Source organism: Roseovarius atlanticus, from assembly GCF_001441615.1.
Lineage (GTDB): Bacteria > Pseudomonadota > Alphaproteobacteria > Rhodobacterales > Rhodobacteraceae > Roseovarius > Roseovarius atlanticus.
This window is the reverse complement of record NZ_LAXJ01000008.1, coordinates 167,488-225,158: the sequence shown is the minus strand read 5'-3', so window position 1 is coordinate 225,158 and position 57,671 is coordinate 167,488. Positions and strand designations below refer to the sequence as shown.

Here is a 57,671-nt window from a genome sequence, read left to right as displayed (position 1 = left end):
CCGGCCCTGGCCACGTCTCTGCCACTGCTGAAAAAATGTCGGCCCCAAAGCCTGACGGGCCGCCGTGCGTGAAAAAGTCGTGCCCTGAGGCCGGTTGATCCGCCAAGCCGTTTGCACAAGCGTCACCCGCACCGCATACTCTGACCGTGGCGGCGCGTCGCCCCACTCCCGAAAACGTCGCAGGAGTCCCATGGAAGGGTTTTTCTTTCAGGCCACGGTTTTCCTCGCCGCCGCGGTGATCGCGGTCCCGCTGGCGGCCCGGCTGGGCCTCGGCTCTGTGCTGGGCTACCTTGCCGCCGGTATCGCCATCGGTCACATTCCCGGTCTGCTGGGCGGCCACGACACCGAGGAATTGCAGCATTTCGCCGAATTCGGCGTGGTCATGATGCTCTTCATCATCGGGCTCGAGCTGGAACCCAAGGCGCTTTGGGACATGCGGCACAAGCTCATTGGACTGGGCGGCTTGCAGATCACGCTCACCACGGCGGCCGTGATGGCCGGCTGCATGGCGCTCGGCGTGGTCTGGTCCGTGGCGCTGGCCATCGGCATGGTCTTCGCGCTGTCCTCCACCGCCATCGTGCTGCAAACACTGTCGGAAAAGGGCTTGATGCAGACCGGCGGCGGGCGCTCGACCTTTTCGGTGCTGCTGACACAGGACATCGCCGTCATCCCTATGCTGGCCTTGCTGCCGCTCCTGGCCCTGCCCAAGACCCCCGACATGATCCTTGGCGAGACCCTGCAACGCCTGGCCGACGAAGGCCACGCCGCCGAAGGCGACCATGGCGGCGCGCCCGCACAGGTGGCGCAATCCATGATCGACAGTCTGCCGGGCTGGGGCGTCACCCTGCTGACGTTGGGGGCCGTGGCCGGCATCATCATCTTCGGCGTCTATGCCACCCGCCCCGTCTTCCGCTTCATCCACCACGCCCGCCTGCGCGAGATGTACACCGCGCTCGCCTTGCTGATCGTCGTCGGCATCGCTTTCGTGATGAGCCTCGTGGGCCTGTCCCCCGCGCTCGGGGCCTTTCTCGCAGGCGTCGTCCTGGCGTCGTCGGAATTCCGCCACGAGCTGGAAAGCGATATCGAACCCTTCAAGGGCCTGCTTCTGGGCCTCTTCTTCATCACCGTGGGCGCGGGCATCAACTTTTCCATCCTCTTCGCCTCGTTCTTCACCATCATGGGGCTCGCGTTCGCCGTCATCCTGATCAAGGGCGGCATCCTTTACGGGCTGGGGCGCATCTTCGGGCTCAAGGGCCACAACCTGTGGCTCTTCACGCTGGGCCTCGCGCAGGCGGGTGAATTCGGCTTCGTGCTGATCAACTTTTCCGGTCAGAACAACGTGATCCCGCCCGAGCTGCGCGAAACGCTTCTGCTGGTCATCGCCATCTCCATGCTGATCACACCGCTTCTGTTCATCCTCTACGACTACCTGTCGACCCGCATGACCGACCCTTCAGATGCGCAAGAGGCCGACGAAATCGACGCCAAGGGCCCCGTGATCATCGCCGGAATCGGACGCTTCGGGCAGATCGTCAACCGCATGGTCCGCTCCTCGGGCTTCGAAACCGTCGTGCTCGACCATGACCTCGAGGCGATCCAGCGGATGCGGCGCTTTGGCATCAAGGGCTTTCTGGGCGATCCGGGCCGGCCCGACCTGCTTCATGCCGCTGGCCTTGCCGACGCCAAGGTGCTGGTGGCCGCGCTCGACGACGCCGACGCCACCACGCGCTTGGTGGCCTTTGCCCGGCGCGAACGGCCTGACCTGCACATCGTCGCCCGCGCCCGCGACCGCACCCACGTCTTCCGGCTCTACAAGGCCGGCGCCAACGACATCGTGCGCGAACTTTTCGACAGTTCCCTGCGCGCCGGGCGCTACGTGCTGGAAAACATGGGCCTGACCGAATTCGAGGCGGCAGAGCTGCAAAAGACCTTCTACCACCACGACCGCGACTCGGTGCGTGACCTTGCGGCGCTGTGGGACCCCAACATTCCCACCATCCAGAACGGCGCCTACATCAAGCGCGCCAAGGAGCTGGAGGCCGAATTGCAGACCATGCTGCTGTCGCAACTCGAGGAGAAAGCCGCCGAGGACATCTCCGACGACCGCAAGAAGGCTTGAATGCAGCCTGTTGCGCCGTGGCGGCTGCGCATGTCACCTGTGCCAATCCGGCGCGCAGATGCTATGACGGTATCAGGTATCCGAAAAAGAAGGCACCGCGCGCAGAATGCTCTGGCTTGAAGCACTCAGCTATGTCGTGACGATACTCGGCTTTCCCGCCGCGATCTTCGTGATTCTGCGCGAAGAACGCTTGCGCCGAAAGAACGAAATGAGCGAGCTTCACCGGCACCTGTCGGAAGAGTACGACAACTTTCTCAGGCTGGTGATGGACAATTCCGACCTCCTGCTGATGAGCCGCATGTCCCTGCCCGAGCCTGTCTCGGATGAACAGCGCGAACGCACCGAGATCATTTTCAGAATGCTGGTGTCCCTGTTCGAGAAGGCGTTCATCATCCTTTACACCGACGACTTGCAGGGCGATGCGAAACGTCAGTGGCTGTCATGGAAAGATGACATGATCGAATGGTGCCACCGCGAGGACTTCCGCGCCTCGCTGCCGGCCCTGCTCGAAGGCGAGGACGACGCGTTCCGCCAGTACCTGATGAGCCTGGCAGAGACGCAAGCGGCGCCCCACGCAACCTGACGGGCCGGCCCAAACGAAAAAGGCCGCGCCCTTCGGCACGGCCCTTCTTTTCAAATTCTGGTCTGGATCACGCCGCGCGCGACACCAGCACCTCGTCCACTTCCTTGGCAGCCTGCACCTCGTCACCGCCGCTGACAGCGGCCACTTCACGGGTCAGGCGTTCCAGCGCCGCCTCGTACAGCTGGCGCTCGGAATAGCTCTGTTCGCGCTGATCGTCGGTGCGGTGCAGGTCGCGCACCACTTCGGCAATCGCGATCAGGTCGCCCGAGTTGATCTTCTGTTCGTATTCCTGGGCCCGGCGCGACCACATGGCGCGCTTGACCTTCGCCTTGCCTTTCAGCGTGGTCATCGCCTTCGACACCACGTCGGGGCTGGACAGGCTGCGCATCCCGATTTCGGTCGCCTTGTGGGTCGGAACCCGCAACGTCATCTTGTCCTTCTCGAACGAGATGACGAACAGCTCCAGTTCGATCCCGGCAATATCCTGCTTCTCGATCGACATGATCTGGCCAACGCCGTGCGCAGGGTACACAACGTAATCGTCAGGGCGAAACTCGGACTTCTTCGATTTGCTCATTCAGGTTTTCCTCACAAGCTTCCCAGTTCAAACTTGGCGGAGCATCTCCCGGGGCAGCGGGCCAACAGGGTCTGACGTCAAGCACAAAGAAATCCACCTCCCATGCGTCAGCGCGGGCAGATGGATGTTATATGGGCGGTGTCTACATTTGTAACGGCAGTGTATCACAAAAAAGGTGCCGCTGGAAGCAGGCTCACAGCGCGACCCAGATTATAGTTGCGCAGGCATGCCCTTAAAGGACACTCTTAACGCAACACACGAACCCTTGGCCGTTTGATCAAACGAATCGGGTCATGCCTGCGGGCGCTGCCTCAGCCGCCTTCGCCCGGCGCCTCGGAAAAGTACTTCTCCAGCTTGCCCTCTTCCCCGTCGCGCTCGTCCGCGTCCGGCAGCGGATCCTTCTTGGTCACGATCACCGGCCACATCTCAGAGTACTTGCGGTTGAACTCCACCCATTTCTCCATGTCCGGCTCGGTGTCCGGGCGGATGGCATCGGCGGGGCATTCCGGCTCGCAGACGCCGCAATCGATGCACTCGTCGGGGTGGATCACCAGCATGTTCTCCCCCTCGTAGAAACAATCCACGGGGCACACCTCCACGCAGTCGGTGTATTTGCACGCGATGCAACTGTCATTGACGATATAGGTCATTTTTCGCCCCGGTCCTTGTCTCTTCGCGCTGACGTAATCCAGTCCGGCGCATCATTCAAGCGCCAGACGCCGATCTGCGCCGGACTATCGCGTTTCCTGGTCCAACTTGCGGCGATCCTTCTTGGTGGGCCGCCCCTTGCCTTCATAACGCGGGTTTTGCGGCTCCGCCTGCCAGTCACGCGGCTTCGGCGGATCCAGATCGTCGTACAGCGCCTGCGCTTCCGGTGCAGGCCCTCGCCTTTCGCCCACCGCGACGATGCGGATCACCCGGATATCTCGTTCCTTCGGAAACGTCAGCACGTCGCCCGGCTTCACCGACGACGAGGCTTTCGACACCCTTTGCGAATTGACCCGCACATGACCGCCGGTGACCAGTTTCGTGGCCAGGCTGCGGGTCTTGAAGAACCGCGCGTGCCACAGCCACTTGTCCAGCCGTATCTTCGGCTGGCCCGCGTCACTCATGTCACGACTTGTCCTTCAGCCCCATAAGGGCGGCGGCAAAGGGGTTGTCAGGGTCAATCTTGTCTTTCTTCGCAGGCTTCGAGGAAAAGCTTTTGGCGGTGTCCTCGCGACGCGGCTTGCCCTTGCCTTTGGGCTTGCCGCCCTTGGGCCTCGGCTTGCCACCCTGCGGCTTGCCACGCCCCTCGCCACGGGCTTTCGCCGCGCGCCCGGCCCAGGTGAAGGTATAGAAGACCTCCATCTCGGTCTCGTCCTTGGCCGCATCCGGCACGTCGCCCAGCGGCACCTCGGTCTCGGACATCTCGGGAATGTCCGGCGCGACCTCCGGTTCCTCGGGTGGCACCTCGGTGACGGGCGCAAGGCCGTCTTCCGCGATCTGTTCCACCGCGTCCTCGGCGGTCGCGCCCTCGTCAAGCGCGCCCGTTTCCGCCGGCTCCGGCGCATCGTCCAGCGCGGCATCCACCGGCTTGACCTTCTCGCGCTCGCCCTGCTCGGCCTTGTAGCCAAGGCCCTGCATCAGGTCGGCGAACTGCTCCAGTGTCATCCCGGTGATCGACAGCATGTCGGCATTGGCCTCGAAACCGCCACGGCTGTCCTCGGACCGCAGCATATCCGCCAGCCGTTCCAGCATGTCGATCCGGATCGCCCGCTCGCCGGCAGCGCGGTAGCCCGACATCGAGTGATACCCGGCCGGCGCACTGGTGCCGGCGGGCACCGTCACCAGACCCGGCGGCGGCGCCTCTGGGAACTCCTGCAGCCCCATCTTGAGCGACCACAGCACCAGCCGCAGCCGCGTCGGCGCGGGCTTCAGCAAAAGCGGCATGAATATCGTAAACTGGCCAAAGCGCACGCCATGCTTGCGCAACTGCCCACGCGCATCCTGGTCCAGCGCCTTGACCTCATCGGCCACCTCGCCGCGCGGGATGATCCCGAAATTCTCGACCAGCTGAAAGCCGAAGCCCCGCGCCAGCCCGCTCAATTCCTCGTCCCGCTGGATGTTCAAGAGCGGCTCGAACAGCGTCGCCACCTTGCGGTCGATAAAATGCTGCAGCCGGCGCTGCACCTTCTGCATCACCTCTGGCCCGGCCGTATCATCCACGAACGCCTCGACCTGCGGCTTCAGCGGATCGGCACCGGCCACAAGCTTGCCCACGGCGCTTTCGCCCCACATCAGGCCGCCCTGCTCGGTGAAATCGATCTCGGTGTCGGGCGCGTTATAGAACTTGTCCGCCCTCAGGTGAAAATGCGGCGCCAGGGCTTGCAAGCTCGCTTGCGCCAGCGCCTTGGCCTCCTGCCCGCCCGCCGTCTTGTCCTGGCGGAACCGGAACCCTTCCAACCGTCCGACGAATTCGCCTTCGACGGTCACTTCACCCTTGTCATTCACTTCGGCCACGATGGCGTCCTTCTGCTTGAGCCGGCGCATCAGCACGCTGGTGCGCCGGTCCACAAATCTTTGCGTCAGCGCGTCATGCAACGCGTCCGACAGGCGGTCTTCTACAGCGCGGGTCGTGCCGCGCCAATGGTTTTCGTCCCCGACCCAACCCTTTCGCTGGGCAACATAGGTCCATGTGCGGATATATGCCAAACGCTTGGAGAGCGTGTCGATATCCCCGTCCGTCCGGTCGATCCGCGCCACGTGCCCGGCCAGCCATTCCTCGCTGACGCGGCCATGTTCGTGCAGGTCACTGAATATACGCTCGAGCAGCCCCGCATGTTCCGCGTGGCTTATCCCGCGAAAGTCCGGCACCCGGCACACATCCCACAAAAGCCGCACCGACGCGCCATCACTGGCCCGCGCGGCAATCTCGGCATCTCCGGCGAGTGTGCGCAGCACGACAAGGTCATCCGCCTCACGGGCGCGGGCCAGCCAATCATCCTCGGGCTTTTGCTCCAGCGACGCGATCAGCGCGTCGACCGTCCCGAATTGCAGCGCCGCGTTGCGCCATTCCAGCTTGCGGATGGGGGTAAAGCGATGGTCCATGATCGCCTGCGCCATGTCGTCCGGCAGTTCCGGCGCCTCGCCCGTCACCCCGAACGTGCCGCTGGTCATGCCCCGCCCCGCGCGTCCCGCGATCTGGCCCAGCTCGTTCGGGGCAAGGTTGCGCATCCGCCGCCCGTCGAACTTCGTCAGCGAGGAAAACGCGACGTGGTTGATGTCCAGGTTCAGCCCCATCCCGATGGCGTCAGTGGCCACGAGGTAATCCACATCGCCATTCTGATAAAGATCCACCTGCGCGTTGCGTGTCCGGGGGCTCAGCGCGCCCATCACGACGGCTGCACCGCCCTTCTGACGGCGCAAGAGTTCGGCAAAGGCATACACATTCTCAACCGAAAAGCCCACTATGGCCGACCGAGCAGGCATTTTGCTTATCTTTTTCGAACCTGTGTAGGTCAATTGGCTCATCCGCTCGCGGCCGATGAATTCCACCCCCGGCACCAGCGCCGCAATCGCCCCGCGCATGGTGTGCGCGCCCAGAAACTGCGTTTCTTTCTGCCCGCGCATCCGCAGCAGGCGGTCGGTGAACACATGCCCCCGCTCGGGATCGGCGCACAGTTGGATTTCATCCACCGCCACGAAATCCGCGCCCATCCCCTCGGGCATCGCCTCGACCGTGCAGACCCAGTATTGCGTGCGTGGCGGCACGATCCGTTCCTCGCCCGTGACCAGCGCCACCACCGACGGGCCGCGCACCGCGACGATCTTGTCATAGACCTCTCGCGCCAGCAGGCGCAGCGGCAGGCCGATCACGCCGGTGCGATAGCCCAGCATCCGTTCGATCGCGAAATGGGTCTTCCCGGTATTCGTCGGGCCCAGGACCGCCAGGATCCTCGACTGCTCGCCCATGGGACTTGCCCCTTGTCGTTGCTGTGCTTACAGGTCCCGGCCGCCGATCTCGCGTTCGACCATCGGCAGCACCTGCGCCACGTCTTCATGATGCGGATGCAGCGCCAGCACAAGGTCGAATGCCTGCTTGGCCTTCTCGTAATTCTCGACGTGATACAGGATACCGCCCAGGCTCGCGATTGCGTTGTAATGCCTCGGGTTCAGCGCCAGCGCCCGCTCGATGTCCGCCAGCGCGGGGCCGAACAACTCGGCGTCGGCATAGGCCATCGCCCGCATGTGGAACCCTTCGGCGAAATCCGGCGCATGATCGGTCAGGGCGGTGAAATGCTCGATCGCGGCGTTCGTGTCGCCCGCCTCCAGCGCGTCGCGCCCACGCTTCAGCAACAGGTCCGCCGTGGCCGAGCCCGACCGCGTCCATGCCAACTCGATTTCCTTGGAGATCCGGTTCGCCTCGCGCGGTTCGGCCTCTTTCAACTGCTCGAAAAGCGGATCAAGCGCCGAATCCTGCGCCATGCCGGGTAAGGAAAACATGACTAACGGCAAAACTGCCGCGACGATATATTTGGAAAGTCGGTTCATAACGCCCATAACGTACCCAGTTTAGCGCGCATGACCGGGAATCAAAGCCCCCGGTCGATCAAATCTGGAGGAACTGACATGAGCGACGTAACGAAATCCGCGGTCGAGGCCCTGTCCGCCAAAATGAACGGCAGCTTCGACGGCAGTGCAAAGTTCGTGATCGAGAACGAAGGCTCCATCGTGATCGACGAATCCGGCGTGCGCGAAGGCAATGACGAAACCGACGTCACCATGACCGCCGACGCCGACACGTTCCAGTCCATCCTCGAAGGCGATCTCGACCCCACAGCCGCCTTCATGTCCGGCAAGCTGTCGGTCGACGGCGACATGGGCACCGCGATGAAACTCGGCTCGGTGCTGTCGTAACACCCATGCTGACGGACGCGCCCTTCTTTTCCGATATTGCCGACGGCCCCGACGGTGGCCGCGCCTTCTGGTGCGACACCGCCGACGGGGTGCGCATCCGCCTGGGGCTCTGGCGCCCGCAGGAGGACGCGGGTGAAAGCGCAGGCACGCTCCTTCTCTTTCCCGGTCGTACCGAATACATCGAGAAATACGGCCGCACTGTCCGGCACTTCGCCGCCGCCGGCCTGACCACGCTGGTCGTCGACTGGCGCGGCCAGGGCCTTGCCGACCGGCTGATCGAAGACAAGATGTCGGGCCACGTCCTGCATTTCGACGACTACCAGCACGACGTCACAGCCATGGTCGACGCCGCGCGGGAACTGGACCTGCCCAAACCGTGGTTCGTCCTGGGCCACTCCATGGGCGGCGGCATCGCGCTCAAGTCGGTGATGGACGGCCTGCCGGTGGCGGGCGCGTCCTTTTCCGCGCCGATGTGGGGCATTCGCATCTCGGCTGCGCTGCGCCCGGTTGCATGGTCACTGGGATGGAGCAGCCGCAGCGTGGGTTTCGACCACGTCTACGCCCCCGGGACCTCGCCCCAAAGCTACGTGCTCGTCGAACCGTTCGAGAAGAACCGCCTGACCACCGACGTCGAGAGCTATCAGCACATGATCGCCCAGGTCACCGCGCACCCGGAGCTGACCATCGGCGGTCCGTCCCTGCGCTGGCTCTACGAATCGCTTCTTGGCACGCGCCAGATGTGGCGCCGCCCGTCGCCCGACCTGCCCTGCCTGTGCCTGCTGGGGTCCGAGGAGGACATCGTCGATGTCTCCCGCGTGCATGACCGGATGTCACGCTGGCCCGGCGGCGAGCTGGAAATCGCCGAAGGCGCCAGGCACGAGGTGCTCCAGGAAGCGCCCCGGATCCGCGACGCCCTGATCGGCAAGCTGGTCGACTTTTACGCCAGCGTCAGGGATCGGCACGCACCGTCTGGCGCTGACGCCCAAGCCCCTGGATCTGCAACTCCATCACGTCGCCAGGCCTGAGATAGCGCTTGGGGTCCCGCCCCATGCCCACACCCGGCGGGGTGCCGGTGGCAATCACGTCCCCGGGCTCCAGCCGCATGACCTCGCTCAGATGCGCGATGATCTGCGCCACCGTGAAAATCATCGTCGACGTATTCCCGGTCTGCATCCGCTCCCCGCTCACATCCGCCGACATACCCAGGCTTTGCACATTGCCCACCGCGTCCGGCGTCACCAGCCACGGCCCGATCGGCCCGAACGTGTCGCAGCTCTTGCCCTTGGTCCATTGCCCGCTGCGCTCGATCTGGAAATGCCGCTCCGAGACATCGTTCACGATGGTATAGCCCGCCACGTAGTCCAGCGCCTCGGCCTCGCTGACATATTTCGCCTCGCGCCCGATCACCACGCCCAGCTCGACCTCCCAGTCGCCGTGGGTCGATCCGCGCGGCAGAACCACGTCGTCGTCCGGTCCCACAATGCTCGACGTCGCCTTCATGAATACCACCGGCTCCGCAGGCGGCTCGATCCCGATCTCCGCGGCATGGTCGCTGTAATTCAGCCCGATCCCGATCAGCTTGCCAATCCCGGCAACCGGAGGCCCCAGCCGCGGCGTGCCCTCCACCAGCGGCAGCTTTTCCGGGTCCAGCTTCGGCAACGCCCCCAGCACGGCCCCGGAAATATCGGCCACCACGCCGCTCAGGTCGCGCACCCGACCTTCGGCGTCCAGCATTCCCGGCTTCTCCCGTCCCGGCGCTCCGTATCTTACAAACCGCATGGCATCCTTCCCCTGTCGCTTTAGCGTGACCATACCGGCACTGCACTTGACGGCAAGCCTTCATCCTCTGGCCCCCGCCTGCGGGCACGCTACCTCCCTCGCATGGTTCTGCAATTCAAACCCCAGGGCATCTACTGCCCCGCCGGCGATTTCTTCATCGACCCTTGGCGGCCCGTGGACCGGGCGCTCATCACCCATGGCCATGCCGACCACGCCCGCCCCGGCCATGCCCGTTATCTTTGCACCGCCGCCGCCGCGCCCGTGATGCGCCACCGGCTGGGCGAGATCACCCTCGACACGGTCGACTATGGCGAAACGCGCCAGATCGGCGGCGCGCGCGTGTCCTTCCACCCCGCAGGTCACGTTCCCGGCTCCGCCCAGGTCCGGGTTGAAGTGGATGGCGAGGTCTGGGTGGTGTCCGGCGACTACAAGACCGAGGCCGACCGCCTGTCCGAGCCGTTCGAGCCGGTGCCCTGCCACAGCTTCATCACCGAATGCACCTTCGGCCTGCCGGTCTTCACCTGGACGCCCGAAGAGGATGCGGCGCGTCAGATCAATGACTGGTGGGCCGCCAACGCCGCCGCCGGTACGTTTTCCCTGCTCGGTGCCTACTCGCTGGGCAAGGCCCAGCGCGTTCTGTCGCTGCTCGACCCCTCGATCGGCCCCATCCTGACGCACGGCGCGGTGGAAAACACCAACGTCGTCCTGCGGGATCAGGGCCTCGCACTTCCCGATACGCTACACGTCACGCCCGACCTCAAGGCCAAGGACCATCCCGGCGCGCTCGTCCTCGCGCCGCCCTCTGCCCTGGGCAGCACCTGGGCCCGCCGCTTTCGCCCGGCCTCCACCGGCTTTGCCTCGGGCTGGATGCGCCTGCGCGGCGTGCGCCGCCGCCGCGCCGTGGATCGCGGCTTCGTCATGTCGGACCATGCCGACTGGCCCGGCCTGCTCTCCGCCATCAAGGCGACTGGAGCGGAAAACATATATGCAACACATGGTTACACCGATATCTTCGCGCGATACCTCAATGAGCAGGGCTGGAACGCCCGGGTCGTTCCGACCGAGTTCACCGGCGAATCCCTCGACGCCAGCGACGACGCGGAAGATGCGGCATGAAACGCTTCACCTCCCTCTTCACCACGCTCGACCAGACCACCAAGACCAACACCAAGGTCGCCGCGCTGGCCGACTATTTCGCCACCGCGCCCGACGCCGACAAGCTCTGGACCGTCGCGCTGTTTTCCGGCCGCCGCCCCCGCCGCGCCATCACGACGACAAAGCTGCGCGAATGGGCCGCCGAACGCGCCGGTATCCCGCTTTGGCTCTTCGAGGAAAGCTATCCCATCGTCGGCGACCTGTCGGAAACCATCGCACTCGTGTTGCCACCCCCCGCCCGCGACCATGACGACAGCCTTGCCACCTGGATCGCCCGCCTCCGCGCCTTAGATGTCGAGACCGAAGAGGCCCGCAAGGCAGCCATCCTGGATGCCTGGGACCAGATGCAGCCGCATGAACGGCTTGTCTTCAACAAGCTGCTGACGGGCGGTTTCCGCATCGGCATCTCGCGCAAGCTGATGACTCGCGCCCTGGCACAAGCCACCCAACGCGACGAGGCCGAACTCGCGCACCGCCTCATGGGCGACTGGACGCCCGACAGCACCTCCTGGCACGCGCTGATCGAGGCGCATGACGCCACCGCCGACCTCTCGCGTCCCTATCCGTTCTGCCTGGCCTACGGCCTCGACGACGAAGAACCCGAGTCGCTAGGCGACCCCGCCGACTGGCTGGCCGAATGGAAATGGGACGGCATCCGCGGTCAGTTGATCCTGCGCGGGGGCGAGCATTTCACATGGTCCCGCGGCGAAGAACTGGTGACCGACCGCTTCCCCGAACTGGCCCGCGCCCGCGACTACCTGCCGCCCGGCACCGTGCTCGACGGCGAAATCCTCGCGTGGGACGGCACCGGCCCGATGTCCTTCAACGCCCTGCAAAAACGCATCGGGCGCAAGACCGTGCCCAAGAAACTGCTCAAGGACGCGCCGGTGATCCTCTACGCCTACGATCTTCTGGAACAGGATGGCGAAGACCTGCGTGACACGCCCTTCGCCCAGCGCCGCGCCCGGCTCGAAACCCTCCTGCAAGACCTCCCGCCCGAGGCCCCCGTCCGACAATCCCCGCTCATCCCCTTCAAATCATGGGACGACCTCCGCGAAACCCGCGCGACGGCCAGGGACGCGCGCGCGGAGGGTCTGATGCTGAAACGCAAGGACTCCCCCTACCATTCCGGCCGCAAAAAGGGCGACTGGTGGAAATGGAAGCTCGATCCCCTGACCATCGACGCCGTGATGATCTATGCCCAGCAGGGCAGCGGTCGGCGCGCCAACCTCTTCACCGATTTTACCTTCGCGGTGCGTGACGGCAACGACCTCGTGCCCTTCACCAAGGCCTATTCCGGCCTCACCGACACCGAGTTCCGCAAGATCACCGCCTGGGTACGCAAGAACACCCTGCAACGCTTCGGCCCCGTGCGGCAGGTGAAGGCAGAGCACGTGTTCGAGATCGCCTTCGAGGGGATCATGGAATCCACCCGCCACAAATCCGGCGTCTCGCTGCGCTTCCCCCGCATGAAACGCTGGCGTCACGACAAGCCCGTGCAGGAGGCCAACACGCTCGAAGACCTCCGCGACATGCTAACCCACTACGGCTAAAGAAAATTCGTACGAATTTTCTCCCCCAAGATTATTCGTACGAATAATCTGTCCCCACGTCACCGCAACAAATCATCCTCGAACGGAAAGCGCGACAACAGCTCCACGCCCGTCTCGGTGATCAGCACCTGCTGCTCCAGCTTCACGCCCTCGGTGCCGCCCTCGGCGCCGATATAGCTTTCGACACACAGCGTCATGCCCGGTTCGATCACCCCGTCATAGCCCGCATCCGGGAAATCGCCGTGGTGATACAGGTACGGATACTCACCCGTCATCCCGCAGCCATGCGCCGAAAGGTAATAGCGGTTCGTGTAATATTGCTCCGGAATGTCCCAGGCTGAATCGGCGTATTCGCGAAACGTCATGCCGGGCCGCAGAATGCCCATGTTGTGATGCACCTGCTCATAGGCCACCTTGTAAAGCTCCCGCTGGGTGGCGCTCGGCCTGCCCGGGCCCGAATGGAACGTGCGCGAAAAATCGGAGTAATACCCGTGGCAGCCCACCACGTCCGTATCCAGCGCGATCAACTCGTTCGCGCCGATGACATTGTCGCTCGTCTCCTGGAACCATGGATTGGTCCGCTCCCCGGCATTCAGCAGCCGGGTTTCCACGTAATCCCCGTTCTGCGCGATCACCGACTGATGCAGCACCGACCACAGCTCCGCCTCGGTCATTCCCGGCCTTATCGCCGCGCGCAGCTTGGCCACGCCGATCTCAGTCGCCCGCAGCGAGGCGTTGACGCATTTCATCTCTTCCGCCGACTTGATCGCCCGCGCCATCTCGACGGGTTCCTGCGCATCCACGATCCTCATCCCCGCATCGCGCAGCGCAATGGCACTCCCGGCATTCAGCCGCTCGATCCCCAGCGTCGCCCCCTTGCCCACCAGCGAGGTCACCAGGTCCGCCATCTCGCCAGCCCAGGCTTTCTCCCGCGCGGCGATATCCGGCCCCGCCGCCACGAAACTCGCCGTGCGCGCCGCGCGCACCTCGTCGACCGTCTCCAGCCCGTCCGCCAGATGCGCGCAGCCGGTAAACTCGAACAGGATCGAGCGGTCCTGCGTCAGCAAAAGATAGCGCGACGGCGCATTCCTCTGGCTGAACACCTGCATGTTCCGCGCGCCCGTGGCGTAGCGGATATTCACCGGATCGGACAAAAGAACCGCCGCGATATCGCGCTTGCGCATCTCTGCCCGCACCCGGCCCAGCCGGTAGCCGCGCACCGCGACAAGGTCGATCCCCTCATCCTCCGGTACCCGGTCCAGCAGCGTTAGGTCCGCAAGGTCAGCCCGCTCCGCGTGCCAATCCAGTTCCGCCATGTCATCCTCCTCGGCCTGAAGTCAGGCATTCCATATTCGACCCAAAGCACCTCGAAAACGCTGGAAATCCTCACGCTCTTCGATAACCTCAAGGAATGACTCAGGACCGTCGCAGCCTCCCCCCTCTGGAAACTCTCGTCTTCTTCAGCACGGTGATGAAACGCGGCGGCTTTTCCGCCGCCGCACCGGACCTCATGGTCACCCAGGCCGCCGTCAGCAAACGCATCCGCCAACTTGAAGACTGGCTCGGCACGCCGCTTTTCGACCGCGGCGCGCGCCACGCGGTGCCTACCGAAACTGCCCGCAGGCTCGCCGAACCCGTCCGCCTCGCGCTAGACTACCTGACCACCTCGCTCGACACCGCGCGTGTCTCAGAAACTCGCACGCTCCAGATTGCGGCCAACGGCGCGGTCTCGATGTTCTGGCTCTACCCGCGCCTCCAGGCCTTCGCCACCAGCCCGGACGCCTGCAATGTCAGCGTACTGACCGCCGACGACCCCAACGCCCTCACCGCCGACACGCTCGACCTCGCCATCCATTACGGCGAGGCCCCGCCACAAGGCTGGACCGGCACGCCGCTCTTCGACGAAACCATCGTGCCCGCCGCCACGCCCGCCGTTGCCGCCACGCTTGCCCATCACCCTCACCTGCCCTTGCTCGACTATCCCCGCCTCGCACCCGACTGGATCAACTGGCGCATCTGGCACGACCGCAGGGCGGACTCTCCCCTCGCCGATCGCCCCGTCGAGACCTGCCGCAGCTATGGCCACAGCATCGGGCGCGCGCTGGCCGGCGACGGCATCGCGCTGGCCAGCCTGCCGATGCTCGACACTCTCGTCACCTCCGGCCGGCTTGTCCCGGTTGGCGACGATCTGACGACCACCCGCCGGTACTGGCTGAACCACCGCCTGGCCGCGCCGCTCCAGCCTAACGCCATTACGCTGCAGCGGGCGCTGCTCCCACCATCCTCACCGTCCTAGACCCTCATCCACGGGCGGACCCGAGGACCTCGCGCCCTGCCATAGATCCCGGATCAAGTCCGGGATGACCGCACCTCTACCTTCCGGGCACGCGCAATTCCGATCCCGGCTTGAGCCTGCCCGCCCCGCCCCCTATGTCTTGACCAACGCGACAACAGGAGATCCGCATGTTCCAGCTTCCCAAACCCGCCTTCGACGTCAACGCCGCCTCCGGCTCCGACAACCTGGGCGACCTGCCGGAATGGAACCTCGACGATCTCTATACCGGGCAGGACGCGCCCGAACTCAAGCGCGACCTCGACTGGCTGGAACAGGCCTGCGCCGACTTCGCCGCCGATTACGAGGGCAAGCTGGCCGATCTCGACGCCGCCGGCCTGCTGCAATGCATCCAGCGCAACGAGAGAATCTCCTCCGTCGCCGGCCGCATCATGTCCTTCGCCGGCCTGCGCTATTACCAGCAGACCACCGATGGCGAGCGGGCCAAGTTCCTCTCCGACTGCCAGGAAAAGATCACCAACTACACCACGCCGCTGGTCTTCTTCACCCTCGAGCTCAACCGGCTCGACACCGACACCCTTGTGGCAATGTATGCCGAGAACGCCGATCTCGCCCGCTACGCCCCCGTCATCCGCCGCATCCAGGCGATGAAGCCCTACCAGCTTTCCGACGAGCTAGAAAAATTCCTGCACGATCTCGGCGTCGTCGGCGACGCGTGGGAACGGCTCTTCGACGAGACCATCGCGGGCCTGACCTTCGACGTCGACGGCGAGGAACTGGGCATCGAATCCACCCTCAACCTGCTCACCGAACAGGACCGCGACAAACGCGAATCCGCCGCCCGCGAGCTTGCCCGCACCTTCCAGGCCAACATCCGCACTTTCGCCCGTGTCCACAACACCACCGCCAAGGAAAAAGAGGTCATCGACCGCTGGCGCGGTATGCCCACCCCCCAGACCGGCCGGCACCTTTCCAATGATGTCGAGGCCGAGGTGGTCGAGGCCCTGCGCAACGCCGTGGTCGACGCCTACCCCAAGCTCAGCCACCGCTACTACGAATTGAAGCGCAAATGGCTCGGCCTCGACCGGATGCAGGTCTGGGACCGCAACGCCCCCCTGCCGATGGAGGCCCCGCGCAAGATCGACTGGCCCACGGCTCGCGTCATGGTCATGGACGCCTATTCCGATTTCGACCCGCGCATGGGCGACCTTGCCGAGCCCTTCTTCGACAAAGGCTGGATCGACGCCGCCGTCAAACCCGGCAAGGCCCCCGGCGCCTTCGCCCACCCCACGGTGACCGACGTGCACCCCTACGTCATGCTGAACTACCTCGGCAAACCGCGCGACGTGATGACCCTCGCGCACGAGCTGGGCCACGGCGTGCACCAGGTGCTGGCCGCCGAACAGGGCGAGCTTCTCTCGTCCACCCCCCTCACCCTCGCGGAAACCGCCAGCGTGTTCGGCGAAATGCTGACCTTCCGCAAACTGCTGGATGCCGCCAAGGACAACGCCGAACGCAAGGTCCTGCTCGCCGGCAAGGTCGAGGATATGATCAACACCGTCGTCCGCCAGATCGCCTTCTACGATTTCGAGTGCAAGCTGCACGATGCCCGCCGTGGCGGCGAGCTCACCTCGGACGACATCGGCGCCCTCTGGATGTCTGTGCAGGGCGAGAGCCTCGGCCCCGCCTTTGACTTCATGGAGGGCTACGAGACCTTCTGGGCCTACATTCCCCATTTCGTCCATTCGCCCTTCTACGTCTACGCCTACGCCTTCGGCGACGGTCTGGTGAACGCGCTCTATGCCGTCTACGAGGAAAACTCCGCAGGCTTCCAGGACAAGTATTTCGACATGCTGAAAGCGGGCGGCTCGATGCATCACAAGGAGCTTCTGGCCCCCTTCGGCCTCGACGCGTCCGACCCCGCTTTCTGGGACAAGGGCCTCAGCATGATCTCCGGCTTCATCGACGAACTGGAGGCGATGGAGGACTGATCCCTGCCCCGCACCCGCAGCCCTCACAGCCTGCGCAACCGCCTGAAACGCGCGCTCGTGCGCATCCGGTCGCGCGTGCCCCCGGGCTTGCGGCTGGTCCTTGGGATCCTTCTCATCATTGGCGGGATCTTCGGCTTCCTGCCCGTGCTGGGCTTCTGGATGATCCCGTTGGGTATCGCCGTGGCCTCGCTCGACGTGGTCCCTCTCTGGCGCCGCCTCACCGGTCGGCTGCCCAAGCGCTGACCCCACCTCTTCCTCTGGCCATAAATATCCCGGGGGAGCGGCGAAACGCAGTTTCGCCGTGGGGGCAGAGCCCCCCTCCGACAGCGGCCTATTTCAACTGGCTGTCCTTCGAGCCGCGCCTGTTGATCCCGCCTCGCGCCTGCTGCACGCCATCGCGCTCCTGGCTACAGTCGATGCACAGCTTCACGCCCGGCAGCGCCTCGCGCCGCGCCTGCGGGATCTCCTCTTCGCATTCGGCACAATGCGTCAGGCTCTCGCCCACGGGCCGCTTTGCCGCCTTCATCCGCGCCAACTCGTCCTCGATCGAGGCTTCGATCTGTTCGGAAACCGCGCCGTCGCGCGCCCATCCACCGGCCATGGCAAAATTCCTCCTGAACAGCAGATATAGGATCCCGCGACGCGCTTGTCACGGCTGCGCCTCCAGCACCATGTAATCCTCGAACGCCTCGCGGCCCAATGAGGCCTGCTCCAGCATCCCGTTCAGCACCGAAATGGCCGAGGGCGAGGTGATCGCCACCGCGTGGTCCAGCCCCTCGCCATCCGCCAGCGCGGTAAAGTCGATCACCTTTACCGGCAGCCCCGCCACCGCCTCGGGCCCGTCGATCACCCCCAGCCGCTTCTTGCGTCCGGTGATCAGGCTGGCAAGGCTCAGCGCCCGGTCCTGCTGCGTGACGAAAATCAGGAACGGCTGCGGCAGGTCCCCGATCGCCTCGGCCTGCCGGCGAAACACATCGGGGTCGATGTCCGGCGACATCAGCACCACGCCGCTGATCCGGTCCAAAAGCTGCCGGTCGCCCTTCAGCGCGGCTTGCCGCATCACCTCCATCACCAGCTGCGAGCCCATGGAATGGGCCAGCAGCGTCACCCGGTCTTGCGGTCCGCTGGTCAGGGCGTTTAGTAGATCCTCCAGGTCGTCGCGGGCATAGAGCACGCTGTCGCGGTCATAGACATAGCCCCGCGGATCCCCGGCCGACGCCCAGGCGAACAGCACCGACGGCTCGGCCACCTCGAAATCCTCGCGCATCTGTGCCAGGCGATAGAGCCCGTCCGACAGGGTCACGTTGTAGCCATGTACGAAAACCTGGGTTTCCCGCCCCGGGCGCGCTGCCTTGACGTCTCCGAAAAATGCCCCTGACGACGGATAGACATCCGTCGCGGTCACGACGAAATCGGTTGCCGCATCCGGCGGACCGTCGGGCCATTCCACATGGCCGGCCCGGTGCGTCGGCGGGATCGAGATATCGGCCCGGAAATAGCGCATCTGCCCGGTGCGTTTCGCGCCAAAGGTCCATCCGGTGTGGTCCAGCGCCTTTTGCGTCGCGACATAGAGCGTCTGTAAATGCGCCTCGGGCACGGTCGGCGCATATTCCGCCGCGGGACGCGGCGCGCAGGAGGCAAGCACGAACAGGCAAAGAACTGGCAGCGCGCGCAACGGACGCCTCCTTCGGTTCCGACTCACGTTGCAACAATAAGGCCCCTCCCGCGATACGGAAGGGGCCAATTCGCGTCGTCTGGCGCGGTGTCCGGTGGATCAGGCCGTGGCCATCATCCCTTTCTCGGCGGCAAGGCTGCGCATACGCTTCTGCAATTTCTCGAACGCCCGCACTTCGATCTGGCGAATGCGCTCGCGGCTGACGTCATACTGCCCGCTCAGATCTTCCAGCGTCACCGTCTGTTCGCTCAGCCGGCGCTGCGTCAGGATATCCTTCTCGCGGTCGTTCAAAACGTCCATCGCCTCGGCCAACAGCTCGCGCCGCGCCTCCAGCTCGTCGCGCTTCTCGTAGTCACCGGCCTGGTCGGCGTCCTCGTCCTCCAACCAGTCCTGCCACTGCATCGTGCCTTCGCCCTCGGCACCTACCGTGGCGTTCAGCGACGCGTCGCCCCCGGACATCCGGCGGTTCATGCTGATCACTTCGTCCTCGGTCACGCCCAGGTCGTGCGCGATCTGCTTGACCTTGTCGGGATGCAGGTCACCCTCTTCCAGCGCGCCGATGCGGGCCTTGGCCTTGCGCAGGTTGAAGAACAGCTTCTTCTGCGCACTCGTCGTGCCCAGCTTCACCATGGACCAGCTGCGCAGGATGTACTCCTGGATGCTCGCCCGGATCCACCACATCGCGTAGGTCGCCAGCCGGAACCCCTTCTCGGGGTCGAAGCGTTTGACCGCCTGCATCAGGCCCACATTGGCCTCGGAAATGACCTCGGCCTGCGGCAGGCCATAGCCGCGATAGCCCATGGCGATCTTCGCCGCCAAGCGCAGGTGGCTGGTGACCATCTGGTGCGCGGCGTCGGTGTCCTGTTCCTCGACCCAGCGCTTGGCCAGCATGTATTCCTCTTCCGGCTCCAACAGCGGGAATTTCCGGATTTCCTGCAGGTACCGGTTCAGCCCGGCCTCGGGCGACGGCGCAGGAAGATTTGCGTAATTGCTCAACCCTGTGACCCTCCAATGTTTATTGTCTTAACATCCATATGGGCAGCCATCAACCCGGATTCAAGACAGGTGAACCAAATGGTTTAATTCTTTATGAATCAAACCGGCTCGGTTTTCCAGTGATGTGACGTTTGCTCACGCACACGTGCTGTGCTGTCATATTAACGTCAGGCCGTCCGGCCCAGTTCCTGCAACAGGGCGGCCATGTCGTCGGGCAGGTCGGCCTCGAACCGCATGGTCTCACCGCTCACCGGGTGCGCAAAGCCCAGAACGGCGGCGTGCAACGCCTGCCGCGGAAAGTCTCTCGCGGCAGCAAGCGCGTCCGGCGACAGGGCCTTCTCGTTCAGCTTGCGCCGCCCGCCATAGACCGGGTCACCCACCAGGCCGTGCCCCGCATGGGCCATATGCACCCGGATCTGGTGCGTGCGGCCAGTCTCCAGCCAGCATTCGATCAGCGCCACCTGCGGCGGCACCCCGAACGGGGTGACAACACGCGCCCGCGTCACCGCGTGCCGTCCGCCCTCGAACAGAACCGCCTGCCGTTGCCGGTCAGTCTTGTGCCGCGCCAACTGCGTGGTCAGCTTCAGGATATTGCCCGCCTCGAAACTGGCCCCGCGCACACCCCGCAGCCGCGGATCGGCCGCATCCGGCACACCTTGGACCACCGCCAGGTACTTGCGCTCCACGCTATGCGCCTCGAATTGCGCCGCCAGCCCGTGATGCGCCCGGTCCGACTTCGCCACCACCAGCAGCCCGCTGGTCTCCTTGTCGATCCGGTGGACGATGCCGGGGCGCTTCTCTCCGCCCACGCCCGACAGGGCGCCGCCGAAATGATGCAAGAGCGCGTTCACCAGCGTCCCGTCCGGGCTGCCAGGTGCGGGATGCACCACCATGCCGGCAGGTTTGTCGATCACGATCAGGTCGTCGTCCTCGAAGACCACCTCCAGCGCGATCTCCTGCGCCACCACGTCCACCTCGGCGGCGACGGGCACGGTGATTTCGATGATGTCCCCCTCGACCACCTTCGCCTTTGGGTCCGCCACCACCACGCCGCCCACGCGCACCGCCCCCTCGGCGATCAGCCGCGCCAGCCGCGTCCGCGACAGCGACGCTGCCTCTGGCACATCGCGCGCAAGCGCCTTATCAAGGCGCGGCGGCGGATCGGCCCCGATCCGCACGGTAACACTGGACTCCAGGGGGGCTGCGCCCATGAACGACACTCCTCAGCCGCCGTCGATCGACCCCGGGATGGTGCGCTATCTGCGCACCCTCGTGACCGTTCTGACGGGCGTGATGATTCTCGGGTTTCTAGTCATCGTCGCGCTCTTTGTCACCAAGTTCTCCGGTGCCACCCGCGTTGCCCTGCCCGACGAGATCACCCTGCCCGACGGCACCACGCCCACCGCCTTCACCCGCGCCAATGGCTGGTACGCTGTGGTCACGGATGCGGATACGATCCTTGTTTTCGATGAGACGACGGGCGAGTTGCGCCAGACCATCGAAGTCACGACAGACTAGCGGCGTGATCGTCAGACCGCGGGCTGGCGAGTTGACGGGCCTTCAACGCACTTTATCGTTGCCACATCCGGAACGCCTTCGATCAAAGCGCGAGCTCAAACCAATCGCCAGACCGGGGGGCGGTCTGGCGATCGCGCGGCGGCCTTCGGCCTTGGTTCCGCGCGGGACAACTAAACGGCGCTTCAAAGAAGGGAATGGTACCACCTCCCCGGCTCGAACGGGGGACCTCCTGATCCACAATCAGGCGCTCTAACCAACTGAGCTAAGGCGGCACGCGGCTCGGATTTAACTTTCCCGGCCCGCGATTGCAAGCCTCTTCGGCACATGACCCTCCATTCCGTCCCGCTTGCCTTCACGCGACTAAGGCGCTAGGCCATCGCAAATATCCAGGAGGCCGCCATGGGCATCAACGACGAACGCGACATCGAGGCGAATCTGCAGATCGGCCCCACCGACCAGGGCATGGTCCGCCTGTTCATCATGGCGGGCTCTACCGAGATCCCGATGGATTTCGAGCCCGACGAGGCCCGCGAGATCGCCGAGGAAATCCTCGCCGCCGCCAAGGCCGCCGAGACGAAACGCTAGCCGCCCGCATCCAAAATTTACGCAAATTTTGGGATAGAAAATGCGCATTTTCTATCCCGTTTTCTGCGCAGAAAACGCCCCGCTCACAGCCCCGGATCGCGCGCGCCCTGCAACCGCAGCGCCGCCTGCCGCGCGAACCGCCGTGTCAATGCTGTGCGCCGTGGGCCCGCCAGCTTGTGTTCCGGCGCCATGCGGATGATCTGCGCATCATAAGCATCCGCGATGATCAGCCCCGTGCCGTTCGGCAACAAATCGGTCGGGAACGCCTCGTCCACCGCCCAGAAATACCTGTCGCACCATTCCAGGTAGCCGTCCCACTTGAAATCCGAGGTGAAATCCGCCCGGCTCGACTTACACTCTACAACCCAGATCTCACCCTTCGGCCCCAGCGCCATCACGTCCACGCGCTTGCCCCGTTCAGGCGAGAATTCCTCGACAGTGGCGAAATCATAGCCCAGCAGATGCCGGCACACCCCGCGCGCCAAAAGCTGGCCGGGCTGCATCGCGGGAATATCCGTGGCAAAGTCCTGCATTTGGCCAATTTATGAACAATACGTGAACATTGGCAACCCCCTGCACGGGAAATGCACATCACGCAGCCTTGTCTTGTGCTATTTGTTAACCATTTCATACTGATGTTCCGGGGTCTGGCACGGTCGCGCCCCTTCCTGTCGTTGCAAAAGGTCCGCCATGCCCGATCCCGTCACAGACCCCTCCCGCACTCGCGGCGCCCGCTATGCGCGCGACCTCGAAGGCCATATCGAGTGGTTGGAGACCTTTTCCGGCACCGCCCTCGGCGTGCTGGCCGTGGCGTCGGGCATCTACACCTATCTCGGCGTGTCGTCCCTGCTGGACGATACCGGCGTCATGTCCACCTTCGCCGCTCTCGCCTATTCCGTTGCCGTCTCGGTGGGCATCTTCGTCTTCTGGTCCTACCTTCTGCGCCTCTTTCCCGCCGTCACCACCGCCCGCGCCCGCGTCGGCTTGCTGGGCACGATGGGTCTGGGGTCCGTCGCCATCATCGCCATGTCCAGCTGGCTCAACGCCGCCGCGCTGGCCGGGTCCGCGGCGGTCGAACAGCACCTGGCTGAGACCGTGCAGGACTACCAGCAAAGCCTCGAACGTGCGCACGAGATCGCCCTCACCGGACAGGCGCTTGGCCGCGACGTCGCCCGCGTGCGACAATCCTTCGAGGATCTCAGCGAACAGGAAGCCACCGGCAACCTCTCGGGCCTCGCCGGCCGCGGCGCCGTCTTCCGCGTCCTGCGCCAGAAATCCGCTGAACTCGCAGCTCTCGAGGCGCAGATCGCCGAACAGACCCCCCTCGTCGACACCGCCTTCGCCGAAGGCAACACCATCCTCAGCCGGATGCGCTCGCTCACGGTCGAACCGGGGCCCGTCGAGGCCCGCTCGGTCGAGTTTTCCGAGGCCGCAGTGCGCCTGCAAGGCCTCATCACCCAGATGCGGCAACTGACCGTCGCCCCCCTCGTGGAACGCGCCGCGCAGGATCTTTCGGCCTCGGTCGTCCTGCCCGAACTTGACAGCCGCACCGCCGAGGGCCGCGGCGACCAGGCCGCCACCATCACCTCGGTGCTCGAAGTGCTGGGCCAGCGCGCTGCCACGCTGGAAAACGCCGCACAGGAGGTCGCCGCCCTCGAACCCGCGCCCGAGGTCACCTACACGCCCATATCCTCGGCCGATGCCGTCATCCTCTATGCCCGCAATTTCGTGCCCTCCTGGGCCGGGGCCATCGCCATCGACCTGCTTCCCGCCGTGCTGGTCCTGATCCTATCGATCACCCATGGCATGATCCGCTCGATGCGCGACGGCACCGATATCGAGGACACGATGACCGTGGCCGAACTGCGCGCCGCCATCGCCGTCGCGCACGAGATCGAGGACACGCCCGCCCCGCGCAAACCCACCTCGGAGGACACGCCCGAGGACCGCAACAAGGTCAAGCGCATCACCGGAACCACGCCATGAGCGACGAGGACCGCGACGAAAAACCCCAAAGCCGCCACGGCCCGCCCGTCGCCCGTATCCTTACCGGCGCGCTGATCTTCCAGATCGGCATCGGCGCCATGCTGGTGCTGGGCGATGCCAGCGTTTCCGGCCTGCGGCTCCCGGGCATGGCCCCCGACGCACCGCGCCTGACCGAACCCGTGCGCCCCGGCGACCAGCGCCGCCTTTTCCGCCCCGACCGCGACCGCCCCGCCACGCGCCCCGCTCGCGACCCGGGCGAGCTGCCAGAGCGCCTGGTTCTGACGCAGGAAGACGGCACCACCTACCGCCTCGAGGGCGGCATCGCCGAGGGCGACGCCGACCGCATCATCAAGCGGCTCGAAGAAAGCACGCCCACCCCCGAGACGCTCATTCTGCAATCCCCCGGCGGCACCGTGACCGAGGCGCTGGCCCTGGGCCGCCACTTCCGCGACACCGGCCTCACAACACGGATGCTTGCGGGCGAATACTGCTTCTCCGCCTGCCCCTACATGCTGGCCGGCGGGGCCACGCGCGAGATCGACGACGCGGCGCAAGTCGGCGTGCACCAGCACTATTTCGGCGAAAGCACGATCCTGCCCGCCTCTTTCGCGGTCGAGGATATCCAGGCGGGCCAGGGCGAGGTCATGCTCTATCTCGACGAAATGGGCATCGACCCGATGGTCATGACCCACGCGCTCGCCACGCCGCCCGACGAGATCTACGTGCTTTTGCCCGACCAACTGCGGGACTACGGATTTATTTCGGATGCCGCGGAATAGCCCCTTGCCGCATGGCACGCGACGCCTTACCTCAGTGGAGTGACGGGTGCTGCCCTTCTCGTGAACGGTTGCATTCCGGTGGCCTTAAGCAATTCCGAGGGAGCTGGCTCTGTCCGGGCCCTGGTCCGGTTACCCGGCGCCCACCTGTACAAACAGGTCCTCGGGAATGAGAGAACCAAACGGTTGCGTGCGGGCCCGTCACACTTTCCGCCGCCATATCGAAACGCGATTTCCGCGATTTCGTAGGGTGGGTGAAAACCCACGCGCGCGACCCTTACGCGAACCCGACGCAATCCGCACAGCGTGTCTCACAAATTCAAATCGAGAAAAGCCTACCGCTTGCTCCAGAACGGACGCTCGCCCTGATCCGCCCGCACCGGGATCGGCGCGTAATCCGGTCGCATCACGTGCTGACGCAATCCGCCACCGGGGCCGTCATCGTCGTCATCGTCCTTCATCCGCATCACCGCGATACCGAACTGCACGCCCGCAAACACGATCCCGTTCGACACCCACAGCAGCAGAACCGCCAGCCAGCCCTTGTCGGAATGGCTGACCAAGTGCCACAGGTTGGCGATATTGAACCACAAGAGCATCCCCACGAACACCGCCGCAAGGCCAAAGCCGATGGCGACGTTCACGATATACATCCGGATGAGCTTGGGCATTGAACTACTCCCTTGCGCGGTGACCTTAAGACTAGCACATCAGCCTCTTTCCTCAAGGGGCACCAGCGGCTAATAAGTCTTTTCACCCTGCGACGCGTGGGCGTTAAGGGTTCTGCATCCGAGGATCTGTGTTACGTCCGGCGCGCCGCTTTGGTAAGGGTGGCAAACCGAACCGACACGGATACAAATGAAAAGCGGCACCGAAACAATGGTACATTTGCTGATCGGCCCCTCCAACAGCGGCAAATCGCACTGGATCGAGGCGCAGCGGTCCGACAATGTCGCATTTGCCTTCCAACACTCTGCGGAAGATCTGCCTCCCCCGGGCTCCGTGCTGCATTACAACCTGCTGTTCTGCGCCCCCCGAAGGCTGCGGCAGGGCGAAGACATCTCGACTTGGAACCTGCTCGAGGATCCGCTTCTGGAAACACTCCTGAACGACGGCCACATCTCCGAGGCAACGGTAATCGTCGCCCCGCTCGAGGAACTCAACGCGCGCAGCGCCCGTCGCAAGTTCATCGAGCCGACGCTTGACACGTCATCAAGCTACAACGCAGATCTCTGGCAACGGATTTTGGCAAGCGTTGATCTCTTTGCGATCTACCAGGACCTGTTCGATCTGCTAGAGGACAGTAGTATTCCTTATCGCGTAGTGTTCAATTCCGAAAAACACCCCGGTGACATGGCAGAGACCGATCGCTGTTTCGCTCACGCGGCTTTGCGCGGGACCTTCATTCCCCGCCCCGATCCCGACTGGATCGAAAGCGTCGTGAACCAGGCCGGTGCCGAATACCAAGCGATCCGGCTTCCCGCGGGGCGGCAATCCGGTGTCGGCGGTCACACGCACACCAACGGGCCGCGGCACCAAAGCTTCGATGCTTTCCGCGAAGGCTCGCTCGTCAACGGCTCGGTACTGGATATCGGCTGCGCAATGGGCGAAATGCTCTACTGCTACGAACGGTTCGGTGCCACGCGGCTCTTGGGCCTGGACGTCAAGGAACATCGTCTTGCCGCGGCCAGGACCTTCGCCCAACTGCTCCATAGCAGCGTAGAGTTTCGCAATGTCGATTTCCTCTCGGTCAGCGACCTCGACCCGTTCGATGACGTCTTGGCACTGAATGTCCTGCACCACGTGGATGACGTACGGGGTTTCCTCAAAAAGGCCTGTGCCCTCACGCTCAACCGCCTGATCATTGAATTTCCCCTGCTCTCTGATCCCAAGTTCAACCGCCTCGGGGAAATTCCGGCGGGGCTGGACGATCTGCCCTTGATGGGCGTCAGCAGCCGTAAGATCGACCAGACCTTCGTATTCACCTCAGCCGCGCTTGTCCGGCTCGTAGACGAATTCGGCAGCTTTTCCGTCAAGTTCCGGCCGTCGCCGATTGCACACCGCCGAATCGCCATCTTTTCCCGAACGGAAAACGGCGAACCCGTCAGCCGCGCGCCATAACCCGACATCCCCTCTGGCCTTCCGCACCCCCCTGCGCTATCTGGCGGGCCTGTAACCCCAGAGGCGCCAGATGTCCGAAACCCAAGCCTTCGAAAAACCCGGTCCCGTCGAGGCCGAGCTGCGCTCCGCGATCTCTCCCACCGAAGAGATCATCGCCGAGGCGCGTGCCGGGCGCATGTTCATCCTCGTCGACCACGAGGACCGCGAGAACGAGGGCGACCTGGTGATCCCCGCCGAATTCGCCACGCCCGAGGTGATCAATTTCATGGCCACCCACGGCAAGGGCCTCATCTGCCTGCCCATGACATCGGAACGCATCGACCGCCTCGGCCTGCCCATGATGGCCGTCAACAACTCGTCGCGGCACGAAACCGCCTTCACCGTCAGCATCGAGGCGCGCGAGGGCGTCAGCACCGGCATCTCGGCGGCCGACCGCGCCCTGACCATCGCGACCGCGATCAACGAACAGAACACCCAGGCCCATATCGCCACGCCGGGCCACGTCTTTCCCCTGCGCGCCCGCAACGGCGGCGTGCTGGTGCGCGCCGGCCATACCGAGGCCGCCGTGGACATCTCGCGCCTCGCCGGCCTCAACCCGTCCGGCGTGATCTGCGAGATCATGAAGGAAGACGGCACCATGGCCCGCCTCCCCGACCTCGTGGAATTCGCGCAGGCCCACGGCATGAAGATCGGCACCATTTCCGACCTCATCGCCTACCGCCACAAGCACGACAATCTCGTGCGCGAGGTCCGGCGCGAAACCGTCACCTCCTCCCACGGCGGCACGTGGGACATGCGCATCTTCGCCGACCAGATCACCAATACCGAACACGTGGTACTGTCCAAGGGCGACATCACCGACGGCAAGCCGGTGCTCGCCCGCACCCATGCGCTCAACGCGCTCGAGGACGTGCTGGGCATCGGCCTCGAGGCCAGCGCTGCGGGCCCCACGGGCAAGCTGCCCCGCGCCATGAACATTATCGCCCGCGAAGGCCGCGGTGCCGTCTTCCTCTTCCGCCAACCCCGGCCCTCCCTCGCCTCGGAAATGGAAGAGGACGACACGCCCCGCACCATCAAGCAGACGGGCCTCGGCGCCCAGATCATGTCCACCATGGGCGTACACGAACTGATCCTCGTCACCGACAGCCCCAAGACCCGCTACCTCGGGCTCGACGCCTACGGCATCAGCATCGTCGGCACGCATCCCCTCAGCGAAGGATAACGCCATGGCCGGAACCGAATACACCCTGCCCCGCGCCACGTTCGACAAGCCCGTCAAGCTGCTGATCGTCGTGGCCCCCTTCTACCGCGACATCGCCGACATGATGATCGAGGGCGCGAAGGCCGAGATCGAAGCCTCCGGCGCCACTTACGACCTCATCGAGGTGCCCGGCGCGCTGGAAATCCCCACCTCAATCGGCATCGCCGAGCGCCTGTCGAATTTCGACGGCTACGTGGCGCTTGGTTGCGTCATCCGCGGCGCCACCACGCATTATGAAACCGTCTGCAACGATTCCAGCCGGGGCATCACCCTGCTGGGCCTGCAGGGCCTGTGCATCGGCAACGGCATCCTGACGGTTGAAAACCGCGATCAGGCCGTCGAACGTGCCGATCCAGAACAGATGAACAAGGGCGCCGGCGCCGCCGCCGCCGCCCTGCACCTTATCGCCCTCACCCGCAAATGGGGCACCCGCAAGGGCGTCGGCTTCATGCCCGACGCCGAAGAATACAGGCTCGCAGGCACGCCCAAGGATACGCCCACCGCATGACCGAACTCTCCGGCAACCAGAAACGCAAGATGCGCTCCGCCGCGCGGCTCTACGCCGTGCAGGCCCTGTTCCAGATGGAACATTCCAGCCAGTCCTACGAGACCATCATCCGCGAATTCCTCGATTTCCGCTTCGGGCAAGAAGTCGAAGAAGGCATCGACATGGCCGACGGCGATATCGACCTCTTCCGCAAGCTGGTCGAACAGGCCGTCAACTGGCAGTCGAAGATCGACCAGATGACCGACCGCGCGCTGGTGGCCAAGTGGCCCATCGCCCGCATCGACCCCACCCTGCGCGCCCTCTTCCGCGCCGCCGGGGCCGAATTCCTCGAAGGCGACGCGCCGGTGAAGGTCGTGATCAACGAATTCGTCGACGTCGCCCGCAGCTTCTATCCCGAAGGCAAGGAGGGCAGCTTCGTCAACGCCGTGCTCGACCACATGGCCCGCGAGGCGAAACCCGAGGCGTTCTGAAACCAGCGTTCCGGCGGGCCCGGGCTTAGTGGCCGCCGCCACCCGCCAGCCCCACGCCCGAGATGATCGAGCCCCAGACTTTCAGCCGTACGCCCGCGGCCTTCACGACGCCGGTCGCGGCCACAAGGTGCCCGCCCAATCCCGGCAGGTCCGTCCGATAGGTCTGCACGATGCAGCCCGCCCCATCCAGGACGATCTCCTCGTGCTCGGGATGGACCAGTTCCATGTAGACCAGAACCGACCCGCGCTGGCGCACGCTGTTGGGGTCCAGCAGCTTGGCGCCCGGCACCACCTGCCCGGTCGCGATGGCCGGCTGTATCGCCACCACCCGCGCCGGCAGGATCGCATTGCGGAACGACAGGTTGGCATTGGCGTCACAGGCGATCTCGGCCGGCATCCCCTCGTGCAGGTTGGCCAGAGCCACCTGCGAGAACCCGGCCACGATCCGCACCGGTGTCTCCGGGCTGCGTTCGGGAATGATCACCATCGCCGGGCTCAGGATCAGGGTCGAGGCCGGGCTGCCCACGCCCATCGCCAGTTGCGTGACCGTGCCGTCGGTAAAGCTGCGCACCACCGTGCGCTCCAGCGCCACCTTGGCGCTTTCCAGCTTGGTTTCCGCTGCGCGCCGCTGCGCCGGAATACCCTCTTCCAGATCGGATCTTGCCGCGTCCAGCTGTGCCTCGGCCGCCGCCAGCTCGGCCTGCGCCGCGTCCAGCGCCGCCTGCGCCGTGCGCACGTCGTCCGCGCGCCCCACGTTGCGCTCCACCAGGGTCTGCGCATTCTGCAAGTCCACCGTCAGCTTGGCCACGTTCGCCTCGACCTGGCTCAGCTGCGATTCCGCGACCCGCAGCGCATCCTGCGCCTTGGTCTCGGACGCCGCGATCTGTTCGAACTGCGCCTCGGCCTCGGCAACAGCCGCCTTCTGCGACGCATCCTCGATCCGGAACAGCACATCACCCGCCGCGACCTGCTGCCCGTTCACCACGTTCACTTCCGTCACCGGCCCGGTGGTCTGCGACACGACCGACACGGTGCGGAACGGCACCAGCCCGGAATAGCTCTTGGGATGGAAATAGAAAATCACCAGGAACAGGGCAAAGGCCATCACGGCCCACATCACCACGGGCGTCTTCATGTTCCAGACGCTCATCGCCTCGCCGCGCCGCTTCAGCTGGAAATACCGGATGATCACCGGGAACGACGTCAGAAGAAGCTCAATCATCCGCCTTGCCCCCGGCCAGCACGGGCTTGTCCGCATCCTCGGGCACCGTGTCCGCATGGCCCAGATTGAACCGCGCCCAATCCGCCATCAGCGCGATCAGGATGGCGCTCAACGGCAGCAGGATGTTGAAATGGTCCAGCGGGAAGATCTCGTACAGCAACGCGATGGTCAGCATCGTCGGGATGGTCTTGGCCAGCGGCGTGCCCTTTGACCGGTGCTCGGCCCTCCTGTCGAACGCGGCATAAAGCACGACGATGCCGTAAATCGCCAGGCACAGCAGGCCGACGACGAACCATGCCAGATAATCGGTTTCCCCCGGCCCGACGAACCACGACGGGTCCGCGTGCACCGAGGCTGTATTTGAAGCCATTTCGATGTCACCCGAATGCAAAGGCTGAATTTACAGGTACTGCAATGAAAAACGGGTACGAATACTAATTCTTCGACCTAAGTCGGTTGCCCGCGACCTGTAAAGCCCAAATTTCGGATCGCGTCGTCACGCGCCCGACGTCCCGAACATGATCCCGGACCTCGAACGCCCACGTAGGGCGGGGTTTCACCCCGCCTAGGCACCCCCCTCGTCCCCGTCCTCGCCCTGCTCGGCCGACCACGCGCCCGCCGCCTCGACCACGAAGGCCGAAGAGGCCGGCAACACGCCCAGGTAACTCTCGGTCTCCGCCACCGGCGTCGCCGCCCGCTTCGTCATCCGGTAGGCAGCATAGGCTGCAATCGCCGCGAACGCCGCCGCCAGCACCAGCCAGAACGCCGACGGCCCCGCCGCGTCCATCACCCAGCCCGCCGCCAGCGGCCCCAGGATCGCCCCGATCCCGAACGTCAGCACCAGCCCGCCCGAGGCCGCCGCCATGTCCTCTACCGGCAGGAAATCGTTGGTATAGGCCAAGAGCAGCGAATAGAGCGGCGTCGTCACGCCCCCCGTCAGGAACGCCGCCGCCATCAGCGGCCAGAACGACCCACCCATGGCCCACCCCAGCACACAGAACGCGGCCCCCAGCGCCGCCGCGCCGAAGATCACCTTGCGCCGGTCGATCCGGTCCGACAGCCACCCGATAGGGTATTGCAGCACCAGCGCGCCGCCGAACAGCATCGCGATGAACAGCGCGATCTCGCCCTTGCCCATCCCGATCTGCGCGCCATAAACCGCGCCCATCCCCGATTGCGTGGCATAAAGACTGCCCAGCAGGAAGATCCCCACCGTGCCCAGCGGCGAGCCCGTGAACAGCTCGCGCAGCGGCATCGCGCGGATCACCTCCGCCGCCGGCACCGGAGTGACGGACAGAAGGATCGGCGCGAACGACACCGACACCAGGATCGACGCCCCGATGAACAGCGACGCCCCCGCCGTCTCGCCCAGGTTCAACAGCCCCTGCGCCCCGATTATCCCCAGCGTCTGCGCGATCATGTAGGCCGACAGCACCTTGCCCCGCGTCTCGTTCGTGGCCGCGTTGTTCAGCCAGCTTTCCGCGGTCACGTAGATGCCCGACATGGCAAACCCGATCAGGATGCGCAGGCAGGTCCACGCCCACGGCTCGGCCAGCAGCGGAAACGCGATCAGGCCCGCCGACATGAAGCTGCCAAGGGCGGCGAAGACCCGCACATGGCCCACCCGCCGGATCAGCCGCGGCGCATAGCGCGCGCCCAGCAGGAAACCCACGAAATACCCCGAGGTCACCACCGCCAGCTCGCCCGAGGAAAACCCCTCGATATCGCCGCGCAACCCGATCAGCGTGAAATGCATCCCGTTGCCCAGCATGATCAGCACGATCCCGATCAGCAGCGCCCAGATCCCCGCAAAAGCCTGAAACATCGTGCGTCCTTTCGATTCGCCGGCCCCTATGCCCTGCCGTCACTCCTGCCAGTGTCCCCCCACCGCCGTCGTCCCACCGACGCCGCTCCTATGTCCGGGCGCGACACCGTAGGGTGGGTGAATCCCACCTGTGGTGGGTGAAAACCCACGCGCGCCCTAATCCAACTTGTCGCGCACCCGCTTGATCATCCACCACACCGCCGCCACCACCGGCAGCGCCACGATCGCCGTCAGCATCTCTTTCGACATCCCCGTCGGCTCGGTCAGCGGGTACAGCAGGTATCCCGCCAACGATACCGCGTAGTAGCTGATCGCCACCACCGACAGCCCCTCGACCGTGCGTTGCAGCCGCAGCTGCATATCGGCGCGCTTGTTCATGCTCTCCAGCAGGTCCTGGTTCTGCGCGCTGCGCTCCACGTCGACCCGCGTCCGCAGCAGTTCCCCCGCCCGCATCGCCCGGTCCGACATCGCGTCCAGCCGGTCCTTCGTGGACCGCACCGTGCGCATCGCCGGATCATAGCGGCGCATCATGAACTCGCCAAAGGTCTGCCGCCCGTTGAACCGCTCCTCGCGCAACACCTCGATACGCTGCTTCACGATCTGCTCATAGGCCGACGTCGCGCCAAAGCGATAGGACGACCGCGCCACCATCCCCTCCAACTTGGCCGAAATCTCCAGCAGGTCGTCCAGCGTATCCTCCGCGGCCACCGACCCGCCCGGCATGTTGCTGATCAGATGCGTCAACCGCTCTTCCAGCGCGCCCATGTCGGGCCGCATCTCGCCCACCCGGGCAAAGCCCAGCATCGACATGGTCTTGTAGGTCTCGATCTCGAACAGGCGCTGCACCACGCGCCCCATGCGCCGCGTGCCGATCTCGGCCGACGCATTGACCATGAACCGCAGATGCCCCGCCGGGTCGATGCGGAAATCGCCCGCGATGATCGCACTGTCATCCAGCACCCGCGCCACGGCCACGCTGTCGGCCACGAACCAGTCGTGGATGTTCTGGCGCACGGTTTCCTCGTCCTTGCGCGTCTCGATCCGCACGACGGCCGAGGTCATCCTGTGCCCCGGCGCCGAACTCAGCCAATCTGCGGGAAACACCTCGAACTCCGCCGGATCGAACGGCCGGTCGCTGACCCCGTCGCGAAACGCGGTGTAGGTGACGAACTCGGTATGCTGCTCCCATTTCAGGTGGTGCTTGCCGATGTCACCCGAATAGTGCGAAGCACCCGGCTTGGGGTGCGCCGCGCCATAGCGGTCCAACAGGGCCGTCAGATGCGCCAGGTCGTCGCCCCGGTCCCGGCCCGCCGCCCCTTCGACCCGCTTGATCGCCAGGAACACGCCCGTCGCCGGTGCGCTCAGATTGGGAAAGGGCCGCGCGTGCAGCTCGTTGGACAGCTCGAATCGCAGCGGATGATCTTCAATGGGCGGCATGGCTCTCGCGTCCTGGCGTTTCTCAGCACCCTAGCGACAAGGCCCGACGATGAAAATAGATTGAAGCGCACTTTCAATAACTTAGCGGAATGCAACTGTATACCGGCGCAAATTTAGCCGGTTTCGGCCCTGAACGCACGTTCTCCATCCACCGCTTGGTAGGGTGGGTGAAAACCCACGCGCCCGCCACACGAAAAAGGGCGCCGGACCCAAGCCCGACGCCCCTGTCCACGCCTGCCCGACGGGCGCTCAGGCGGCTTTCTTCAGCGCCTTCTTGGCCTTCTTCAGCTTGGCCTCCTGCTTGGCGACCTTCTTCTTGCGGCTCGCCACTTCCTGCTTCAGCGATTTGATCTTGGCTTTCTTGGCCATCGAAATTTCCTTTCCTGTATGTTCGGCGCTCGCCGGAATGCTCCCGATCTGCGCATATGCAAAATATATTAAACGTATATACAATTGGCAACCCGTCCCGGACCTGATCCGGGACCTCTACCTCGCCCCCAACGAAAAAGGCCCGCCACCCGGGCGGGCCCTTTCCAATTCCATAAGACCGAAACTTACCCGATCTTCGACAACAGCGCCGTCACGCTGTCCTTGGCGTCGCCATAGAACATCCGCGTGTTGTCCTTGAAGAACAGCGGGTTCTCGATGCCCGAATAGCCCGTGCCCTGCCCACGCTTCGAGACGAACACGTTCTTGGCCTTCCAGACCTCCAGCACCGGCATTCCGGCAATGGGGCTGTTGGGATCGTCCTGCGCGGCCGGGTTCACGATGTCGTTCGAGCCGATCACGATCACCACGTCGGTATCGGGGAAATCGTCGTTGATCTCCTCCATCTCCAGCACGATGTCATACGGCACCTTGGCCTCGGCCAGGAGCACGTTCATGTGCCCCGGCAGCCGGCCTGCAACCGGGTGAATGGCGAACCGCACTTCCTTGCCCTGCGCGCGCAGCTTGTTGGTCAACTCGCTGACCGCCTGCTGCGCCTGCGCCACCGCCATGCCGTAGCCCGGCACGATGATCACGCTGTCGGCTTCGTTCAGCGCATTGGCCACGCCGTCGGCGTCGATCGGCACCTGTTCGCCCTCGACCTCCGCCGCCGGACCGCTGGAGCCGCCGAAGCCGCCCAGGATCACGCTGACGAAGGATCGGTTCATCGCCTTGCACATGATGTAGCTCAGGATCGCACCCGAGGAGCCCACCAGCGCGCCCACCACGATCAGGAGGTCATTGCCAAGGCTGAAGCCGATGGCCGCCGCCGCCCAGCCGGAATAGCTGTTCAGCATCGAGACCACCACGGGCATGTCCGCGCCGCCGATCCCCATGATCAGGTGATACCCGATGAAGAGCGCCAGCAGCGTCAGAACGACCAGCGTCCAGCTGCCCGACCCGCTCAGGTACATGATCGCCAGCACCAGCGACAGCGCCGCCGCCGCGGCGTTCAGAATATGCCCGCCCGGCAGCTTCTTGGCGGCTGAATCGACCTTGCCCGCCAGCTTGCCATAGGCAATCACCGACCCGGTGAAGGTTACCGCACCGATCCAGATGCCCAGCACCAGCTCGACCTTCAGGATCGACACTTCCACCACCGTCTTCTTCGCGAGGATGCCCGCGAACCCGCTGAACTGCTTGGCAAAGGCCGCGCCTTCCGCCGTCACCTCCTCGGGCCGCGGATAGGGGAAACCGGCCTCGGCGAACTCGGCCGCGATGCGCCCCAGCTCGATATCGGCGTTGAACCCGACGAAGACCGCGGCAAGACCGACGAGGCTGTGCATGATCGCCACCAGCTCGGGCATCTGCGTCATCTGCACCTTGGTGGCCAGTTGATAGCCCACCACAGCACCACCCGCGATCATGATCAGCGACACCAGCCACAGCCCCGCACCGGGGCCGATCAGCGTCGCCAGAACGGCGATACCCATGCCGACGATGCCGTACCACACCGCACGTTTCGCGCTTTCCTGCCCCGACAGACCGCCCAGGCTGAGGATGAAGAGAACTGCCGCGACCGCATAGGCCGCAATGGTAAATCCGAAATCCATTGTCTCTTACCCCCTTACGATTTCTGGAACATGGCGAGCATGCGCCGTGTCACCAGGAAGCCGCCGAAAATGTTGATCGCCGCCATGAAGATGCCGATCCCGGCCAGCAGCGTGATGAGGTAGGAGGTCGAGCCGATCTGCGTCAAAGCCCCCAGGATGATGATCGACGAAATCGCGTTCGTCACCGCCATCAGCGGCGTGTGCAGGCTGTGCGCCACGCCCCAGATCACCTGGAATCCGATAAAGACCGACAGCACGAAGACGATGAAATGCTGCATGAAGCTCGCCGGCGCCACGGTGCCGACCAGCAGCACCAGGAACGCGCCGATGCCCAGCAGGCCCACCTGGTTCATCGTCTGCTTCTTGAAGGCCGCCTTTTCCTGCGCCTTCTTCTCTTCCGGCGTCAGTTCCTTGGGCTTTTCCTTCTTGGGCGCGGCCGCGATGGCCGATACCTTTGGCGGTGGCGGCGGGTAGGTGATCTCGCCCTTGTGGGTCACCGTCGCGCCCCGGATCACGTCGTCTTCCATGTTGTGATCGACCTTGCCGTCCTTCTCGGGCGTCAGGTCGGTCATCATGTGACGGATGTTGGTGGCATAAAGCGTCGAGGCCTGCGTCGCCATCCGGCTGGGGAAGTCGGTATAGCCCACGATCGTCACGCCGTTGTCGGTGACGATCTTTTCATCCTTCTGGGTCAACTCGCAGTTGCCGCCGCGCTCGGCGGCCAGGTCCACGATGACCGAGCCGTTCTTCATCATCTCGACCATGTCCTTGGTCCACAGGACCGGCGCGGGCCGGTTGGGGATCAAGGCGGTGGTGATGACGATATCCATGTCCGGCGCCATCTCGCGGAATTTTTCCAGCTGCTTTTCCTGGAACTCAGGCGAAGACGGCGCCGCATAACCGCCGGTCGACGAGCCGTCCTGCTGCTCTTCCTCGAAATCCAGGAACACGAACTCGGCGCCCATCGATTCGATCTGCTCGGCCACTTCGGGCCGCACGTCGAACGCATAGGTGATCGCACCCAGGCTGGTCGAGGTGCCGATCGCGGCAAGCCCCGCCACGCCGGCGCCGACCACCAGAACCTTGGCCGGCGGCACCTTGCCCGCCGCGGTCACCTGCCCGGTGAAGAAGCGGCCGAAATTGTTGCCCGCCTCGATCACCGCGCGATAGCCCGCGATATTGGCCATGGACGACAGCGCATCCATCTTCTGCGCGCGGCTGATCCGCGGCACGGCTTCCATCGCGATGACGGTCGCGCCCTTCTCGGCGGCGATCTTCATCTGCTCTTCGTTGCCGCCCGGGTTGAAGAAGGAAATAAGGGTCTGGCCCTTGGTCAGGCGCTTGACCTCGGTGTCGGTGGGCACGCGCACCTTGGCGATGATGTCACAGGCTTTCCACAAGGCCGCGGGCGACTTGATGATCTCGACACCGGCCTCCTTGTAATCCGCATCGGTGAAACCCGCGCGCTCTCCCGCGCCTGTCTCGATGGCGCACTCATGGCCCAGCTTCTGAAGTTGCAGCGCCGAGTCCGGCGTCATCGCCACCCGCGCTTCGCCTTCCATCACCTCTTTTGGTGTTCCGATCTTCAACTTTCACTCCCCCCGTTTTCTGACGGTCACTTGTGGCGGCCCATCGGCCCTGTCGCTTTTTGCACCCTAAAGGTCGGGCACGGCTTATCACACAAAATTGTTCCACTTGGAATGTAGCGATTGTCGCAGGGTGTCAAACCCAACGTCGGGTCTTATGACAGTATTGCGCGAAATTCATTCGAAACTTTCGTCGCAGTCGGTCTTCCTCGGGCAGGATGAACCGCCGCTCGATCACCCAGACGAAAACCGGCACCAGCGGCAGGCTCAGCACCGCGTCCCAGCGCAGGATCAGGCCCGTCAGGATCAGCGCGTCGCCAAGGTAGATCGGGTTGCGGCTGCGCTTGTAGATGCCCGAGGTCACCAGACGCTCTGCCTCCAGATGCGGAATCGGCGTGGTCCGGTGGCGCCTGAGCTCCATCAGCGCCAAGGCCATAAGCACCAGCCCCGCCCCCACCAGCAGACCGCCCGCGAAATCCGCCCATGCCCCGCCAAAGCTCAGCCCCGCCGGGTACCGCGCCGCCTGCACCCAGGCCAGCGCCGCCGCCCCGGCCAGCCACACGGGCGGTATATCGATCCATTTCAACACGCCGGTCTCCTTCGGGGCGGGCCCAAAATTTGCGCAAATTTTGGGTTGGAAAATACGCATTTTCCATCCCGATTTCTGCCGCAGAAATCGCGCCCTTGGCAAGCCGTCCGCCCTGCGGCACAGTCATGCGCATGACACTGACAGGAAAACACGCACTGGTCACCGGCGGCGGCACCGGCATCGGCCTCGCCATCGCCCGCGCTCTGCAAGACGCCGGCGCCGAGGTCACCATCACCGGCCGGCGCGCCGAAATTCTGGAAAAGGCCGCCAGCGCCCACGGCCTGCACCCGCAGACGATGGACGTGCGGGACGAGGCCAGCGTGGTCGAAGGCATCGCCGCCTCTGTTGCCGCACGCGGTCCCATCCAGATCTGCGTGCCCAATGCCGGCATCGCCGAGGGCCGCAGCCTGTCGAAGACCGACACCGATTTCTGGCACCGCACCATGGCCACCAACCTCGACGGTGCGTTCTGGACCATCCGCAGCGCGATGGCCTCGATGAAAACCACCGACTGGGGTCGCGTGGTGGCCATCTCCTCCATCGCGGGGCTCAGGGGCCTCAAGGGCGCCGCCGCCTATTCCGCCTCCAAGCACGGGCTGATCGGCCTCATCCGCGCGCTTTCCGAGGATTACATGGGCAGCCCCTTCACCTTCAACGCGGTCTGCCCCGGTTACGTGGATACCGACATCATCACCCGCAACGTCGATGCGATCTCCGCGCGTGCCGGGGTCGATGCCGACACCGCTCGTTCGATGATGGTCGACGCCAACCGCCACAAGCGCCTGATCGCCCCAGACGAGGTCGCCGCCGCCGTCACATGGCTCTGCGGTCCGGGATCTGACAGCGTCAACGGCCAAACGATCGAGATCGCCGGCGGCCAGGTCTGAGAATGCTGCCCCGCGACGCGTTCATGACCTTCTGCGCCTCGCTCCCCGCCACGACCCACGTGGTGCAATGGGGCAATGCCGACGTGTGGAAGGTCGGCGGCAAGGTCTTTGCCATCGCCGGCTGGAACGACGGACACGACGCCTACACGTTCAAGGCGTCCGACATCGCCTTTGACGTGCTGTCGGATCAGCCCGGCATCCGCCCCGCCCCCTATCTTGCGTCGCGCGGGATGAAGTGGCTGCAAGTACACGCCGATCCGGGCCTTTCCGACGACAGCCTGCGCGATCACATCAAGGCCTCCTACGACACGGTCGTGGCCGGTCTGACCAGAAAAAAACGGGCCGAGCTGGGTCTCTGAACCCCAAACGGCACGCCCGCAAAAAGCCCCAATTCACCTAAAATTTGCCTGAAACCTCCCGTTTTCCGGCCACGGACGCTCTGTATCCATTTCGGAAACAACCAGCGCCAGAGCAGACCATCAAGGCGCCGTGTCACTCGGCAAAAGACCGTGGACCGACAGACAGAAGGCAGGAAAACCATGGCCACCTACACGGTCAATTTCTACAATTACAACCCGGCGGGCAACATACCCACCGGCACGGGCAGCACGTTCACCTGGAACGGCCCCGGCACCACCGCCGGGCGCGCCACCATCACCGACAACGAGACGGGGATCCAGGAATTCACCCTCGACGACGACAGCGCCGGCAACGAGACCGCGACCGCGACCGTCACGCTGGGCAACAACACATCCGTCAACACCACCGTCGATGCCGAGCTGGTCTGGACCCTGCGCGACACCGTCACCGGCCAGACCTTCCAGGTCATCCAGTTTGATGTCGAGAACGGCGCCGCCGCCGGTTTGTATACTCTGTCCGAAATCCCCTTGGTGGCCGGGCGCAGCTACCAGGTGCAGCAATACGACACAAACCCCAACGTCGCAGCCGGCGACCCCGCATTCAGCGCGCTGGACTATACCGACCAGATCGTCGACGGCACCGATGGCGACGACACCATCGACGGCAGCTACACGGGCGACCCGCAGGGCGACGTGGCCGATGGCGGCGACGGCACCGGCGCGGGCCTCAACGCCGATCTGATCCACGCCGGCGCGGGCAATGACAGCGTCGTGGCGGGGCTGGCCAACGATACCGTCTACGGCGGCTCCGGCAATGACACCATCCTCGGGGGCGCAGGCGCCGACCTGATCTATGGCGACAGCGACCCCCGCGAATCCAGCAGCTCGGGCGGCACCAACATCGTGGGCAGCACCTTCAGCGTGTTCCGCCTGGGCAGTGCCGCAGACGTGGACCCGACCGAAACCAACACCGCCAGCGAGAACGCGGCCGCGCTCAGCGCCACTTATGGCAGCAGCGACGACCCGCTCTATCAACAGCTTCTGTCGGCCCAGACTTTCGACAGCAACGGCGACGGCACGCTGCAATCCGACGACAACGGCCAGACGCCCGAGAACATCGTCATCGACGGCGTCACCTACCAGATCGATTCCGGCCTCGTCTACAACGCGACCGTCACGTTCACCGACGGCACCTCGCAGCCCTTCACCGCCGTGGTCATCCAGACCACGACCGGCGAAACCTTCATGCTGCCCGAGCTGACCAACAACGCCGACAACGCGATCCTCACCAGCCAGCCGATCCAGTCAATCACCCTTGGCACGCTCAGCAACGACAGCGCGACCATCGGCGCGAACCGACTCGACGCCGACTATCAGTTGGGCGACGGTGAACCCGGCGACGACAGCATTGACGGCGGCGCCGGCAATGACACGATCTATGCCGAGGGCGGCTCCGACACGGTCACGGGCGGCGACGGGAACGATGTCATCTACGGCGACGACGCACCGACCGTGGGGCAATGGGACTACCAGGTCTACAACTACGATTTCGCGGCCACCAACGGCCAGGCCTTCGACATCGAGTCGGGAACGCTTGTCGGGTCGGGACAGTCGAATGGCTTCAATTCGGCGGCGCTCGTGAACGACGCCCGCGGCACGACCGGCGACGCCAATGACTTCGGCGTGATCTATACCTCACAGTTCCTGGCGTCCCAAGGCGGAACCTACACTTTCTCGACAACCTCGGACGACGGCTCGACCATCCGGCTACTCGATGAAAACGGTGACCCCCTCACCTTTACCAACCAGGGCGGCAGCACTGCCGATTTCATGAACAACGACTTCCACCAAGGCGCGACGACCCGGTCGGGTACAGTCGAGCTGGAAGCCGGCCGCATATACACAATCGAAGTCCGGCATTGGGAAAACGCCGGAGCCGAAGTCATCTCGGGGCAGGTCACGACACCCGGTGGCGTCACCGCGAACCTTGCCGACAGCAGCCAGGTCATTGGACCGCCAGGCGCGTCCGGCGGCGACGACAGCCTCAGCGGCGGTGCAGGCAACGACGCCATCTTCGGCGGGGCGGGCAACGACACGCTGACCGGCGGCACCGGGGCAGACACGCTTCACGGCGGCCTCGGCGATGACGAGATGTACCTGGCCGAGGGCGACACCGCCTATGGCGGCGACGGCGACGACCTCTTCGTTCTGGGCGACCTGGGCGAGGCCGGGTCCAGCACCATCACCATCGTCGGCGGCGAAGGCGACGAGACGAACGGCGACACGCTGCAGCTCACGCCCGATGTCACCTTCGACGACATCACCTTCACCAACACCGATGACGGCGCGGGCGGGCTTTCGGGCAACTTCACGCTGGCCGACGGCACCACGGTGACCTTCTCGGAAATCGAGAACATCATCTGCTTCACCCCCGGCACCCGCATCCTGACGCCCCACGGCGAACGCGCCATCGAAACGCTCAAACCCGGCGACCTCGTCATAACCCGTGACAGCGGCCCCCAGCCCATTCGCTGGATGGGCCACCGCACGGTCGAGGGGCGCGGCAAGTTCGCCCCCATCGCCGTCAACTCCACCGTCATGGACGGCGCACGCCGCCCGCTGCTGGTCTCGCCGCAGCACCGCCTGCTCTTTTCCGGCTACCGCGCCCAGCTTCTCTTCGGCGAAAGCGAGGTTCTGGTGGCCGCCAAGCACCTGGTCGACGGCCGCGATGTGCGCATCGCCGAACGCCGCCTCGTCACCTATTTCCACATGATGCTCGACCGGCACGAAATCGTTTATGCCGAGGGTGCCGCCACCGAAAGCTTCCATGCCGCCGATGTGGGCGTGGGCGCGCTCTCGGATGCCTCGCGCGAGGACATGTTCCGCGTCTTCCCGCACCTGCGCGGCGACCTTGCGGCCTATGGCGACACCGCCCGCCTTTGCCTCAAAGCGCACGAGGCGCGCCTTTTGGTTGAACCTCGTGCCACGCTTGCAATGGTCGCGTGACAACGCATTAAATTTTAAGGGAAGACCTTAGTCTCGCCACATTCCACCCGAATTCCGGCCAAGCCAGACTTCTAATGTCGATCCCAACGTCGGCCAACGAATGAACCGACAAAGTCAAATCGGATCGAGCAGTGTTTATGGTGACCAGGGTCAATAAGTGCCCCGGCTTGGGGCCATCGCGCAACAAAGTGCGCGCGCGGCGGCGACGTGCGCCATGACCACCTACACCGTCACCACCGCCAACTGGAATAACCCCGCCTTCTGGTTCTCGGTATCCGAAGGAACCGGCGGCCATACGCTCGACTTCTCGAGCCTGCCCGCCAACTACACGGTCGACATCGACAAGGCGACGGGCCGGATCGTCCTTACCGACGGCACCACGACCTTCACCGTGGGCGAGGCAGGCTACGGCGGGGCCTCGGATGCCACACTCGGCGGCGGCACCCTGCTCGACTATTTCGAAACGCTGACTTTCGGCGACGGTGCGCACAGCGTGACCGGCGATGCCGATGCCGAAACCCTCACCACCGGCAGCGGCAACGACACGATCTATTATGGCGACGGCGCCGATACCGTGCGCGCGGGCGACGGCGACGACCTCATCGACGACGCCGCGGGCCTCGATTCCTCTCCGACCGGCAGCCTGGTCTTCGCCGAAGGCGGCAACGACACCGCCTATGGCACCGCCGGCGACGATACGCTTCACGGCGGCACCGGAGACGACTTTCTGGGCGGCGACGGCGGCAACGATCATATCTTCGGCGGCGACGGGGCCGACACGATCCTGGGCGGCACCGGCAACGACCGCATTACCTCGGACGATTTCACGCCCACCGGCCCCAACCTGATCGTCAACGGCTCGTTCGAAGATACCACCGGCACGACCCCCGTGACCTTCGGCTTTCAGGGCGTCGGCGGCAGCATACCGGGATGGACGGACGCGTCCGGCCGCACAATCGACCTGCACAATGACGGGCGTGGCGGGCTTGCCGCCACCGACGGCGCCAACTGGCTCGACTTGGAAGGCGACGCAGGTCAGCACCTCGCCATCTCGCAGACCATTCCGGGCCTTCAGCCCGACCAGGTCTACCAGCTCAGCTTCAATGCGGGCGATCTGTCCAACGCCGATGACGGCACCGCGCTCGACAACACCGTCGATGTCTATTGGAACGGCCAACTGGTCGACAGCATCGACCCGCCCGATGGCGGTTGGCAGACCTACACCTACTTCCTCACCGGCGGCGCGGGCGACGGCAGCGGCACGCTGGAATTCCGCGGCGCGGGCGCCGACGATGCCGATGGCGTCTCGCTCGATTCGGTCGAACTTTACGCCACGACCCCCGCACCGGGCGGCGCCGACTCCGTTCTCGGCGGCGCAGGCGACGACACGGTTCTGACAGGCGAGGGCGACGACACCGTCTCGGGCGGCGACGGCGACCTGAGGACGCGCGACGACGATGCCGGCGGCAACGACAGCATCGCACTCGGCGGCGGCAACGACGTCGCCTTTGGCGAGGCCGGCGACGACACGATCACCGGCGGTGCGGGTGCCGACACGATCACCGGCAACACCGGCGCCGACAGCTTGTCGGGCGGCGCAGGCAACGACGACATCCAGGGCGGCCAGGGCAACGACACGCTCGACGGCGGCAGCGGCAGCGACAGTATCATCGGCGACGGGCAGTGGTACGCCATCGCCGACTATGCCTCGGGCTCGGGCGCACCCGCGACCACCCTCACCGTCACCAACGCGGCCGACGGCCCGATCAACCTGGTCTGGATCGACGGCAGCGGCACCCCCATCACCTACGCCACCATCCAGCCCGGCGAAACCTACGTCCAGTCCACCTTCGAAGACCACAACTGGCTGCTCGAGGACGAGGACGGCTATTATCTCGAACTCATCCCCGGCGCGCCGGACCAGACGGTGGTCTACGGCGCCGAGGGCCTGAACGACGTGATCACCGGCGGCGACGGCGACGACACCATTGTGGCGCAATACGGCGACGACACGGTCGATGGCGGCGCAGGCAACGACCTGATCACCGCAGGCACCGGCGCCGACACCATCGAGGGCGGCACCGGCAACGACAGCATCGATATGGGCGCAGGCGACGGCGCGGTCGATACGGTCGTGATGTCCGATGGCGACGGCAACGACACCGTCAGCGGCTTCGAAGGCCCCATCGACAACGGCAACGGCACTTTCACTGGGCAGGACCAGCTGGACCTGTCGGGCATGACCGACGCCGCGGGCAACCAGCTCAACACCCGCGACATCACCGTCGGCGACGACGGTTTCGGCAACGCGCTGCTCAGCTTTCCCAACGGCGACAGTATCACGCTCATCGGTATCGCCCCCGCCGACCTGACGGACGAGGACGCACTGGCGGCCATGGGCGTCCCCGCCCCCGACGATATTGTCGAGGGCACAAGCGGCAACGATTTGATTGACGCCAACTATACTGGCGATCCCGAGGGCGACGCGATAGACGCCGGCGACAACGCCGCCGGCAACGACGACGACGTGGTGTCCGCCGGCGCGGGCGACGACACGATCGACGCAGGCGCCGGGGCCGACCTCATCGACGCAGGCACTGGCGACGACGAAATCCTCGTCGACCAGGGCGACACCGTTCAGGGCGGCGACGGCGACGATACGTTCCGCCTCGCCGATCTCGACACCACCGGCACCGGCAACGCCGCGATTTCCATCACCGGCGGCGAAGGCGACGAAACCAACGGCGACACGCTGATCCTGACGCCCGACGTCTCCTACGGCGACATCACCTTCTCCGACAGCGATCCCGACACCGGCATGTCGGGCAGCTTCACCATGGCCGACGGCACGCCCGTCACCTTTTCCGAGATCGAGAACATCATCTGCTTCACCCCCGGCACGATGATCCTCACCAGCCACGGCGAGCGTCCCATAGAAACCCTTCAGCTGGGCGATATGGTCGTCACCCGCGACCAGGGCCTGCGCCCGATCCGCTGGATCGGCAAGCGCACGGTGCAGGGCCACGGCCGCTTTGCCCCCATCCGCGTCGGCGCCAATGCGCTCGATCCCACGCGAAAGGGCCTGCTGGTCTCACCCCAGCACCGCATCCTCTATACCGGCTACCGCGCCGAGCTTCTTTTCGGCGAGCCCGAGGTGCTGGTCCCCGCCAAGCACCTGGTCGACGGCCGCGAGGTCCTGCGCCAGCCCTGCGACGCGGTTACCTATATCCACCTGATGTTCGACCATCACGAGGTGATCTATGCCGAGGGCATCGCCACCGAAAGCTTTCACGCCGGCGATGTCGGCCTCGGCGCCATCGCAGAGCCCGCGCGAGAGGAACTCTTCGCGCTCTTCCCCGAACTGCGCACCGCGCCGGGCCACCATCTGGAAACCGCCCGCACCTGCCTGAAGAAACACGAGGCCGCACTGCTGGTCGAAGACACCGGCGCCCCGCACTACTGACCCAGCCGGCCCTCGGGCGCTTCTCAGGCGTCCCGCCTCAAGCCGAACGCAGCGCCAGCCCCCGCTCACCCGCCTGCCACGCGCGGGCCGCATCGCCCAGCGCCTCGAACAGGCAGCGGCTGACCGGGTCGTTCGCGGCGTTCCATTCCGGGTGCCACTGCACCGCCAGCGCGAACCCCGGCGCACCGTCGATATACACCGCCTCTGGCGTGCCATCCGGCGCATGGCCGTCGATGACGATCCCCTTGCCGGACCTGACGATCCCCTGCCCGTGCAGCGTGTTGGTCATCACGTTCCGCGACCCCATCAGCCGATGGAAAACGCCGCCCTCGGCAAACGTCACCTCGTGGCGCAGCGCGAACTTCTCCTCCAGCGTGCCGTCGGGCGGCATTCGGTGGTTGTCGCGCCCCGGCAGGTCGCGGATCTCGGGGTGCAGCGTGCCGCCCAGCGCCACGTTCACCTCCTGAAAGCCGCGGCAGATCCCCAGGATCGGCTGCCCCCGCGCAACACAGGCCCGCACCAGCGGCAATGTCAGCGCATCGCGCTCGCGGTCGAACGCACCATGCGCCTCGGTGGGCTCTTCGCCGTATTCCTCGGGGTGGATGTTGGGCCGCCCGCCGGTCAGCACGAACCCGTCGCAGATCTCCAGCAATTCCTCGACGCTCACCAGCGCCGGATCGCTCGCCACCAGCATCGGAATGCAATCCGACACCTCCGACACCGCTTCCGAATTCATCCGCCCCACCGCGTGCACGGGATAGCGGTCGTCAATGGCGTAGCTGTTGCCGATAATGCCGATCACGGGGCGCGTCATGTGTGTCCTTCGTCTGCTGCGGTTACGACTTAAGACTAATATCCCGCACCAATAAGAAAACCTCAACAGGCGCACAAGCGGGACTGCGAATTTGCCGCCCCGTTAACCATTTCCCAAACCCGATCGCATAGTTTCAAGGCGCAGGCGGACGCATCCCGCATCCCGACGCGCCATTTTGCATCCCGGCGCCCGGGGGCCGGGGCATGTCCGCCTGTACCGCCCCCGCGTTTCCACGTTGCCTCCCCTGTCGCATCGCCCTACCCTCCGCCCGACCCCTTCGCAGACGGAGAGACACGCGATGAAAGACGCAGCACCGCAAGCCATCTACCTCGCCGACTACACGCCGCCCGCGCACCTGGTCGATCACGTCTCGCTCACCTTCCGGCTCGATCCTGAAAAAACCCGTGTTCTCAGTAGGATATCCTTCCGCCCCAATCCCGAAGGCCCCGGCGGCCCCCTGCGCCTCGATGGTGAGGATCTGACCCTCATCTCCGCCCGCATCGACGGTGCCGAGGTCACGCCGCAGGTCACGCCGCGCGGCCTGACGATGGAGGTCCCCGATGCCCCCTTCACGTGGGAGGCCGAGGTCGAAATCGCGCCCATAAACAATACCGCCCTCGAAGGTCTTTACATGTCGAACGGCATGTACTGCACCCAGTGCGAGGCCGAGGGCTTTCGCAAGATCACCTACTACCCCGACCGCCCCGACGTCATGGCCACCTTCGACGTCCGCATCGAAAGCGACGAGAAAATCAAGCTCTCCAACGGCAACCCCGGCCAATCGGGCGACGGCTTTGCCGAATGGCACGATCCCTGGCCGAAACCGGCCTATCTATTCGCGCTGGTCGCCGGTGACCTGATCAACCACCCCGACACATTCACCACGAAGTCCGGCAAGGATGTGGAGCTCAACATCTGGGTCCGCCCCGGCGACGAACACAAATGCGCCTTCGGCATGGAAGCGCTCAAGAAGTCCATGAAATGGGACGAAGACGTCTATGGCCGCGAATACGACCTCGACATCTTCAACATCGTCGCGGTCGACGATTTCAACATGGGTGCCATGGAAAACAAGGGGCTGAACATCTTCAACTCCTCCGCCGTCCTAGCCAGCCCCGAAACCTCGACCGACATGAATTTCGAACGGATCGAGGCGATCATCGCCCATGAGTATTTCCACAACTGGACCGGCAACCGCATCACCTGCCGCGACTGGTTCCAGCTCTGCCTCAAGGAGGGCCTCACCGTCTTCCGCGACGCCCAGTTCACCGCCGACATGCGCTCCGAGCCGGTCAAGCGCATCGATGACGTCATCACCCTGCGCGCCCGCCAGTTCCGCGAGGATAACGGGCCTCTCGCCCACCCCGTCCGCCCCGCCAGCTTTGTCGAGATCAACAATTTCTACACCGCCACCGTCTACGAAAAAGGCGCCGAGCTGATCGGGATGCTGAAAACCCTTGTGGGGGATGAGGCCTATTACAAGGCGCTCGACCTCTACTTCGAGCGTCACGACGGCGACGCCGCCACAATCGAGGATTGGCTCAAGGTGTTCGAGGACACCACGGGCCGCGACCTTGCCCAATTCAAACGCTGGTACGAGGACGCCGGCACGCCCCGCGTCGCCGTGTCCGAAGACTACGCGGACGGCACCTACACCCTGACGTTCGAGCAACATACGCCCCCCACCCCGGGACAGGACGACAAGCCGCCCCGCGTCATCCCCATCGCCGTGGGCCTTCTCTCGCCCAACGGCGACGAGGTGCAGCCCACCAAAGTCCTCGAAATGACCGAAGCCAGGCAAAGCTTCACTTTCGACAACCTGTCGTCGAAACCCATCCCCTCCATCCTGCGCGGCTTCTCCGCGCCCGTCATCATCGAGCGCGACACCAGCAACGACGAACGCGCCTTCCTGCTCGCGCACGACACCGACCCGTTCAACAAGTGGGAGGCGGGCCGCGACCTTGCCCGCAACGCCCTTGTCGCCATGATCCGCGACGGCGCCGCCCCCGACGAGGCCTATATCGACGCCGTGCACACCGTGGCCCGCGATGACAGCCTCGATCCGGCCTTCCGCGCCCTCGCCCTCGGCCTGCCCAGCCAGGATGACCTCGCCCAGACCCTGTTCGACACCGGCACCACGCCCGACCCGCAGGCGATCTGGGACGCCATCGAAACCCTACGCCACGCCCGCGCCGAACGGATGCAGGACACCGCCACGCGCCTCTACGCCCAGTTCCAGGTGTCCGAGCCCTACCGGCCCGATGCCGAACAATCCGGCGCCCGGTCGCTGGCCAATGCCGCCCTCAGCCTGATCAACCGGCTGGACGGTGGCGCGCAGGCGCAAAAACAGTTCGACACCGCCGACAACATGACGCAACAGCTTGCCGCCTTTTCCTGCCTGCTTCAGGCCGGCAAGGGCGACGCCGCCACCCGCGCCTTCTACGACCAGTGGCAGAACGACCGCCTCGTGATCGACAAGTGGTTCATGATGCAGGTCGTCCACGCCGCCCCCGAGGATGCGGCGGCCACGGCGGCCCGCCTCACCGAACACCCCGATTTCACGATGAAAAACCCCAACCGCTTCCGCGCCACCCTCGGCGCGCTCACCATGAACGCGGCGGGCTTTCACCACGTCTCGGGCGCGGGCTACGACCGTCTGGCCGACTGGCTGATCCGGCTCGACCCCCTCAACCCGCAAACAACCGCGCGGATGTGTTCGGCGTTCGAGACCTGGCGGCGCTACGACGACACCCGCCAGGGCCTTATCAAGTCCCAACTCGACCGCATCCTGGCGACGCCCAACCTCAGCCCCGACACCACCGAAATGGTAACCCGCATCCGCGGCAGCTAAATTCGGGGTGCATCCCACCCGGCGCGGAATCAAGGCGCGGCAAGCCGCGCCGCCGCGCCATCGCGCCGAAGGCGCGTCACCTGAAATGCGCGCCTCTGGCGCGACGGGCCGCCACCACGGCACGTCGATTGGTCAACGTCAGCGCGCCGTTCAGAGGTTTTGCGGGGCCTCAGAGATAAAGCGCATCCGCTCCGGCGTTGGTTCGACGCACCGCGGCCCGTCAATGGCCCGGCTCGGCATCCGGTCCACCGAACAGTTCCCCCCCAACGCACTTGGATTAGAACCCTTTTCGGCCACACTGCGACTGACAGATCAGGGCCCCCGCAAAATGCCGTTGCGCCGCCATGCGGGGGCCACTTATCTGACCGCAGTTCGAGCCAAGGACCTTTCAGCAATGCACATCATTCTCGGCCTCATCGGCCTCGCCACGGCGGCCTATTTCCTCGTCATCCGCGCCCGCAACGCCGCCCATGTCGCGTCCGACCTCTCCGACATGGCCCGCGACGTGCGCTCCGCCGCCCGCCGTTTCGGCTTCAAGCGCCAGACCAACATCCATCCGGTCGAAACCATCGAGGATCCCAACCTCGCCATCGCCGCCCTCGGCACCGCCTTCGTGGAGATGGACGACCTGCCCACGAAAGAACAGCGCGACGCGCTCAACGCCGCCGTGCGCGACCAGTTGCGGATGTCCGCCACCGACGCCGACGAGTCGCTCATTCTAGGCCACTGGTTCGTCTCCGAATGCCACGGCCCCGAAACCGCCGTGCCGCGCCTCAGCCGCAAGCTCTACAAGCTCGACGGTCAGGCCAGTTTCGAGCCGCTCCTGTCGGTCGTCACCGCCACGGCCCAGGCCAGCAACGGCGATCTTAACGCCAAACAGCGCGAGGCGCTCGACGAGATCCGCCGCGCCTTCCGCATCAAGTGATCGGGGCTATTCGCTGACGGGAATCGGTTGCGGCTCGGCCGCGGCATCCGCCGCCGCCGGCACCTCCTGCGCCTCGGGCGTGTCCGCAGACACCTCCGGCAGGTCCTGCACCACAGGCTCGGTCCCGACTGCCTCCGGTTCGGGCGTGGGCAACGTGCGCACCACGACCAGGTCGTCGGGCCGCAAACGCGGGCGCACGGTGCTCATCGGCTTGCAGTAGGTCTGCCGCCGCGTCCAGGCCATCATGTCCTGCCGCTTGCTGCGGCTGTGCAGCGGGCCCCAGTCGGCGGCCACCCCGCGCATTCCCCGCGACACCACGCCGTCCCGTGTCACCGTCTTGGCCATGATCCGGATGGCACAGCTCAGGTTCGTGGGCCCGTGCTTCAGCTCTCCTCCGCTCCGCGCGCGGCACCCGTAAAGCCTTGCCGTGGATGGCAAAATCTGCGTCAGCCCATACCACTGGCCACCCCCGCCCACGGCGTAGGACCGATAGGTGCTCTCATGTTTGACCAGCGCCGACAAAAACCCCACCCAGAATGCCCGCCGCTGCGCCGGGCTGGCATTGGGATAGGCCGGGCACCACTCCTCGATGTCGCGCGGCACCATGTCGGTCAGGGGCTTGCCGTGATCCTTCAGTGCCGCCAGCGCCGCACGCGTCCACAGGCGCGACCCGCCCACATGCTCCCACCGCGTGCGCGGCACATTGCCGTCGCGCGCGGGCGGCGACACGCGTGTCACCACTCCGTCCCTCAGCACCACGCCGTCCTCCTCGGCCGCGGCAAGTGACTGAAAGCACAGGCATATCACAAGGGCAGCGAACCTGAGCATCGGCGCAGTCTGCCTCACGGCCCGGTCCAAGGCAAGACTATTGCGCCCATGGGCAAATTCCCACTTGTCTCCGTGGAAGTGCCGCTTTTTGGCCGGATTGCCCCGTCACAAAGGTCCCGACATAACGAGCAGGCCGAAGGTATGGCACGACAGCCCCGACATGACCCCACGCGCAGCGGCGCGTCCCGCCCCAATGCCGCCCAGGCGCCGCGCGGCCTGCGCAAGTGGTTCGCCCCGCGCAGCGCCCCCGCCCGCGACGACGCCGCGCCGCGCCGTTCGACCGAGGATATCGATTCGCTGGCCAAGCGCATCATCGTGCCGTCCCTGCCCGTCTCGGACGAGGAAATGGCCCGCGCCACCCACCAGGACCGCGGCCAGAAACTCGCCCGGCAAGAGGCGTGGGATACCCTGTCAGACAAGATCCAGTATGCCGATCACACGCGGCTGGCCACGCCGGGGGGCGAAACCGCCTCGCTGCTGCTGGCCGCCGGCGCGCGCAGCGATATCGTCGCCGCCGCAGAGGACGCCCTGCATGACGGCCAGCACCCACCCGACGACGCCATCGAGGCGCTGGAGGAGGTGCTGGACGAGATGCCGGGCGACTACCCCTCGGCCCTCGTGGTGGCGCTTGCGCATATCGACATCGCCTGGGCCTGGCGCAACATCGCCGCGCGCGATGACCCCGCCGCCGCGGCCCGCGCCATCGCCCGGCATATCGCCAGCGCCGACGCCATACTCGAACCCTACGACGGCACGGCCATCGACGCGCCCTCGATCGCCGCCGCCCGCTGCGCGCTCATTGCCGCCTGTGACAAGCGCGGCCGCCGCGTGGCCGAGGAGTACGAGGCCCTCATCACGCTCGACCCCGACGGACACCGCCATATCCGCGCCCTGGGGCGTCACATCCTGCCGCCCTATGCCGGCGGGGTGAAGGCGCTCGAGGTCGCCGCTCGCCGCGTCGCCGCCCGCACCGAGGACACCTGGGGCGCCGGGGCCTATGCCTGGGCCTATCTCGACGCCCTCGCGCTCGACCCGCGCGCGCTCGACCTGCTAGAGCCGGGATTCTTCATCGAGGGGCTGCGCGACATTCTCGCCCGCAAGGACGATCAGCACATCATCAACCTCTTGGCCGCCTTCTGCGCCATCACCATGGCCCCCGGCGCCGGCGGCCGGGTGCTGCCGCCCCAGGCCGATCGGACCCGGGCCGAGATCCACGACTGCGTCGACTGGATTCTCGAACATCACCTTCAGGAACTGCACCCGCTGATCTGGTCCCAGACCCTGCTGATGCCGGGCCACGCACCGCTTCTGCCCTCGCGCCGCGCGCTTATCGCCAAGGGCCGCCAGACCGCCCTGCGCATCATCGCCGCCCGCTTCGCGGGTCACATCGCCGACGGCTCCTCGCTCGCCTTCTCGCGCCAGGGCATGTACCGCCTGCCCGCGCTTTGACAAGACGCGGGCTGAGCCGCTCGCTGCGCGGAATCTAGGCGCGGCTCTGCCGCGCTGCCGCGCATCGCCGGGCCGCCCCCTGGCCCGGCGATTTGGTTGCCGTGAGCGCCCCGCGCATTTCTTTTCCGAAATTGACCGAGATAAAGTACTTCCGAAAACCCGTTGGATCGCCGCGCCGCGGCCCGTCGACGCGCGTCCAACTCATCAGACGGATGCATTGCCTCCATCCACTTCCCCCTCCGCCTCACCCACCACCACGTGATCCGCGGGAATATTCGGCTGCGGATAATCCGCCTTCGTCCCACGCCGGACAAAGACCGAGGCATGAACCCGCGCGCCCTCGGGAATATGCCGATACTCGAACAGGGGCAGGTAGAACCCCAGGAACGTCTTGCGCCGGCTCAGGCTGTAGCGCGTCTTGTAGAACGGCAGGAATTCCACCAGCTTCCAGATCCCCTTCATCGACACGTTGTGCGGTGCCAGCGGGTCGGGCCCCACGTACCGCCCGTCCGGGTCCTCGCCCAGAACCAGCCGCCGCACCGTCGGTTCCTTGAACCGCACCCCCAAGGGCCGCAACTCGTCGATCATCCATTTCAGCGGAAACTTCGCCAACTGGCTGTGCTTTTCGGGATAGCCGCCGCCCACGTCGCCATGCACGCCGGAAAACCACACCTCGTCCACATCCTGCGGTTCGATCCTGCTCTCGTCGCGGGGCCGGAACGCGCTGCCCCAGTATTCCCCGCCCCCGGGCCAGGGCGTCGGCAGATACATCGTCCGCCGCTCGTCGATTGCCAGCGCGTGGCGTACCGACCGCACCGACGGGTTCTCGGACACATGCGCATGGTTGCGGATGCGCGGCAGCCGCGCGCTCCATTCGATCACCGACCCCACCGTGTCGAACAGGCCCAGCGCCCGGATCGCGGGCCGCCGCGGCCGCAGCATCCGCTCGAACAGCCGCACCTCGGCAAAGGGGTTTCGGTCGGGCTCGCGCGCATCGGTCACGTCGCGCCCCGTCGCCTGCCCGATATTCTTGTAGGCCCGGTAGGCATAGCTCAACAGGTTCAGGTTGCGCGCCTCGATCAGCCCCAGCGCATGGATGAACCCCGCCAGAACCCGCGCCGTATAGGCTCCCCGGCTGAACCCGATGATATAGATGCGGTCCGGCTCCTCGTCCGTGACGTTCTCGCGCTTGCCGTCATCGTAATTCTCGACAAGAAAGCGATAGGCCTCCTTCACATTGGCATCCAGCCCCCAGCCGGTGATCAGCCCCCAGACCTCGACCGCCCTGCGCCAGAACGCCAGCCAGGCATTCTCGGCCCCGAACGTCCCCACCCCGGGGTCGTAGAACACCAGCTGGTCCTCGTCCTTCTTCAGACAGCCGTACAGCCGCAGGATATTGGTCCGGTTGCGGGCAATCTCGTTCGACGTCCCGTCGCACAAAAGGATGATGTTCTTCGGCATGGCAATGAAGTCCCTTGAAATACCGTCCGGCAAAAACCCCGGCACAACCATAAATCAATGCCACCACCCTACCCCTCAACCCCGCCGGTTGCCAAGCCCGCCGCACGAGACGCCCTTGCCCGCGCCCGCGCTCTGGCCTAGAACCGCACCGTCACGTTGAACGGAGCGCGCAGACATGCTGGACCTGACCTATGAGACCCCGAAACCCAAGGTGATCGCCGGGGCGAAACAGGACTGGGAACTCGTCATCGGGATGGAGGTCCACGCGCAGGTCGCCTCGAACGCCAAGCTCTTTTCCGGCGCCTCCACCCGCTTCGGCGCCGAGCCCAATTCCAACGTCGCCTTCGTCGACGCCGCCATGCCGGGGATGCTGCCCGTCATCAATGAATTCTGCGTCGAACAGGCGGTGCGCACGGGGCTGGGGCTGAAGGCGCAGATCAACCTCAAATCCGCCTTCGACCGCAAGAACTACTTCTATCCCGACCTGCCGCAGGGCTACCAGATCTCCCAGCTTTACGAGCCGCTGGTGGGCGAAGGCGAAATCCTCGTGGACATGGAGCCGGGCATCGCGCGGCTGGTGCGGATCGAACGCATCCACATGGAACAGGACGCGGGCAAGTCGATTCACGACATGGACCCCGCCATGTCCTTCGTCGACCTCAACCGCACCGGCGTGTGCCTGATGGAAATCGTCAGCCGCCCGGATATCCGCGGCCCCGAAGAGGCCGCCGCATACGTGGGCAAGCTGCGCCAGATCCTGCGCTATCTCGGGACGTGCGATGGCAACATGCAGAACGGCAACCTGCGCGCCGACGTCAACGTGTCGATCTGCCAGCCGGGGGCGTATGAGAAATACCGCGAGACGGGGGATTTCTCGCATCTCGGCACCCGCTGCGAGATCAAGAACATGAACTCCATGCGCTTCATCCAGATGGCCATCGACTTCGAGGCCCGCCGCCAGATCGCCATCGTCGAGGGTGGCGGCGCCGTCGATCAGGAAACCCGCCTCTACGACCCGGACAAGAACGAAACCCGCTCGATGCGCTCCAAGGAAGAGGCGCATGACTACCGCTATTTCCCCGACCCCGACCTTCTGCCGTTGGAGATCGAGCAAGGCTGGGTCGACGACATCGCCGCGTCCCTGCCCGAACTGCCCGACGAGAAAAAGGCCCGCTTCGTCAAGGATTTCGAACTGTCGGAATATGACGCCAACGTCCTGACTGCCGAGCACGAGAACGCCGCCTTCTTCGAAGAGGCCGCCGCAGGCCGCGACGGCAAGCTGACCGCCAACTGGGTCATCAACGAGCTGTTCGGCCGCCTGAAAAAGGACGACCACGACATCACCGACAGCCCCGTCTCTCCAGCGCAGTTGGGCGGCATCGTCGAACTCATTTCCTCTGACGCCATTTCCGGCAAGATCGCCAAGGACCTGTTCGAGATCGTCTATACCGAAGGCGGCGACCCCGGGAAAATCGTCGAAGAGCGCGGCATGAAACAGGTCACCGACACCGGCGCCATTGAAACGGCCGTCGACCAGATCATCGCCGACAACCCCGCGCAGGTGGAAAAGGCCAAGGTCAATCCCAAGCTCGCGGGCTGGTTCGTGGGCCAGGTGATGAAGGCCACCGGCGGCAAGGCCAACCCCAAAGCCGTCAACGAGATCGTGGCGCAGAAACTCGGGCTGTAAGCGGCCAGAATTTTCGTACGAAAATTCTCAAGCCCAGAAAATTCGCACGAATTTTCTGGGCTCTTGTTCACATCACTGCGCGATGAACTGCTGCGGCTGCTGGCCCTGCTGCATCTGCCCCGGCGGAACGGTCTGGAATCCCGCCGCCTTCCACGCCTCGATCCCGCCGCGATACCACAGCACGTTTGTGTACCCGAGGTTGATCGCCCTGAGCGACGCGTTGTACGACATCCAGCATTCCACCGACAGGCAGTAGAACACCAGCGGCGTGTCCTTCTTGCCCTGCGTCAGCTGGTTCAGGAACTGGCCCATCTGCTGCTGCGTCTGATCCTGGAAATTGCCCGCCTGCGCGGCCCCGACGGCATTGATCGCCCCCGGCAGCATCTCGTTGCTGCCCAGCACGTCAAACAGCGCATAGGGCATCTGCCGCTGCACCATCTCGACCAGCCCCTTGGTGGTGATCAGTTGCCCGCCGGGGATCGAGTTGGGCGTCGCACCATGCATCGCCCCGCTATGCAACTGGTTCGTCGCCGGCACGCCCATGTCGCGCCGCTCCTGCTCGGCCAGCGCATCCAGCTGCGGGTTCCCCGTCGGCTGGGTGGTCGGGGTGTTTGTGGGCTGCGTCTCGGGCAATGTCGGCGGCTGGTCGGGCGGCGTCTGCGTCACCTGCCAAAGCCCCTGAAGTGCTGGCACATTGCCCGCTTGCGTCCAGTCGGCCATGCCATTGGCCCAGACCAGCGTGGTTTGCTGCAACGCGCCGCTCTGCGCCTTGGCCGCCAGCTGGTCCATCGAATAGGGGCCGCCCTGCTGACCGTTTTCCACCATGTAGAACGGCCCCGACTGCGCAGCCGCCGCCAGCGGCAGCACCGCCAGCATCAGCCCGGTCGCGATCATCATTGCCAGTCGTCTCATCATCATTGTCCTCTCAACCAGAAATCCAAGCACATCTAGATCTTGCGCCGCGACACCGTGCCTTGCGCGTCGCGGATGGTATTGTCGTCGATCACGTCGAACTCCGCCGGCGGCACCGCGATGCTCTCCACACTGTCCGCCCCCGCGGGATCGGCGGCCTTCGTCGTCATCACCACCGGCGCGTCATAGGAAATCTCAAAGCGTTCGAGCGCCTTGCGCGTCACCGCATAGCCGCCCTCGGACGACAAGAGAATGGTCCGCGCCACGCCCGCCTCGTCGGTCACGCTGACCTGCCCGGTGAAACCATAGGTGCCATCGGCGCGATACTCGGTCTGCCCGGTGACCACGCCGCGCCCCATTCCGGGGATCTCGGTGGTGATCGGTTCCGAGGTCCATGTGCCCTGCACGAACTGATCGAAATCGCGCTCTTCGGGAATCGGCGGCAGGCTGGGGTTGAAGATCTTCGACACCGCCGGCACCTTGCCAGCCGCCTGCCAGTCCTCCATCCCCTCCGTCCAGATCAGCGTATCGCTCCGCAACCGCCCCATGCGCATCCGCACCTGCAATTCCTCGACGAAATAGGGGCCGACGGGCTTGCCCTTGTGGATCATCATGTATTCCGGGTCGTCCAGCATCTGCGCCCGGCCCGGCCCCGGCACGGCCCAGACCGCCAGCACCAGCCCAAGACCCAAAAGCGCCGCGCCCCGCCCGCGCGCCAACAGCCGGATCATTGCCGCCTCCGCATGACGTATCCCTCGCCGTCGCGCAGGGTGTTGGCGTCCAGCACCTCGTAGGTGGCGGGCTGAAGCTTGGTGATGTTGGGCACACCCGGCACGTTCGGATCGGGGTGCTGCCAGGTCGACATCAGGTCGCCCTCATAGACCACGCGGAACGATTTCGCCCCCAGCGACTGAACCTTGAAGGTGCCGGTCGCCGCCAGGGTGATGGTAAAGTCCATGCCGCTCGCGTGCACCCCCTGGATGCTGCCTTTCATCTCGAACGCCCCGGCCTCGTGAAAGGTCGTCACCGCGTTCGCCGTACCCAGCCCCACGCCCGACACCGGCACCTGCGTCGGGTCCGCCACCCACGCCCCGGTCAGGAACGCCTTGAAATCGGTCGGTGCGTCCGGCACCACGCCGCCCTGTCCCAGTACCTGCGCCAGCTCCGGCACCTGCGCGGCGGGCGTCCACTGCGCCATGCCCGTCGCCCAGATCAGCGTCTGACCTGTCAGCTGACCGGCCCGCGCCCGGCCCTCCAGCTCGGCCAGCGTATAGGGCCCCGCCTGTGCACCGTTCTCGACCACGTAGAACCGCGCACCGTCCTCCGCCCGCGCGCCCAGCGACAGCACCAGCGCCGCGACAAGTGTCAAGATCCATGGCCGCATGTTTGAAGTCCCCCGAGGTCCAAAAGCGGGGCCCGGCCCCTGCGCCGTCCCTCACCCGCCGACCATCGCGCCCCCGCCCTGCACTTGCATCACCCAAATGGG

51 protein-coding genes and 1 tRNA gene are annotated in these 57,671 nt (G+C 65.2%); 25 read left to right on the top strand and 27 right to left on the bottom strand.

Annotated features, from left to right (window positions below; translation table 11 throughout):
• Window positions 1-190 precede the first annotated feature (190 nt).
• Both XM53_RS09935 and XM53_RS09930 read left to right on the top strand, forming a co-directional pair.
• Window positions 191-2,119: a cation:proton antiporter domain-containing protein gene (locus XM53_RS09935; RefSeq protein WP_057792826.1), complete on the top strand. Its 1,929-nt coding sequence runs from the start codon at window positions 191-193 to the stop codon at window positions 2,117-2,119.
• 106 nt (window positions 2,120-2,225) lie between these two features.
• Entirely contained in the window at window positions 2,226-2,702 is a 477-nt protein-coding gene (locus XM53_RS09930; RefSeq protein WP_057792823.1) for a hypothetical protein, read from the top strand.
• A 67-nt stretch (window positions 2,703-2,769) separates the two neighbouring features.
• On the opposite strand, the gene XM53_RS09925 is transcribed toward XM53_RS09930, so the two are convergent.
• The 5 genes from XM53_RS09925 to XM53_RS09905 all read right to left on the bottom strand — a co-directional run bounded on the left by XM53_RS09925 (window position 2,770) and on the right by XM53_RS09905 (window position 7,764).
• Window positions 2,770-3,279, bottom strand: a complete 510-nt coding sequence (locus XM53_RS09925) for a CarD family transcriptional regulator (protein ID WP_057792822.1) — start codon at window positions 3,277-3,279, stop codon at window positions 2,770-2,772.
• 311 nt (window positions 3,280-3,590) lie between these two features.
• Window positions 3,591-3,929: a ferredoxin FdxA gene (gene fdxA, locus XM53_RS09920; protein ID WP_057792820.1), complete on the bottom strand. Its 339-nt coding sequence runs from the start codon at window positions 3,927-3,929 to the stop codon at window positions 3,591-3,593.
• Between the two features lie 84 nt (window positions 3,930-4,013).
• A complete protein-coding gene (locus XM53_RS09915; RefSeq protein WP_057792818.1) occupies window positions 4,014-4,391 on the bottom strand; it encodes an RNA-binding S4 domain-containing protein in 378 nt (125 codons plus the stop codon).
• 1 nt (window position 4,392) lies between these two features.
• Window positions 4,393-7,233: a helicase-related protein gene (locus XM53_RS09910; protein WP_057792816.1), complete on the bottom strand. Its 2,841-nt coding sequence runs from the start codon at window positions 7,231-7,233 to the stop codon at window positions 4,393-4,395.
• A 27-nt stretch (window positions 7,234-7,260) separates the two neighbouring features.
• Window positions 7,261-7,764: a tetratricopeptide repeat protein gene (locus tag XM53_RS09905; protein WP_082630913.1), complete on the bottom strand. Its 504-nt coding sequence runs from the start codon at window positions 7,762-7,764 to the stop codon at window positions 7,261-7,263.
• A 126-nt stretch (window positions 7,765-7,890) separates the two neighbouring features.
• On the opposite strand from XM53_RS09905, the gene XM53_RS09900 reads away from it, so the two are divergent.
• Window positions 7,891-8,178, top strand: a complete 288-nt coding sequence (locus XM53_RS09900) for an SCP2 sterol-binding domain-containing protein (RefSeq protein WP_057792812.1) — start codon at window positions 7,891-7,893, stop codon at window positions 8,176-8,178.
• A gap of 5 nt (window positions 8,179-8,183) precedes the next feature.
• Window positions 8,184-9,203 carry an alpha/beta fold hydrolase gene (locus XM53_RS09895; RefSeq protein ID WP_057792810.1) on the top strand — a complete coding sequence of 340 codons (1,020 nt, stop codon included), beginning with the start codon at window positions 8,184-8,186 and terminating at the stop codon, window positions 9,201-9,203.
• Here XM53_RS09895 and XM53_RS09890 read toward each other — a convergent pair.
• Complete coding sequence (locus XM53_RS09890; protein WP_057792809.1) at window positions 9,127-9,957, bottom strand: fumarylacetoacetate hydrolase family protein; 831 nt, start codon at window positions 9,955-9,957, stop codon at window positions 9,127-9,129. The genes XM53_RS09895 and XM53_RS09890 overlap by 77 nt on opposite strands.
• Window positions 9,958-10,059: 102 nt before the next feature.
• Between XM53_RS09890 and XM53_RS09885 the strand changes: the two genes are divergently transcribed.
• A complete protein-coding gene (locus XM53_RS09885) occupies window positions 10,060-11,073 on the top strand; it encodes a ligase-associated DNA damage response exonuclease (protein ID WP_057792807.1) in 1,014 nt (337 codons plus the stop codon).
• A complete protein-coding gene (locus tag XM53_RS09880; protein ID WP_057792805.1) occupies window positions 11,070-12,665 on the top strand; it encodes an ATP-dependent DNA ligase in 1,596 nt (531 codons plus the stop codon). The genes XM53_RS09885 and XM53_RS09880 overlap by 4 nt, the downstream gene beginning before the upstream one ends.
• A 59-nt stretch (window positions 12,666-12,724) precedes the next feature.
• On the opposite strand, the gene XM53_RS09875 is transcribed toward XM53_RS09880, so the two are convergent.
• Window positions 12,725-13,981 carry a M24 family metallopeptidase gene (locus XM53_RS09875; RefSeq protein ID WP_057792803.1) on the bottom strand — a complete coding sequence of 419 codons (1,257 nt, stop codon included), beginning with the start codon at window positions 13,979-13,981 and terminating at the stop codon, window positions 12,725-12,727.
• Between the two features lie 95 nt (window positions 13,982-14,076).
• Here XM53_RS09875 and XM53_RS09870 point away from each other — a divergent pair, with 95 nt between their 5' ends.
• The 3 genes from XM53_RS09870 to XM53_RS09860 all read left to right on the top strand — a co-directional run bounded on the left by XM53_RS09870 (window position 14,077) and on the right by XM53_RS09860 (window position 17,192).
• Window positions 14,077-14,961 carry a LysR family transcriptional regulator gene (locus XM53_RS09870; protein ID WP_057792801.1) on the top strand — a complete coding sequence of 295 codons (885 nt, stop codon included), beginning with the start codon at window positions 14,077-14,079 and terminating at the stop codon, window positions 14,959-14,961.
• A gap of 167 nt (window positions 14,962-15,128) precedes the next feature.
• Window positions 15,129-16,949 carry a M3 family oligoendopeptidase gene (locus XM53_RS09865; protein ID WP_057792799.1) on the top strand — a complete coding sequence of 607 codons (1,821 nt, stop codon included), beginning with the start codon at window positions 15,129-15,131 and terminating at the stop codon, window positions 16,947-16,949.
• Between the two features lie 57 nt (window positions 16,950-17,006).
• A complete protein-coding gene (locus tag XM53_RS09860) occupies window positions 17,007-17,192 on the top strand; it encodes a hypothetical protein (protein ID WP_236544459.1) in 186 nt (61 codons plus the stop codon).
• 88 nt (window positions 17,193-17,280) lie between these two features.
• Here the strand turns inward: XM53_RS09860 and XM53_RS09855 are convergent, their stop codons facing one another.
• The 4 genes from XM53_RS09855 to XM53_RS09840 form a co-directional block, all read right to left on the bottom strand.
• A complete protein-coding gene (locus tag XM53_RS09855) occupies window positions 17,281-17,550 on the bottom strand; it encodes a DksA/TraR family C4-type zinc finger protein (protein WP_057792795.1) in 270 nt (89 codons plus the stop codon).
• Between the two features lie 48 nt (window positions 17,551-17,598).
• On the bottom strand, window positions 17,599-18,624 hold the full coding sequence (locus tag XM53_RS09850) for an alpha/beta hydrolase (protein WP_236544458.1): 1,026 nt from the start codon (window positions 18,622-18,624) through the stop codon (window positions 17,599-17,601).
• A gap of 99 nt (window positions 18,625-18,723) precedes the next feature.
• Window positions 18,724-19,620, bottom strand: coding sequence for an RNA polymerase sigma factor RpoH (rpoH, locus tag XM53_RS09845; protein WP_057792790.1), 897 nt, complete (start codon window positions 19,618-19,620; stop codon window positions 18,724-18,726).
• Window positions 19,621-19,787: 167 nt separating this feature from the next.
• A complete protein-coding gene (locus XM53_RS09840) occupies window positions 19,788-20,831 on the bottom strand; it encodes an RluA family pseudouridine synthase (protein WP_057792789.1) in 1,044 nt (347 codons plus the stop codon).
• Here XM53_RS09840 and XM53_RS09835 point away from each other — a divergent pair.
• Complete coding sequence (locus XM53_RS09835) at window positions 20,830-21,138, top strand: DUF6476 family protein (RefSeq protein ID WP_057792787.1); 309 nt, start codon at window positions 20,830-20,832, stop codon at window positions 21,136-21,138. The two genes, XM53_RS09840 and XM53_RS09835, sit on opposite strands and share 2 nt — an antisense overlap.
• A 195-nt stretch (window positions 21,139-21,333) precedes the next feature.
• Here XM53_RS09835 and XM53_RS09830 read toward each other — a convergent pair.
• A tRNA-His gene (locus tag XM53_RS09830) sits at window positions 21,334-21,410 on the bottom strand.
• Between the two features lie 127 nt (window positions 21,411-21,537).
• On the opposite strand from XM53_RS09830, the gene XM53_RS09825 reads away from it, so the two are divergent.
• Window positions 21,538-21,723, top strand: coding sequence for a DUF6324 family protein (locus XM53_RS09825; RefSeq protein ID WP_057792785.1), 186 nt, complete (start codon window positions 21,538-21,540; stop codon window positions 21,721-21,723).
• Between the two features lie 83 nt (window positions 21,724-21,806).
• On the opposite strand, the gene XM53_RS09820 is transcribed toward XM53_RS09825, so the two are convergent.
• Window positions 21,807-22,256 (bottom strand): MmcB family DNA repair protein, encoded by a 450-nt coding sequence (locus XM53_RS09820; RefSeq protein ID WP_057792783.1) that lies wholly within the window; start codon window positions 22,254-22,256, stop codon window positions 21,807-21,809.
• A gap of 157 nt (window positions 22,257-22,413) precedes the next feature.
• Here XM53_RS09820 and XM53_RS09815 point away from each other — a divergent pair, with 157 nt between their 5' ends.
• Window positions 22,414-23,709 (top strand): hypothetical protein, encoded by a 1,296-nt coding sequence (locus XM53_RS09815; RefSeq protein WP_057792781.1) that lies wholly within the window; start codon window positions 22,414-22,416, stop codon window positions 23,707-23,709.
• On the top strand, window positions 23,706-24,488 hold the full coding sequence (locus XM53_RS09810) for a COG3904 family protein (RefSeq protein WP_057792779.1): 783 nt from the start codon (window positions 23,706-23,708) through the stop codon (window positions 24,486-24,488). Before XM53_RS09815 ends, XM53_RS09810 begins: the two co-directional genes overlap by 4 nt.
• A 332-nt stretch (window positions 24,489-24,820) precedes the next feature.
• Here the strand turns inward: XM53_RS09810 and XM53_RS09805 are convergent, their stop codons facing one another.
• Window positions 24,821-25,156 (bottom strand): hypothetical protein, encoded by a 336-nt coding sequence (locus XM53_RS09805; RefSeq protein WP_057792777.1) that lies wholly within the window; start codon window positions 25,154-25,156, stop codon window positions 24,821-24,823.
• A gap of 217 nt (window positions 25,157-25,373) precedes the next feature.
• On the opposite strand from XM53_RS09805, the gene XM53_RS09800 reads away from it, so the two are divergent.
• The 4 genes from XM53_RS09800 to nusB all read left to right on the top strand — a co-directional run bounded on the left by XM53_RS09800 (window position 25,374) and on the right by nusB (window position 28,845).
• Entirely contained in the window at window positions 25,374-26,606 is a 1,233-nt protein-coding gene (locus tag XM53_RS09800) for a class I SAM-dependent methyltransferase (RefSeq protein ID WP_160321387.1), read from the top strand.
• 70 nt (window positions 26,607-26,676) lie between these two features.
• Window positions 26,677-27,828 (top strand): 3,4-dihydroxy-2-butanone-4-phosphate synthase, encoded by a 1,152-nt coding sequence (gene ribB / locus XM53_RS09795; RefSeq protein WP_057792774.1) that lies wholly within the window; start codon window positions 26,677-26,679, stop codon window positions 27,826-27,828.
• Window positions 27,829-27,832: 4 nt separating this feature from the next.
• The gene (locus tag XM53_RS09790; RefSeq protein ID WP_057792772.1) at window positions 27,833-28,375 is read left to right on the top strand and encodes a 6,7-dimethyl-8-ribityllumazine synthase; all 543 of its coding nucleotides are present in this window, start codon (window positions 27,833-27,835) and stop codon (window positions 28,373-28,375) included.
• Window positions 28,372-28,845, top strand: coding sequence for a transcription antitermination factor NusB (gene nusB / locus XM53_RS09785; RefSeq protein WP_057792770.1), 474 nt, complete (start codon window positions 28,372-28,374; stop codon window positions 28,843-28,845). The genes XM53_RS09790 and nusB overlap by 4 nt, the downstream gene beginning before the upstream one ends.
• A 25-nt stretch (window positions 28,846-28,870) precedes the next feature.
• On the opposite strand, the gene XM53_RS09780 is transcribed toward nusB, so the two are convergent.
• From XM53_RS09780 to XM53_RS09750, 7 genes are all read right to left on the bottom strand, one after another.
• Window positions 28,871-30,067: an HlyD family secretion protein gene (locus XM53_RS09780; RefSeq protein ID WP_057792767.1), complete on the bottom strand. Its 1,197-nt coding sequence runs from the start codon at window positions 30,065-30,067 to the stop codon at window positions 28,871-28,873.
• Window positions 30,060-30,437, bottom strand: coding sequence for a hypothetical protein (locus XM53_RS09775; RefSeq protein WP_057792765.1), 378 nt, complete (start codon window positions 30,435-30,437; stop codon window positions 30,060-30,062). The genes XM53_RS09780 and XM53_RS09775 overlap by 8 nt, the downstream gene beginning before the upstream one ends.
• Window positions 30,438-30,632: 195 nt before the next feature.
• Window positions 30,633-31,892, bottom strand: a complete 1,260-nt coding sequence (locus XM53_RS09770) for an MFS transporter (protein WP_057792763.1) — start codon at window positions 31,890-31,892, stop codon at window positions 30,633-30,635.
• 156 nt (window positions 31,893-32,048) lie between these two features.
• A complete protein-coding gene (locus XM53_RS09765; protein ID WP_057792761.1) occupies window positions 32,049-33,329 on the bottom strand; it encodes a DUF3422 family protein in 1,281 nt (426 codons plus the stop codon).
• A 554-nt stretch (window positions 33,330-33,883) separates the two neighbouring features.
• The gene (locus tag XM53_RS09760) at window positions 33,884-35,368 is read right to left on the bottom strand and encodes an NAD(P)(+) transhydrogenase (Re/Si-specific) subunit beta (protein ID WP_057792760.1); all 1,485 of its coding nucleotides are present in this window, start codon (window positions 35,366-35,368) and stop codon (window positions 33,884-33,886) included.
• A gap of 14 nt (window positions 35,369-35,382) precedes the next feature.
• Window positions 35,383-36,957 (bottom strand): Re/Si-specific NAD(P)(+) transhydrogenase subunit alpha, encoded by a 1,575-nt coding sequence (locus XM53_RS09755; RefSeq protein WP_057792758.1) that lies wholly within the window; start codon window positions 36,955-36,957, stop codon window positions 35,383-35,385.
• Window positions 36,958-37,090: 133 nt separating this feature from the next.
• Window positions 37,091-37,540, bottom strand: coding sequence for a methyltransferase family protein (locus XM53_RS09750; protein WP_236544465.1), 450 nt, complete (start codon window positions 37,538-37,540; stop codon window positions 37,091-37,093).
• Between the two features lie 134 nt (window positions 37,541-37,674).
• Here XM53_RS09750 and XM53_RS09745 point away from each other — a divergent pair, with 134 nt between their 5' ends.
• From XM53_RS09745 to XM53_RS23430, 4 genes are all read left to right on the top strand, one after another.
• On the top strand, window positions 37,675-38,430 hold the full coding sequence (locus XM53_RS09745) for an SDR family NAD(P)-dependent oxidoreductase (protein ID WP_057792936.1): 756 nt from the start codon (window positions 37,675-37,677) through the stop codon (window positions 38,428-38,430).
• Window positions 38,431-38,435: 5 nt separating this feature from the next.
• Entirely contained in the window at window positions 38,436-38,789 is a 354-nt protein-coding gene (locus XM53_RS09740; protein WP_082630909.1) for an MmcQ/YjbR family DNA-binding protein, read from the top strand.
• Window positions 38,790-38,969: 180 nt separating this feature from the next.
• A complete protein-coding gene (locus XM53_RS24000) occupies window positions 38,970-41,795 on the top strand; it encodes a Hint domain-containing protein (RefSeq protein WP_144435502.1) in 2,826 nt (941 codons plus the stop codon).
• 214 nt (window positions 41,796-42,009) lie between these two features.
• Window positions 42,010-45,258, top strand: coding sequence for a Hint domain-containing protein (locus XM53_RS23430; RefSeq protein ID WP_160321386.1), 3,249 nt, complete (start codon window positions 42,010-42,012; stop codon window positions 45,256-45,258).
• Window positions 45,259-45,295: 37 nt separating this feature from the next.
• Here XM53_RS23430 and XM53_RS09725 read toward each other — a convergent pair whose 3' ends face one another.
• Window positions 45,296-46,072: a gamma-glutamyl-gamma-aminobutyrate hydrolase family protein gene (locus XM53_RS09725; protein ID WP_057792750.1), complete on the bottom strand. Its 777-nt coding sequence runs from the start codon at window positions 46,070-46,072 to the stop codon at window positions 45,296-45,298.
• A gap of 298 nt (window positions 46,073-46,370) precedes the next feature.
• Here XM53_RS09725 and pepN point away from each other — a divergent pair, with 298 nt between their 5' ends.
• Window positions 46,371-48,923, top strand: coding sequence for an aminopeptidase N (gene pepN, locus XM53_RS09720; RefSeq protein WP_057792748.1), 2,553 nt, complete (start codon window positions 46,371-46,373; stop codon window positions 48,921-48,923).
• Window positions 48,924-49,317: 394 nt separating this feature from the next.
• Window positions 49,318-49,848 (top strand): hypothetical protein, encoded by a 531-nt coding sequence (locus XM53_RS09715; RefSeq protein WP_057792746.1) that lies wholly within the window; start codon window positions 49,318-49,320, stop codon window positions 49,846-49,848.
• Between the two features lie 6 nt (window positions 49,849-49,854).
• Here XM53_RS09715 and XM53_RS09710 read toward each other — a convergent pair whose 3' ends face one another.
• Window positions 49,855-50,604 (bottom strand): transglycosylase SLT domain-containing protein, encoded by a 750-nt coding sequence (locus tag XM53_RS09710; protein WP_236544457.1) that lies wholly within the window; start codon window positions 50,602-50,604, stop codon window positions 49,855-49,857.
• 213 nt (window positions 50,605-50,817) lie between these two features.
• Here XM53_RS09710 and XM53_RS09705 point away from each other — a divergent pair, with 213 nt between their 5' ends.
• Entirely contained in the window at window positions 50,818-52,125 is a 1,308-nt protein-coding gene (locus XM53_RS09705; protein WP_057792744.1) for a hypothetical protein, read from the top strand.
• 204 nt (window positions 52,126-52,329) lie between these two features.
• Here XM53_RS09705 and XM53_RS09700 read toward each other — a convergent pair whose 3' ends face one another.
• Window positions 52,330-53,586, bottom strand: coding sequence for a T6SS phospholipase effector Tle1-like catalytic domain-containing protein (locus XM53_RS09700; RefSeq protein WP_057792742.1), 1,257 nt, complete (start codon window positions 53,584-53,586; stop codon window positions 52,330-52,332).
• Window positions 53,587-53,761: 175 nt separating this feature from the next.
• Here XM53_RS09700 and gatB point away from each other — a divergent pair, with 175 nt between their 5' ends.
• A complete protein-coding gene (gene gatB / locus XM53_RS09695) occupies window positions 53,762-55,273 on the top strand; it encodes an Asp-tRNA(Asn)/Glu-tRNA(Gln) amidotransferase subunit GatB (protein ID WP_057792740.1) in 1,512 nt (503 codons plus the stop codon).
• Between the two features lie 72 nt (window positions 55,274-55,345).
• Here gatB and XM53_RS09690 read toward each other — a convergent pair whose 3' ends face one another.
• The 3 genes from XM53_RS09690 to XM53_RS09680 are packed head-to-tail and all read right to left on the bottom strand — an operon-like array spanning window position 55,346 to window position 57,569.
• Window positions 55,346-56,185: a GYF domain-containing protein gene (locus tag XM53_RS09690; protein ID WP_160321385.1), complete on the bottom strand. Its 840-nt coding sequence runs from the start codon at window positions 56,183-56,185 to the stop codon at window positions 55,346-55,348.
• 35 nt (window positions 56,186-56,220) lie between these two features.
• Complete coding sequence (locus tag XM53_RS09685; protein WP_057792736.1) at window positions 56,221-56,916, bottom strand: DUF4339 domain-containing protein; 696 nt, start codon at window positions 56,914-56,916, stop codon at window positions 56,221-56,223.
• On the bottom strand, window positions 56,913-57,569 hold the full coding sequence (locus XM53_RS09680) for a DUF4339 domain-containing protein (protein WP_057792734.1): 657 nt from the start codon (window positions 57,567-57,569) through the stop codon (window positions 56,913-56,915). Before XM53_RS09680 ends, XM53_RS09685 begins: the two co-directional genes overlap by 4 nt.
• Window positions 57,570-57,671: the final 102 nt, after the last annotated feature.

Bases quoted from the DNA above. Each gene is read 5' to 3' on its own strand.
- XM53_RS09935 (WP_057792826.1), top strand. From the start codon at position 191: ATGGAAGGGTTTTTCTTTCAGGCCACGGTTTTCCTCGCCGCCGCGGTG.
- XM53_RS09930 (WP_057792823.1), top strand. From the start codon at position 2,226: ATGCTCTGGCTTGAAGCACTCAGCTATGTCGTGACGATACTCGGCTTT.
- XM53_RS09925 (WP_057792822.1), bottom strand. From the start codon at position 3,279: ATGAGCAAATCGAAGAAGTCCGAGTTTCGCCCTGACGATTACGTTGTG.
- fdxA (WP_057792820.1), bottom strand. From the start codon at position 3,929: ATGACCTATATCGTCAATGACAGTTGCATCGCGTGCAAATACACCGAC.
- XM53_RS09915 (WP_057792818.1), bottom strand. From the start codon at position 4,391: ATGAGTGACGCGGGCCAGCCGAAGATACGGCTGGACAAGTGGCTGTGG.
- XM53_RS09910 (WP_057792816.1), bottom strand. From the start codon at position 7,233: ATGGGCGAGCAGTCGAGGATCCTGGCGGTCCTGGGCCCGACGAATACC.
- XM53_RS09905 (WP_082630913.1), bottom strand. From the start codon at position 7,764: ATGTTTTCCTTACCCGGCATGGCGCAGGATTCGGCGCTTGATCCGCTT.
- XM53_RS09900 (WP_057792812.1), top strand. From the start codon at position 7,891: ATGAGCGACGTAACGAAATCCGCGGTCGAGGCCCTGTCCGCCAAAATG.
- XM53_RS09895 (WP_057792810.1), top strand. From the start codon at position 8,184: ATGCTGACGGACGCGCCCTTCTTTTCCGATATTGCCGACGGCCCCGAC.
- XM53_RS09890 (WP_057792809.1), bottom strand. From the start codon at position 9,957: ATGCGGTTTGTAAGATACGGAGCGCCGGGACGGGAGAAGCCGGGAATG.
- XM53_RS09885 (WP_057792807.1), top strand. From the start codon at position 10,060: ATGGTTCTGCAATTCAAACCCCAGGGCATCTACTGCCCCGCCGGCGAT.
- XM53_RS09880 (WP_057792805.1), top strand. From the start codon at position 11,070: ATGAAACGCTTCACCTCCCTCTTCACCACGCTCGACCAGACCACCAAG.
- XM53_RS09875 (WP_057792803.1), bottom strand. From the start codon at position 13,981: ATGGCGGAACTGGATTGGCACGCGGAGCGGGCTGACCTTGCGGACCTA.
- XM53_RS09870 (WP_057792801.1), top strand. From the start codon at position 14,077: ATGACTCAGGACCGTCGCAGCCTCCCCCCTCTGGAAACTCTCGTCTTC.
- XM53_RS09865 (WP_057792799.1), top strand. From the start codon at position 15,129: ATGTTCCAGCTTCCCAAACCCGCCTTCGACGTCAACGCCGCCTCCGGC.
- XM53_RS09855 (WP_057792795.1), bottom strand. From the start codon at position 17,550: ATGGCCGGTGGATGGGCGCGCGACGGCGCGGTTTCCGAACAGATCGAA.
- XM53_RS09835 (WP_057792787.1), top strand. From the start codon at position 20,830: ATGAACGACACTCCTCAGCCGCCGTCGATCGACCCCGGGATGGTGCGC.
- XM53_RS09840 (WP_057792789.1), bottom strand. From the start codon at position 20,831: ATGGGCGCAGCCCCCCTGGAGTCCAGTGTTACCGTGCGGATCGGGGCC.
- XM53_RS09825 (WP_057792785.1), top strand. From the start codon at position 21,538: ATGGGCATCAACGACGAACGCGACATCGAGGCGAATCTGCAGATCGGC.
- XM53_RS09820 (WP_057792783.1), bottom strand. From the start codon at position 22,256: ATGCAGGACTTTGCCACGGATATTCCCGCGATGCAGCCCGGCCAGCTT.
- XM53_RS09815 (WP_057792781.1), top strand. From the start codon at position 22,414: ATGCCCGATCCCGTCACAGACCCCTCCCGCACTCGCGGCGCCCGCTAT.
- XM53_RS09810 (WP_057792779.1), top strand. From the start codon at position 23,706: ATGAGCGACGAGGACCGCGACGAAAAACCCCAAAGCCGCCACGGCCCG.
- XM53_RS09805 (WP_057792777.1), bottom strand. From the start codon at position 25,156: ATGCCCAAGCTCATCCGGATGTATATCGTGAACGTCGCCATCGGCTTT.
- ribB (WP_057792774.1), top strand. From the start codon at position 26,677: ATGTCCGAAACCCAAGCCTTCGAAAAACCCGGTCCCGTCGAGGCCGAG.
- XM53_RS09790 (WP_057792772.1), top strand. From the start codon at position 27,833: ATGGCCGGAACCGAATACACCCTGCCCCGCGCCACGTTCGACAAGCCC.
- nusB (WP_057792770.1), top strand. From the start codon at position 28,372: ATGACCGAACTCTCCGGCAACCAGAAACGCAAGATGCGCTCCGCCGCG.
- XM53_RS09780 (WP_057792767.1), bottom strand. From the start codon at position 30,067: ATGATTGAGCTTCTTCTGACGTCGTTCCCGGTGATCATCCGGTATTTC.
- XM53_RS09775 (WP_057792765.1), bottom strand. From the start codon at position 30,437: ATGGCTTCAAATACAGCCTCGGTGCACGCGGACCCGTCGTGGTTCGTC.
- XM53_RS09770 (WP_057792763.1), bottom strand. From the start codon at position 31,892: ATGTTTCAGGCTTTTGCGGGGATCTGGGCGCTGCTGATCGGGATCGTG.
- XM53_RS09765 (WP_057792761.1), bottom strand. From the start codon at position 33,329: ATGCCGCCCATTGAAGATCATCCGCTGCGATTCGAGCTGTCCAACGAG.
- XM53_RS09760 (WP_057792760.1), bottom strand. From the start codon at position 35,368: ATGGATTTCGGATTTACCATTGCGGCCTATGCGGTCGCGGCAGTTCTC.
- XM53_RS09745 (WP_057792936.1), top strand. From the start codon at position 37,675: ATGACACTGACAGGAAAACACGCACTGGTCACCGGCGGCGGCACCGGC.
- XM53_RS24000 (WP_144435502.1), top strand. From the start codon at position 38,970: ATGGCCACCTACACGGTCAATTTCTACAATTACAACCCGGCGGGCAAC.
- XM53_RS23430 (WP_160321386.1), top strand. From the start codon at position 42,010: ATGACCACCTACACCGTCACCACCGCCAACTGGAATAACCCCGCCTTC.
- XM53_RS09725 (WP_057792750.1), bottom strand. From the start codon at position 46,072: ATGACGCGCCCCGTGATCGGCATTATCGGCAACAGCTACGCCATTGAC.
- pepN (WP_057792748.1), top strand. From the start codon at position 46,371: ATGAAAGACGCAGCACCGCAAGCCATCTACCTCGCCGACTACACGCCG.
- XM53_RS09715 (WP_057792746.1), top strand. From the start codon at position 49,318: ATGCACATCATTCTCGGCCTCATCGGCCTCGCCACGGCGGCCTATTTC.
- XM53_RS09705 (WP_057792744.1), top strand. From the start codon at position 50,818: ATGGCACGACAGCCCCGACATGACCCCACGCGCAGCGGCGCGTCCCGC.
- XM53_RS09700 (WP_057792742.1), bottom strand. From the start codon at position 53,586: ATGCCGAAGAACATCATCCTTTTGTGCGACGGGACGTCGAACGAGATT.
- gatB (WP_057792740.1), top strand. From the start codon at position 53,762: ATGCTGGACCTGACCTATGAGACCCCGAAACCCAAGGTGATCGCCGGG.
- XM53_RS09690 (WP_160321385.1), bottom strand. From the start codon at position 56,185: ATGAGACGACTGGCAATGATGATCGCGACCGGGCTGATGCTGGCGGTG.
- XM53_RS09685 (WP_057792736.1), bottom strand. From the start codon at position 56,916: ATGATCCGGCTGTTGGCGCGCGGGCGGGGCGCGGCGCTTTTGGGTCTT.
- XM53_RS09680 (WP_057792734.1), bottom strand. From the start codon at position 57,569: ATGCGGCCATGGATCTTGACACTTGTCGCGGCGCTGGTGCTGTCGCTG.